This is a genomic window from Peribacillus sp. FW305-BF15 (assembly GCF_058783805.1).
In genome coordinates, this window is sequence record NZ_JBYSYV010000017.1 from 1 (window position 1) to 56592 (window position 56592).

Below are 56592 nucleotides of genomic sequence, written 5' to 3' on the forward strand. Positions count from 1 at the left end.
CCCTACGTTCCAATCAACGTCCAAATTGTACAAGCCATAAAAATAGACAAACTCGATTTTTATCAAGTTTGTCTACAGTCTGATAGCTGCAGGAATCTGCAGCTATTTTTGTGTGTCCTCATATGGGTACGAAACGATCTTACGGGCAATACCATTTCCGGATTTCCTTTTACAAGCCCCGACTTTATGAGGAAATTAATTAGATGGATTAATTTCAGAGTCTTGCTTAACTCATAAATATATCAATATTCCGAATATTCCCCCGCCGCTTTGGCTCAGGAATCAAAAAGGCAAAAAAAACCGCAAATGGGCGGTTTTCAATTGAAAGTCAATTCTTTTGCCATATCATGCAGAGGCTTCTTTTTGACTGATATTAATTGTTCATTTTCATAGGTACATGCAAATTTTTGTGGTGGTTCATCCTGTAATATATCTTTCAGGTAATACTTTATGTTGGACACAACTTCACTTGCCTCCATAACCCATTGAAATGGCTTCCAGGCAAGTTCCCCTTCATCACAGGCAGATAGCCCTCCCCCTTCATCTTCAGCTCTGTAAACATACATTCCACCTGTTTCATTCCATGTCACGATTCCTCGAAAGCTCATCCCCCTTACTTTCAATCCAGTTTCTTCAAGAATTTCGCGTTCCATCGATTCATCGATGGTTTCACCTTTTTCTATTTTCCCGCCTATGCCATTCCATTTATGCCGATTGGGATCCTTTTGGCGAAATAGCATCAACACTTCGACTTCGTTGGATCTTTTTCGAGTTATGAAACAAATATTGTATATAATATCCATTGTTATTTCCTTTCTTAAACGCACATTATTCGCATCTACCGCATAATTACTTTATACTTAAATAACGAACCTCTAGGAAGGAGAATGAGTATGAAACTGACCATTTCCGATCAAGCAGCTAAGTGGTATATTGATGAACTGGGGCTTCAAGAAGGCTCTCATTTGCGCTTTTATGTAAGATATGGCGGGCATAGTACCGTCCAAAGCGGCTTTTCATTAGGTATCATGCAAGAAGAACCAGAAAATGCAGCGGCCACAACGACTATGAACGAGATTAATTTTTATGTAGAAGAAAAAGATTTATGGTACTTTGATGGCCACGATTTACTTATTACTTTTAATGAAAAACTGACTGAACCAGAATTTCAATATGAAAAGAGTGCTTGACAATAAAGCAGCGGTGTAAACTGCTGTTTTTTCTTGTTCAATCGAGCAGGCGCTCTTCAATATCTTCCGCCCTAAGAATTTCCGCTTGTTTATCTCCTAAAAGATCAAAATGAGAATAGCCATCCTTCCTGTGATGAATCCACTCTTTTTTTAGCCCGTATTGCTTACCCCACTCCGCTAAACGCCTTAAATCCTTGCACCCGACTTTTGTTACCGTCTTGCAACCGGGAAATCGGTCATCCAGCCAATAATGAGTTAAAAAAGCTATTTGGCCTTGATCGATTTTCTGCTTCCAGGCTACGATATCTACCCGTTTAATCCCAAAAGCCATTTTTGATCACCTCAATAATTGTAATTAAACCAATTCATCCTGCTTTTTATTTTTCTCATAGGCCTCATGCCATTCAGGATACATGCGTTTAATGGATATTGGGCGGAAGCTCTCCTTTTTAACGCAAACGTGGGAAGAATGACCTGTAGCCGCCACTTCATTTTCCCCATTAACGATCTCATACCCATAAACGACGCGTAAACCGTCATATTTTTCAATCCAGGTTTTAATTTTCACCTTATCACCATATCTAACAGGGGTTTTATACGAAGCTTGAATATCCATAACAGGCGAGAGGATGCCATCCGCTTCCATATCAGCATAATAAAACCCTAAATCATTTATCAATTTTGTCCTGCCTAGTTCCATCCATATTAAATAATTCGCATGGTAAACAACACCCATTTGATCTGTCTCTGCATACCGCACTTCAATTTCGTTTTCAGCTATGAACATTTTGTTTCCCCACTTTCATTTCTCTTGCAATAAACATTTTACCATAACAATTGTGCAAATTTCATTTAAGCTGTCTTTATAGACTGTTTCCCTTCATTGAACCTAAAATGAAAGGGGAGAAAGATTTCTCATCTCTTTCTCCCCTTTACCTAGTTGTTTACATATTATCGTTACTATAACCGTTTTCCCGTGCTTCCTGCTCATCTTGCATTTCTTCCTTCATTCCATCAATGCTCTTTCTTCTTCGTTCATTTTTATCCTGAATTGCCTGCTTTTCTTCCCCTGAAGAAAATGATAACGTTTCATTTGCAGCGATTATGTTTTCTTCCGTATTTTCTATTGCATCTTGAATTTTTTCAACATTATCCAAACGATTATCAGGATTGTGCTTATTTGCGCCCATTATTTTCACCTCATGTTATTTATTTACATAATATTATTACGATTACTTTATAAGCTTGTCCCTTGATTACTCGCCTTTAGTTTGAATGACCTGAGCATGTTTGCCTGATTTGTCCTGCATTTTCTTACCGTTGTTCCCGCCCGCTGCTATTGGCTGTGTTCCTTGATGGCTCGGTCTAAAGTGTTTGGAATCTTTTTTTGGATTACCCATTCTATCGCCTCCTTCTCTTATCATGGATAAAAAAGAGGAAATTCATGAATGCCAGTTTTTGAAATAGTTATGAAAAAAGAGCCAGCACCTTGAAGGGACCTCATGGCACTGACTCTTTTTATGCAAAGACTATTCAGCCTTTTGCATATGTTTTTTTTCAAGACGTTCTTCAAGTCTTTCCATTTGTTTAACGTCCATCAATAATTCCCTTTTATTTTCTTTAATTAATTCTTCAAATGTCCTTTTTCTTTTCTTCATGCTTTTCACCTACTTTTTTAATATACAATTCAGCATTGCCAAATTAACGTAAAATTATGACTATATGGTTTCCATCCCTTTAATTGTCATAATTATCAGATTTTTAGCCCGATAAAAATTCCATATCTCCACTCTTACTTTAACCCTTTTTTCATAAACTTTAACCATAATTTTTTAATTTTTTTGATTTTTCCATAAAAGTTTGACAACTTTGTTAACATACATAAAAACGGAACCTCATAAGGTTCCGTCTTGTAATAAAAAACGTTCCTTGTTTTCAGAAACCGGGGTTTTCGGCAGGAGTGTGTCGCAAACACTTCAAACTTCATAAGATTACCCTACTGCATACTATTTATATTTCGTTCCATATCTTTTAAGGTCATGGCCGAAATTACCTTATTCCTGATAATGCCTTTTTTGTCGATGAAGTAAGTTGTCGGTATGCTAAGAATTTTGTAGCGCTCATTCACTGGATTTTTTGCACTTTGACTATCCAGCGGTATGGTAAAAGTAATTCCATTATCCTCCACAAATGCTTGTACATCATTTTCAGGGTCAATATTGACTGCAAGTACGACGACATCATCACCCGCTTGTTGTGTGTATTTCTCCATATCCGGCATTTCCTTCTTGCAAGGCGGGCACCACGTTGCCCAAAAATTCAGCATTACCTTTTTTCCCTCATAATCCGATAATTCAACTTGTTTACCATCCAAAGTTTTCAGGGAGAAATTCGGTGCTTTAGCTCCAATTTTCAATCCGCCCAAAGCATCTTTTTCGTCATCTCCCTTTGATTCATTATCCATCGCCTGCACGATCGCTACAGTAATAAGTGATAGTAAGGCCACCGAAGCAATAATTTTTTTAAGCATACTCGTCCTCCTAGTCCCATTACAATAAAAATATTAGTCCATTTCCAGAATTAGAACAACTTCCCTATTCCATCTTAACAATAAAAGGGTATGCAGAAAAGTGCAATTCCTATAAATCATATCATCATATCTCATTGTTTCATAAACCTGACACAAAAAAAGCGGTAAACCTATAATAGGTTTACCGCTTCCTAAAAGCTGAAATTAGCCTTTTAATTTATTACGTAATACCATTTGAAGGATACCACCGTGACGGTAGTAGTCGATTTCGATTTCGGAATCGAAACGAACAAGTACATCAAATTCTTTTACGTTTCCAGCTTCATCAGTAGCTGTAACTTTTACGATATCACGCGGTTTAACCGTTTCGTCGATTTTAACTGCGATCGCTTCTTTACCAGTCAATCCAAGCGTTTCAGCGTTTTCGCCTTCTTTGAATTGAAGTGGAAGAACACCCATTAATGCAAGGTTAGAACGGTGAATACGTTCAAAGCTTTCAGCGATGACTGTTTTGATGCCAAGAAGGTTAGTACCTTTCGCAGCCCAGTCACGAGAGCTTCCCATACCATAGTCTTTACCAGCGATTACTGCAAGACCTGTTCCATCAGCTTTGTATTTCATACAAGCATCATAGATAGCCATTACATCGCCTGTTGGCCAGTAAGTAGTGTAACCACCTTCTGTACCTGGAGCAACTTGGTTACGGATACGGATGTTTGCGAATGTTCCGCGCATCATCGCTTCATGGTTACCACGACGAGAACCGTAAGAGTTAAAGTCACGCGGTTTCACACCGTTTTCGCGAAGATAGATACCAGCTGGTGTATCTTTACCGATTGCACCTGCAGGGGAAATATGGTCAGTTGTTACTGAGTCGCCGAATTTACCAACTACACGCAAGCCGGAAAGTGGGTTAACTGAACCCGGTTCTGGTGATAATCCTTCAAAGAATGGAGGATTTTGAATGTAAGTCGATTTAGAATCGAAAGCATAAATCGCTTCGTTGCTTGTTTGGATTTCATTCCAACGTTTGTTATCGTTGAATACTGTTTCGTATTCTTTACGGAATAATTCCGGTGTAACTGTCGCTTTAACAGCAGCGTTAACTTCTTCTTGTGATGGCCAGATATCAGCAAGATATACATCGTTACCATCTTTGTCTTTACCAAGAGAATCATTGTTAAGATCGAAGTCCACAGTTCCAGCAAGAGCATAAGCTACAACCAAAGTAGGTGAAGCAAGATAGTTTGCTTTCACTAGTGGGTGAATACGACCTTCAAAGTTACGGTTACCAGAAAGCACTGAAGTTACTAGTAGATCAGCTTCAGCAACAGCTGCTTCGATTTCGTCAGCCAATGGACCTGAGTTACCGATACATGTTGTACAGCCGTAACCAACTACGTTGAATCCTAATTGATCAAGGTATGGTTGAAGACCTGCATCACGAAGGTAACCAGTAACAACTTTAGAACCTGGTGCCAATGATGTTTTTACATAATCCGGAACAGTCAAGCCTTTCTCAACTGCTTTTTTAGCAATAAGACCCGCTCCAAGCATTACGTACGGGTTAGAAGTGTTTGTACAGCTCGTGATTGCAGCAATTGCAATCGCACCTGTTTTCATTACCGTTTCTTTGCCATCGGCAAATTTAACAGTTACTTCTTTATCCAATTCAGAATTGTCCATGCCAAAACCTTGGTTGCCCATAGGTGCATTGATCGCGTCATGGAAAGATTTTTTCATTTGAGAAAGTGGAATCAAATCTTGCGGGCGTTTAGGGCCTGAAAGGTTTGGTTCAATTGCTGAAAGGTCGATTTCCACAACATCATTGTATGCTGGATCTTCGTTTTCAGGAGAGTAGAACAAACCATTTTCTTTGCAGTATGATTCAACCACTTTAATTTGTTTTTCATCACGGCCTGTTAAGCGCATGTAATCGATCGCTTCTGCATCAACAGGGAAGAAACCAACTGTAGCACCGTATTCAGGAGCCATGTTAGCGATTGTTGCACGGTCAGCAAGTGGAAGGTATCCTACTCCTGGGCCGTAGAACTCAACGAATTTACCAACTACGCCGTGTGCACGAAGAACTTGTGTTACTTTCAATGCAAGGTCAGTAGCTGTTGTACCTTTAGGAAGTTGGCCAGTCAGTTTAACACCAACGACTTTTGGAACTGGGAAGTAAGATGGCTGTCCAAGCATGCCTGCTTCTGCTTCGATACCGCCGACACCCCAACCAAGAACACCAATACCGTTGATCATTGTAGTATGTGAATCTGTACCGAAAACAGAATCAGGGAATACTTCGAAGTCTCCGTTTGGAGTTTCAACAGCATGAACCACGTTCGCAAGGTACTCTAGGTTAACTTGGTGAACGATACCAGTTGCCGGTGGAACTGCACGATAGTTGTTGAATGATTTTTGAGCCCAGCTTAGGAACTGGTAACGCTCTGCATTACGTTCGAATTCAAGATCCATATTGGCATCTAGGGAATCCATTGTACCTGCTTTATCAACTTGTACAGAGTGGTCAATTACAAGGTCAACCGGGATTTCCGGGTTGATTTTGTCAGGATCTCCACCAAGTGCCGCGAAAGCATTACGTAAAGAAGCTAAATCAACAACAACTGGAACACCAGTGAAATCTTGTAGGATTACACGTGAAGGCTTGAACGGAACATCTATATCTTGTTGCTCGCTTGTTCCCCATTTAGCAAGGTTCGCAACGTGTTCTTTTGTGATTACTCTTCCGTCTACTTGGCGAAGGACCGCTTCAAGTAATACTTTAATGGAATATGGAAGGCGTGATACTTGGCCATCCCCTGCTTTTTCAATAGCGTCTAGGCTGTAGTAGTTGTAGCGTTGCCCATCAATTTCAAAGGACTTACGCGCTTGGTATACGTCATTTTTCGTCATGAATATTACCCCCTATTAAACTGTCAGAACGTATTCTGCACATGAAAGTAAAACCTGGTTCACTGAAACCATGTTTACTATAAATATAAGTAAAAAAGTTAGTTTGTCGAATTTTCTCTCTCTTCTCCCACCCTAACTCTTCCTTCAACTTAATACTAATATAGAAATGAGTATAAGTAAATAACAAGAAAGTTATTGTTTTTGATAAGTTTCTCTTATAGAAAAAAATCCCCCACATATTAAAGGGCATTTAAGAAGACCTGCTGATATGCATTTTCTTGAAAATCCCCCTATTTGCGGCCTGATAAATTATTCCATCAAAACATATTGACACTTCATACATAATCATTCGACATTATCACATTCTATGGGTGGAGGTGTCGAAATGACAAAACAAAAGGCAAATCATGTTATACCAGGTATGAATGCAGCAAAAGCGCAAGGTAATGGGGCTGGATACAATGATGAACTGGGAAATGAACCGCCATTATCGGAAATGCAAAGGCAAAACAATAAAAAAAGAAAGAAAAACCAATGATTCCCCTCATTTTTAGACTTTAAATAGGATAGGCTTTTTGAAATGGCAGATGTCCTGCATTTTTCAAAAAGCCTATTCCTTTCTAAAATCAATTAACGCACAAGTAAAACGCGCAAAACCCAAGACTAATGCGCATGGACTCATGACGAAAGAACCTGTCACTCAATAGTCCTCAGAATTGACCTCATTGACGATTGCCTGGATATCCTGTTCGAATTTTTTCAATTGTTCTTTCTGATGTTCGGAAGCGGTGACTAAAGCAGATTGTATTTGTTGATAGGCCTCGTTCACTTCCTGCTTCACATGTTTCAATTCCGTCCCGTAATTCGGTGCGTTTTTCTCAATGGATGAGTATACATCAAATACTTGTTGATAACTTTGCTGGGCTTCCTGAAAAGACCTTCGCTTATCTTGTTTATCCTGCATTTGGATTCAGCTCCTTAAATATGGTGTCCATCCATAGCATGTACGAGGTTTGCAAATATATGTATGTGAATAAAATTTCACGGACTGATTATCTTAAGAGATAGGAGGGATCGAACATGAACAAAAACGATGGTAAAGATATGCGAAAAAATGCTCCTAAAGGAAATAACCCAGGTCAACCAGCACCGTTAAGCGGTTCTCATAAGGTGAAAAACAGGCAGCACTCCCGTCAGAAGCATAATAGCAGTCATGATATGTAAGCTGCTTAAATAATCGTTCCATAACAAAGCGGTGCCGCCCCAAAAAGGCAGACACCGCTTTCGTTTTATATTTCTGAAGCAAATAAACCACATTGGGAAAATGTTCGATACCTTCCTATTATAAGGGCATCTTTTTTTGGCACTCTTTCACGGGTATAAACGTGAATTGCAAGTCGGTGCGTTCAGCCAAAATAACGATGATATAACGTTTTTGCTTCTGCAATATCTTTTGTTCCATGAATCAACGCCCGCCCGTCTTTAAAAACGACCAACCGATGGGCTCCAATGGTAAATGAAAGTAAATAAGGATTTCTGTCGATCTTACCACCTTGTGCGATAAGATTATTTTCGAGTTCCGCTAAGTCTCTTTCAACCCTCATTGCCGGCCGGATTTGGACGGAATCCCTACCGCATAAAACGGCGGTCTTTGTTCGATTTGAATAAGAGAGGTGGGGATACGTTCGATTTGACCCACATGACAAACAAGTATCCTTTTTTAATTTCGCAACATTTATCGATGAATGTTCATTTTTCCAAAGATCAAATGAAACGATTTTGTTTCTCAGCGATTCGTGATCTTCGACAAGGATTTTTAAAGCTTCCGCCATTTGATGGGCAACGACCGTTTGAACGGCAGGACTGATGATTCCCGCCGTATCACAAGTCAGTCCTCCAATCGGGACCGTTTCCAGCAAACAATTCAAACATGGTGTCTTCTCTGGGATCACCGTGTAACTTATCCCATAACTCCCTACACAGGCACCGTAAATCCAGGGGATTTTATATTTTTGTGCAGTATCGTTAATAAGCATCCTTGTATCGAAATTATCAGTGGCATCCAATATCAAATCCACGCCTTCAACAAGCTTCGCCAATTCATCAACCGAAACATCCGCCACATGTGATTTTACGATTACATCCGAATTTAGCGCATTCAGGCGATTCTTCGCTGCCACTGCTTTCGGTATTCTTTTTTGTGCATCATCTTCACAATAAAGCTGTTGTCTTTGAAGGTTGCTCCACTCTACATAATCCCTGTCAACAATGGTGAGTTTCCCAATTCCGGCTCGAACAAGGCCTTCCGCAGTTCCCGTACCGAGAGCACCCGCTCCAATCACCAAAACGTGTTTTTGGCGAATTTTCATTTGCCCTTCTTCCCCAATAGGACCAAAAAGTTCTTGACGTGAATAACGCTCATTCATCCAATGCTCAATCCTTCAACTGGGCTGCTTGCAATCGCGTAATCATTTTTTTCGATTCTTCCTGCTTCATACCCCAATCGCCCTGCCTCAATGGCAAGTTTCATTGCTCTCGCCATTTTGACTGGGTCTTTCGCCCCGGAAACAGCAGTGTTAAGCAATACGCCATCCGCTCCCAATTCCATGGCGATCGCTGCATCAGAGGGTGAACCTATCCCTGCATCAACAATTACCGGCACCTCTGATTGTTCCATGATGAACCGTAAGTTCAGTGGGTTTATAATGCCTTGACCAGAGCCAATTGGTGAAGCTCCGGGCATGATTGCATGGCACCCCACTTCTTCCAGGCGTTTAGCGAGCAAGACATCATCCGAAGTATAAGGTAATACGGTGAATCCCAGTTTCACTAATTCTTCAGCAGCTTTCAATGTTTCAATCGGGTCAGGCAGCAGTGTTTTTTGACAGCCAATGACTTCAACCTTAATCATGTCACATAAGCCAGATGCCTTTGCAAGCTGGGCTATGCGCACTGCTTCTTTGGCTGTTTTAGCTCCTGCCGTATTGGGAAGGAGTGTGTATTTCTTCAAATCAAGCTTTTCCAAAAAATTGGGCTGACTGGCTTCAAAAATGTTCATTCTCCGGACCGCGAATGTTAATATTTCCGTCTCCGAAACCTCCACTGATTGTTTTTGAACATCGAAATTTGGATATTTCCCAGTACCTAATAATAATCTTGAAGAAAATTCATAAGAACCAATCTTTAACATATCATCCGCCTCCTACAAAATGTACAATCTCTACCTTGTCTCCATTTGACAAAAGTGTTTCACTTAGACTTTCTTTTGCTAATATTTCATCATTCAATTCAACGATCACTACTTTTTGATGTAGATTAAAGTGTTGTAAAAGCCCTGTAACTGTTGATTCTTCAGCAGGAATCCGTATTTTTTCCCCGTTAATAATCAATTCCAATTCATCCACCTCCATCAAGAAAAAAGGGGCTGTATCGAACGGTCCAATCGAAAAGGGGACCATTCGGGATTTGCCTTCCTTTCCAAAATATCCGCTATAAGTACACCTGTAATTGGAGAAAGCAAGATACCATTCCTATAGTGCCCCGTTGCAATGAAAAGTCCTTTGCATGCCGGATGTTCACCGAAGTACGGTAAGCCGTCCCCAGTTTGGGGGCGTATACCTGCCCATGTCTTTTCCAATTCGGTTCCTTTAATCGCCGGAAGCAATTGCGTTGCTCTTTCTATTAACGTAGAAATCCCCTCAAGACTTACCTTTTGATCGAAAGTGTTCGCTTTAACCGTTGCCCCGACAATGATTCTTCCGCCAACTTTGGGCACAAGATAGCAGCCATGTGAGAAAATTGTCTTTTCAATCAATGGACGATCGGCCAGGACGGAAAAGCACTCTCCCTTTACTGGATAACTGTCGAGTATGATCCCTGATTTTTCCAGGAGGAAAGCACTCCAAGCGCCACCTGCCACGATGACATTTTCACTTGAAAATCTACCTATGTCCGTGACAACTCCCGTTACACATCCGTTTTCCGTAACCAAATCGGAGACATGAACAAATTCCTTTATATCCACACCAAGGGCAGCTGCAGATTCAGTAAAAGCGAGCGACAGTCTTGTGGCTGAAACTTGTCCATCATTCGGAATGAACATGGCTCCTTTTATCTCATCCGATAAAAGCGGTTCCGTTTTCCTTATTTCGGCAGTCGATAGCCATTCAGCCTCAAGTCCGGCATTTTGCTGGACTTTGATCATGTTCTTCAACTCGGCTACTTGATCACTCGATAGCGCCACCTTATACATGCCCTTATTCACTAATTCGATGTCTATTCCACTTATGTCTTTTAATTCTTCCGCCAGTGCAGGAAACATCGCCCTGCTTCGACTTGCCAATGTAAAAAGGGGATTATCAGCATCTAACTCGGATTGTGCTCCTAACATCCCGGCTGCAGCACTGGATGCTTTACTGGCAAGTCTGTCTTTTTCCAATAAGAGAACCTTCTTACCTCGCTTGGCTAATTGAAAGGCAATGGATCCACCTATTACTCCTCCCCCAACAATGATTGCATCATATATGGAATTCATATTATGTCTCCTTTCCCAAAGACTTCGCATATTCTTTAACGGCTTCAATCGGATTTTCAGCTTCAAGCACACCTGACATGACCGCAATTCCGTGTGCCCCCGCATCCAGCACGTCTTGGCAATTGAAAGGTGTTATTCCTCCTATCGCAATTATCGGAAGATCGACATTTCTTGTGATTGCATGAAGCTCCTCAACTCCCCTAGGAGGAAGGCCAATTTTTGAAGCCGTTTCAAAAACATGTCCATAAATCGCGTAATCGGCCCCTTTGCTGAATGCGGCTTTCGCTTCATCCATGGAATGGATCGAACAGCCAACATTCATCCCTGGAAAAGCTCCTTTTACGACTTCTGCATCTAAGCTATGAAAAGCCAATTGCACACCAAATGCTTTGTGTACCCAGGCTACATCCACCCGGTCATTAATGATGATCTTAGAAAGCGGAATCTTATTATCATGTAATAGCCTCACTGCTCGATAGAGTTCCGAAGCACTCCTATGCTTTTCCCTTAGATAAAAGAAATCAACATGTTCCTGAATGTTTGAAGCGATTTCCACAAACTTTTCAATTGGCTGTTTCCCAGTGGAAATTATATGCAATTCATGTGCATTCATACTAGAACCCCCAACTAGTAAAGTTACAATCTCATAAAAATCAAATAGATACTAACGGGAATTGAATCGATAGGTAAAAGCCGGCCAACAGCAGGATGATAAAATACAGAATGAAACCATGGTCCATTTTTGAAAAACCAAATTCATAATAGTATGTTCGATCCCGAGTGTCTGTAAATCGCTTTGCCTCCATCGCAACCGCGATTCGGTGAGCACGTCTGATGCTTCCGGATAACAACGGGATGGAATAGGCTTTCATTTTAAAATAGACCGACCTTATCCCTTTTCCTCTTTCGAAACCGCGTACCTTCATCGCGTTTCGTATCGTTTGGAACTCCTCCATCATAATGGGAATCAGCCTTAATGCCGCCATGAAACTATAGGCATATTTCGGTTTAAGCTTAACTTGCTGCATTAACGAATAAAACAAGTTCACTGGTCTCGTCGTTAAGGAAAAAGTTAAACCAAGGGCCGCAAAGAACAAAGCTCGAAAGCCTACCAGTAATCCCCTCATGAAACTTTCTTCCGAAATCGATATGAGGCCCCACTCAAACCAAAGCGTCTCACCTTGCCCGAATAATATCATTGCGGAAGAGGTGGATATAAAAATGAAACAAAAGGGAATCGACAAAAGCAGGATGCGTTTTATCGAATGCCCGGTAAAAAACAAAAATAATATCAATACGCCAATGGTGATGTTCATCATATAATTCAGGTCATGAATGAATAACGCCACGATGCATAATACAATCAGTACACCAAGTTTAAGGCTTGGATTAATTCCATGGAGCCATGTTTCTGCGTTTGAAACATTCATCTACATGACACTCCTTTTAACTTTGGTCTCGACAAAACCGGCTTGCGCGATGTTTTTATCACTTATTACGTTTCCGCCCTTAACCGTCCAGATCCTGGTTGCAAAGTTTTTTGAAATATGTTCGTCATGAGTTACCATGATCACGGTTATACCGCGCCTTCGATATTCCTCGAACCATTCCAATAATGCAAAGGTATTTTTCGAATCTTGACCAAATGTCGGCTCATCCAGGAGAATGATTTTTTTGTCGATTACGATTGATGCTGCTACGCTTAAGCGACGCTTTTGACCCATTGATAATTGAAACGGATGTTTATCCCGATGTGCCTCAAGGCGGAACACTTTAAGCAATGAGCGGACTCTCTCATCTATTTCTTGTTGCGGCCTTTTATCAATACGCAATGAATAAGCAATCTCTTCATATACAGTATTTGCAACGAACTGAAACTCAGGATTTTGAAAGACAAACGTCATATGATCCGTTGGATTTTTCACCATTTTAATGGCGTTCCCCAATAATTCATACGTACCTTTCGTTTTTATGAACTGCATCAATGCATGCAAAAGTGTACTCTTGCCCGCACCATTTTCTCCCCTGATCACAATCCATTCTCCTGAATGGACCTTCAGCCCTTCAACGTGTATTTTTTCCTCTTTATTCCGAAAACCGCTAAATCCTTGCACATCCAGAAGAGGTAAACCATCTGTAAATTGGTGTTCCCTAGTGGGTGCATACTTCTGTATATATTCATCCCAAACACCAGGGAACCAAATTCCATGTTCTCTCATTTCATTTTTATATAGGGAAATAATGGTGTCTCTTGGACCATCAGCTATGATTTGACCGTCATCGTTTAAAAGCACGATTCGTTCGATGAATTCTAAAACATGGTCAATTTTATGTTCGACGATAATAACCGTTTTGTCTTTTCCGACTTCCTTCAACAAGTCCCAGATTTCTTTCGTTCCTTCCGGATCAAGCATGGCTGTCGGTTCATCTAAAAATAGCACTTCTGGTTCAAGGGCCAATACTGAAGCGATTGCCAGACGCTGTTTCATCCCGCCTGATAATGTTTCTATACTTGTATGCCCTAGGTTCAATCCTACATTACGGATTTGATTTTCAATTTTCTCTTTCATTTCTTCTTTAGGGACGGAAAGATTCTCAAGGACAAAGGCAATTTCCTCATCGGCAAATGGCATGCAAAACTGGCTATCAGGATCTTGAAAAACATATCCCCATGAAGAAGGGCATTTCAATTCCTCCGCTTTCATCGGGACTTCGATGGAATTCGGAATCAATCCGCTTAACACTTGCAACAGAGTGGACTTACCACATCCTGATGGTCCCAACAATAGCACTTTTTCTCCTTGATCAAACGATAGTGATAGGTCCTTGAATATCAAAGATTCATCACCGGGAAATTTCATTCTTAACTTTTCAACAGAAACGATTGGTTCCATGGCCCTCAACCTCTACTTTTGATCCAGTTCTGCATAATCTTTATTGGAAACCGGACGCACAAGATTTGTTACTCCTGTTGCTTCCAGGACTTTAACTAGATAATAAGCTGTCACACCTGCAAAGAATATGGAACCCACAAACCTCGCTATCATGAATAACGATAGATTCCAAGTTGAAAGCGCACCTATTTCCCCGTATGCAAAATCCATGATAACTGATGCCAGGCAGGAAGCTATCGCAGCTAAAACGGCCACCTGCATATTGAATTTTTTATATTTGAAAGTCATGAACACCAGTTCCGCGAACAAACCTTGGACCACCCCATATAACAGTACAGTCAGCCCCCATGGTGAACCAAGGAAGAACTCCCCGGAAGCTGCAGCTATCTCCGCCAAAAGTGCCACACCCGGTTTCCGTAAAATTAAGAAGGCGACGGGGCCAGCTATAAACCACATTCCATAAATAAGTTGATCCAGATGTAATCCTAATGGTTTAACGGAATAATAAATCGAACCCCAAAGGATATAAACGATTCCAAATGCTACCGCAATCACGATCGTGACTAATATATCCGTTAATTTCAATCCTTTTTTCATTGTTTCATTCTCCTTTTATACTTCTAATGTTTCCTTATGAACGGGCCATGTCTCTAAACGATAAGCCATTTCCCAAAATGAGTATTCATATTGGCTGCTGAGAATAAAATGTTCTTTCATTCTCGCCTTATCTTCTTCAGTTACTTTTTCAGCAATCTCATCCAGCCTCGCAATTTGTTCTTCCACCAAAGTGCGGAACCACTCTCCTCCGTAAGCCGCTATCCATTCTTGATAAATCGGCTCTTCGGGCATGCACCCTTGCAGCTTTTCACCTATCTCATAATACAGCCAGTAACACGGCAAGATAGCTGCAATAACATCTCCTAAATGTCCCGAATAAGCCGCACGATACATATGGGAAGTATAAGCATAGGCAGTCGGGGCAGGCTTGAAATCTTCCCGTTCTTCTTTTGTGATGCCTAATCTCTCGGAAAAATTCTCATGAAGCTTCAACTCCGCTTCATATGTTCCTTGTGCATGGCCGGCAAGCCTGCTTGTTGTATGTAAATCTGTAGCTTTGACTGCCCCTAAGGCTTGAACTCTAGCAAAATGAGATAAATAATAGGCATCTTGCATGACATAAAAACGGAAACACTCCAATGGCAATGTGCCATCTCCTATTCCTGCTACAAACGGATGATTAAAACTAGCTTCCCAAATGTGATTAACTTCCTTACGGATTTCCTCTGAAAACTTCATGTCCATTACCTCCAAATTGTATTTTTTCATTGAACGTTACAGAAAAAAAACACTTATCACCCCTTTTTTTGCAAACAAAAAACCACTTTCTTAAACGTAAAGAAAGTGGTTGTACTTGAAATAATACAGAAATGTATAGTTCCAGACCCCACTTCCCTACGCTGGTATAAACCAGATCAGGTTCTAAGGGTCTTAAAGTCATACTTCAATCTCAGCTTTTGTGGGTAAAAAATCAACTTTTACCTATAAAGCACCCCTAGTGGTACAAATTGTATATTAAATTCATTTGCCTTTATATTAACACGATAAATCCAATTGTCAAACGTATTAGAAAAGTTTTCTTGATTTAGGGTTACTAAACTTTCAATCTTCCATACCCTCATTTCCCGTAGCCTTCAAAGAATTTGATCAAAGGGAGCTCAGTTAGTAGTTTTACTGGTGAGTTTTACCGGTTTACTCGTGAATTCTACTGTTTTACTCGTGAATTTTGCCGGTTTACTCGTGAATTCTGCTGTTTTACTCGTGAATTGGCCACTTGACTCGTGAATTCAGCAGTTCACTCGTGAGTTTTGCAATTTTACTCTTGAATTTGATGAATTCACAGTAATCCCCTTTTGAACTTTCCATCAAACCAGCTCACTATTGTGACGCCGGTTAGGGATTTCCCAAAGCAACTTCTCAACTCGCGCCCATCCACCTCCTACTCTTTTATTATGAATTCATTATAGTAAACTTAATATTTTTAAAAACCATATAATTTCATAATGTGAAATTATAGGAAAAGTTTATTTTTAATTGTGAACTATCAAAAGATCGCCCCGAAGAAATGACTTTCATTACCGCATTATCAAAAATCAGTGTTAAACTATCCATGTTCAAGCTTAATTAATAACGGCCTTTTTTTGTTCTTGACTTGAATAGATGAAAGTGGTGAGGAAAGTTTCAATTTTGCGTACATTTAGAAAGTTATACCAATTTTTTGTGGATATACCTTTAAAAAAAGGAGTGGTTTTGAATTACCGCTACGAGGTAAAAGCTGTAATCGGAACAGGAAGCTACGGTATTGTTTATCGTTGCAATGATTTGAAAATGAATAAAAATATAGTGATCAAACAGCTCCGGAAAAGTAAACGCCGCAGCAAAAAAGAGCTGAAACAGTTTGAAAATGAAATTTCCATATTACGAATGTTAAACCACAGAAATATCCCTAAATTTCACGAGAAATTTTCGCAAGATGGAAATGTTTATTTTGTGATGGATTTCATAGAAGGGAATAATTTAGAAGACCATATTTTCTCGAATCAATTAACGTTCAATGAGAAAGAGTCTCTATATTTTCTGGATAAGCTGGTCGATTTAGTATGTTATCTACATGAGCATGACATTTTCCATCAAGATTTACGTATACCGAATATTCTACTTAAGAACCATCAGCCCATTTTGATAGACTTTGGTTTGTCCAAGATGATCAATTCGGACAACCTCGCTAAAGAATCCATTTTGCAGCTGAAAAGGCAGGATTTTTACGACTTGGGGGAAATACTTCTATATGTACTTTATACGACGTACGCTTCCAAAAGTAAAAAAGCACTTCCTTGGACAGAAGAGCTTTCGTTAGAAAAAGAAACCGTACATTTACTGAAAAGGTTATTAAGCATCCAAGAACCTTACTCAGATATTAAAGAAATCTCAATGGACCTGAAGGCTGTATTGAAGTCAAAGAATTGGAATTAGCTGCTGCTGCCCCGCCCTTTTCTCTTGTAGCGGTCACTTCCACTCATGGGATACCTTTTGTACCCCCGGCTGCTGCTGCTGCTGCCTCGGCGATAATGCCCATGTCTTCGCTCACTGCTGCCTTGGGAAAGCTGTTTGATTTTTTTCATTATTTTCTTCAGCATTTCTTTCACCTCTTTTATTTTGGTTTTAAAGCCTGTTATTCATTTAGCCTAACATAGTCACAGTATAAACCTTATTAATAAGTACTATAATTTTTTTTCATTTGTGTTACAGTCCATTACTGCTTCATGGATTCGGCTTTTTTCATTGTTGGTCATGGGAACGCCCTGATCCCTTCAATTTATTAAACTCCAAATGGCTCTTACAATATACGAATAGATGACAAAGTCGACTTTTTATCTTTTCCATTTCTGAGTCACATTCGGTATATATTATCTGTTTCCGAATCAGTCAGTAAAAAAAACCTGGCGCATATTTCATCGCCAGGTTTCAGACTGTAGACAAACTCGATGAAAATCGAGTTTGTCTATTTTTATGGCTTGTACAATTTGGACGTTGATTGGAACGTAGGGCACTCGCTTTCCGCGGGCGGTCGGCCCTCGGCTTTCGCCTGCGGGGTCTCCCCTAGACGCGCTTTTCCCGCAGGAGTCTCGAACACCCGCTCCAATCAACTTTGTCTTACCTTTTAGATAGAACACTTTTGCCTGGAGTCATTTTTGTTTTAAAATAGAATTATTAAAACTTGAGGTGATGAGGCTGCTTTCTAAACATGATTCTATTCAGCGAGATCAACTTGAAATGATTACTTTAGATCACCTGGTGCCACCGAACCATTTGGTTCGTAAAATGGGAGCTGCCATTAATTTAAAGAAGATGGTCAATTGGACATGGGGAGGTACAAAAATGGCCTAACATGTGGGCTCGTAGGGCCGCAATCTCTTAACTTTAGGCGAAAATTCAAAGGGAATTTCAAAAGGGGTTCAGAATTTTTTTATTCCGAACCCCTTTTGTCTACAAACTGAAACCTGGCGCATATTTCATCGCCAGGTTTTTTTCTTCGTTCGCCTTTTATTTTACAGCTTCTTTTAATTCCTTACCTGCTTTAAAAGCAGGTACTTTACTAGCTGCAATTTGTATTTCTTCGCCAGTTTGCGGGTTTCTTCCTGTACGGGCAGCACGGTCACGCACTTCAAATGTACCAAAACCAACTAATTGGATTTTTTCATCTTTAGCAAGTGTAGCCGTGATTGTTTCAAACAATGCATCCACTACTTTTTTTGCTTCGTCTTTTGTCAGTTCAGCTTGTGCAGCAACACTGCTCACTAATTCTGTTTTATTCATATGAACACCTCATCCTTTTATTTTGTATAAAATATGTAGAGAAGACAACATAACATATCTTGTATGCCTCTGTCACTTATTATGGCTAAATAAAAGGAATTGCAGCTCAAAATTGATCTTTCTTGTAGATAAAAGGGCCTTGATCAACATACTAAGCACGGTCTGACTCTTGTTCAACTTTCTGCAGTTTCGAGCTGCAGCCATTGATAGATGGTATCCATATCAATGTTTTCTTCCAGATGGGAAGCCAAGAGGTTATACGCTTCCTCCCTGCGCTCCGAGTCGCTTTGAACGTTTTCCTTCACTTCATCCAACCCCTTGTTCCGTCGAATTTGGTTAACCAGTAATCTAGTGAACAAGCGATTATGGAATATTCCATGGAGATATGTTCCCATAACTTGGTTGTCATTGGAAATGGCTCCATCCTCTCTTCCATCCTTCAATAATAGAAAGGGCCTTACTTGTGACTTCAATGTCGTTCTGCCTAAATGTATTTCGAAACCGTTAAGATTCATTTGACTTTCCATTATCCCAGCAGAAAGGACACCTTCCATTTGTACCGTCTTCTTTTCTGCTTGAAAGACGGTTTCCACCGGAAGAAGCGAAAGCCCTTCTGCGTTCTCACCATCACCCTCGATAGCATCAGGATCGAAAAGTTTAGTCCCTAGCATTTGAAAACCGCCGCATATGCCGAAGATCATCGTTCCTTGTTTCCGCCGTTCATCGATGGCCCGATCAAATCCCATACGTTTCAACCACTCTAAATCTTCCATCGTGTTTTTTGTACCCGGCAAAATTAGCAGATCGGGATTACCTAACTCATGGACACTGCTAACAAGTCGGACACCTACTCCGGGTTCATCGAAAAAAGGATCCACATCTGTAAAATTGGAGATCCGCGGAAATCTCAGGACGGCTACATCGATCGGAAACTCAGCCTTTTTAGGTTTTTTAAAACGTAAGGAAGAGAGGGCAAGTGAATCTTCCGCTTCAATATTCACGTCTAGATAGGGCAGCACCCCGAGGACCGGAATCCCGGTTTCCTTTTCCACCCATTCAATGCCATCGTCCAACAATTCACGCATGCCACGAAATTTATTGATGATAATCCCCTTTACACTATCTCGTTCTTCTTGATCCAATAAGGCAAGTGTCCCGATAATGGACGCAAATACTCCACCACGGTCAATATCGGCCACTAAAATGACAGCTGCATCCGTGAGCTTAGCCATTCGCATATTTGCAATATCCCGGTCCTTAAGGTTAATTTCAGCAGGACTTCCTGCCCCTTCGAGTACTATGATGTCATATTCATCTTGTAGTTTTTCCACCGATTTACGGATGATGGGCATGGCTTCCTGGACAAACTGGGACCGATAGCTTTTTGCATTCATATCAAGAAAATGCTTTCCGTGAACGATCACTTCCGAAACCATATCCTGCTTTGGTTTCAGTAATATCGGATTCATATCAGTCGTTGCCGTTATCCGTGCCGCTTCCGCCTGTACTCCCTGAGCCCGTCCGATTTCACCGCCATCCAAGGTTACATAAGAATTCAAAGCCATGTTTTGTGATTTGAAAGGGACGACACGTAATCCTTTATTGGAAAATACCCGGCAAAACGCCGTACAAATCAAACTTTTCCCTACATCGGATGACGTCCCTTGTATCATGATGGATCGTGCCTTCATTACGCTCACCCCCTAAAACTCTAATCCTTTGACAGCACCGATACCCTCGTCATAATAATGCTTGGTCGCCTCAATCGATGAAACCAAATCCGCCATTTCCATAAGCTCTGGCTTGGCGTCCCTGCCGGTAATGACTATATGCATATGAGCGGGACGATTTCGAATTGCATCGATGACTTCAGCCAATGGCAAGACATCATCAATCGGGAATTTGGAAATGGCTAAAGCATTGTTCAGCTCATCCAAAACAAGTAAATCAATGCCCGGATCAGCAAGGGCAAGTTTCACCTTTTCCCAAGCTAACGCCAATGCATTGCGATGCTCTTCCGGGGTTTTGGTCCATGTGAAACCAATACCTAGCTGTTCCATTTTAACTCCTAATTTTCCCAATGCCAATGCTTCCCCATATGTACGCTCTGGAGATTTTATGAACTGAAGGTATTTGACATTCATTCCTCTGCCGATAGCCCTTAAAGTCACCCCTAATGAGGCAGTCGTCTTCCCTTTCCCGTTTCCGGTATAAATAAGCATTAATCCTCTGCGTGCCACTCACTCACCTACCCTCATAACCAAACTGTTTTTTCTATGTATGAAGTCCTTTTAGTAGCAGGAACCGGTTGATCTCCTTTTGGGTATCCGAAAAAAATGGTGCCGATCACTTTTTTGTTATCCGGTGAGCCGATAAATTCGTGCAGGCGTTCATCCCTGACAAGACCCACTCCTCTAGTCCGCCAAACGAATCCAAGACCTAGCTCTTTTGCGGCAAGCCACATCGAATGGACAGCGCAACAAGACGCGAATACATTGTCTTCGGATGAATCTGGATCATCCGGCAAAATATCAGAAGTCACGACAATGATGAGCGGTGTCGTCTTAACAACTTCAAGTGAACTTTCAATCAATTTTGGTTTGGTAGGGAAGCGCTCATTCAGATACCTTTCTGCCAAACTTTCATAACGGTGCTTCGCTTCTCCCTTGATTACATAAAAACTCCAAGGTTCACGCAATCGGTCGTTAGGGGCATACGTAGCCGCTTCCAATAACTTCCTGATTTTTTGATCTTCCACTTCTTTTTCTTCGTAATTCCTTATCGCCCGGCGTTCCTTCAATTCTTGAATTATGGACATTCCAACTCATTCCCTTCCATAATGGACTCTGATTCAATCACTCTTTCAAACCAATGGATTTTTTCTCTTAATTGGACGACATCCCCTACTAGAAAGATTGACGGATTTTGAATTTCTTCTTTTACAGCCTTCGAAGAAATCGAATTCAAAGTACCGGTGATCGTCCTTTGTTTATCTGTCGTGCCCCATTCAATGACGGCCACTGGCGTTTTACCGTCCCTGCCATGCTCCATCAATTTTTCACAGATGAACGGCATATTACCAATTCCCATATAAAAGGCAATGGTATCGATGCCTTGAGCCAACGCCTGCCAATTCAAGTTATCCTGCCCCTTGTAATCACGGCCATGGCCTGTCACAATGGCATAACTTGAGGCATGTTCACGGTGGGTTACCGGGATGCCCGCATAAGCCGGTGCTGCGATTCCTGCTGTGATTCCTGGGACGATATCATATTCAATCCCGTTTGCAGCCAGTATTTCCGCTTCCTCACCACCCCGCCCGAAGACAAATGGATCTCCACCCTTCAGACGGGTGACGTTTTTCCCCTGTAAGGCTTTCTCCACTAAAAGTTCATGTATTTCATTTTGAATGAGATGATGTTTCCCTGGTGATTTCCCGCAATACACCAGTTCTGCATCTTCTTTTGCATAGTTTAATAGTTCTGGATTGACAAGCCTGTCATATGCAATGACATCCGCCTTTTGGATACATTCCAGTCCATATACCGTAATTAATTTCGGATCTCCGGGACCCGCACCGACCAGATGAACTTTTCCCGGTTTCATGCTCGCGCCTCCTCTTAAGCTTCAAAAAATACCTTTTACTAGTTGATAGTTTCATGGGCAGATCTGTTTTTTTGTTTTAAGCAAGCATCAATCCAGTTCTTTGCAAGTGTTGGATTGGAAGCAAAATGAAAGTGGGTATACCCAGCTACAAGGTTGTCCAATACACACCCCTCTTGTTTCGAACCGAATCTGCCTTTGGCTTCATAAGCATGTGTAAGATCAGCATCCGCTTCAAATGTCGAGTAGTGGAATTCATGACCTTTTGCCTGCTCCATTTCGTTGATCAAAAAATTGCCTGGAGTTCCTGTTATTTCACGATATCCTAGTGCTGCCAGTTTTTTCTGCATTTTAATCCTGCCCGGTATCATTCCTGCCATCTGATGCGTTTCTCCGGAAGTCGTTTCAATCGATTTGCTCAAAAACATGAAACCGCCACATTCCGCAAGAGTCGGCATCCCCTTTTCTATGGTGCTTCTGATGGATTTGATAGCATCCACGTTACCGGAAAGTTCAGCTGCAAATTCCTCAGGAAAACCGCCACCAAGGTATAAACCATCAGCATCCAATGGTACTTCATCCCCGTTTAATGGAGAAAAATACTTGATGTTCGCCCCATATGCTTCAAGTAATTCAAGGTTTTCCTGATAATAAAAATTGAAGGCTGCATCTTTTGCGACAGCAATGCACACGTCACTTTCATTTTTGGGTTGAAAAATATTTGAGTTTCCACTGGTAACGGGATTTGTCTTGGACAAACGGTACAACTGATCGATATCAATCGTTTCCATGACCAATTGTGCAAGCTTATCGAAAAACGGATTTAGTTCCCCGCGTTCAATCGCAGGAATTAAACCTAAATGACGGCTTGGAATATCAATATCCAATTCCCGCTTCATATAACCGAGCACCGGTACATCGCATTCTTGCTCAATGGCTGATTTGACGATTTTGTAATGGCCTACACTTCCCACTTGATTGGCAATGACCCCAATGATGTTCGGACCGGTCGCAAAGTCCTGAAATCCTTTTACGATGGCAGCTGCACTCCGAGCCATGCTGGCACAATTGACTACCAACAGGACAGGGCTTTGCGTGATGATGCTGATTTCAGCCGTCGATCCTGTATTGGCTAACGGACTTTTGCCATCGAAGAAGCCCATGACTCCTTCGATGATTGATATATCAGCTCCGGCACCTGCTTTGTTAAGAATTTCCCGGACAGTGTCATGTTCGAACATCCAACTGTCAAGATTGCGTGAAATCCGTCCTGTAACTGCTGTATGATAAGTAGGATCAATATAGTCAGGACCACATTTGAACCCTTGAACGGTATAGCCTTTCTTCTGGAGGGCTGCCATGATTCCGATGGTCAATGTCGTTTTACCGACCCCGCTTCCGGTACCCGCAATTACCAGTCTTCTATCGTTCATATTTGTTTCTTCCTCCTTAAAAAGGAATGATCCCAACTGATATGGTTACGTTTCCCGATTTTTTCTTAACAAGCTCCAATTGTTCAGCTTTGGTATAAATCCTCACAGCCGGTTCACTCACACCATATGCACCCGTGTATTTAAACACTGTATCCGATGGCGCCTCGATTTTGGCTTGATTAAGCTCTTCGGGTTCATAATGCACGAATTCCCAGCCGTATTTTTCAACTACTTCAATCAAGCCGAGTTCGTCTTTCTTTAAGGAAATTGTACAGATAGCCTTAACGCTTTTTAATGAAAATGATAATTCGGCTAGTGTTTCTGCAATCACCTGCTCAATTTCAGCAGCTTCCGTTCCCCTATTGCAGCCGATACCGAGAGCGATGACCTTTGGACGATATACAATCCCATTTTCAAGGATCCTCATTTCCGACTGCTTAAGCATGCGGTGAGTCACGACCAGAGCAGCTTGCGGCTTTGCTTGAAGCGCTTCTTCAATGGATGGGTATACGATAATTCGTTCAGGTAAAGCCGTATCATAATGCCACCAGTTCCGTTCCCCTGATTCCTGTACAACAGCAACATGCTCTTCATTTACAACGGACGCACTTACTGGCGTCAATTTTTCTGCTGAATCCCAAATCCAGCCGAAGCGCTGGCCGAATAAGTCGACAGGAATCGTTTTTTGTACATCAGAAGCCGTCGTGATTATGGCTCTTGCGTCAAGGGCTGCAGCCACTTCCTTTGTCAGTTCATTTGCCCCTCCCAGATGCCCTGAAAGTACACTGATAACATTTTCCCCTTTATCATCAATGACTACGACACCTGGATCCGTTTTCTTATCCTTCAAAATTGGTGCAATCATCCTGACTACTGCCCCGAGAGAAATAATTAGTATGATTCCTTTATATTCCTTGAACAAAGCTGGCAATAGCATACGGACACTGCCCGAAAAAAGCTGGATCCGTTTATGCTCTTCATCCCCTTTTTCAAACTTGCTCATGTAATATAGATCGGAATTCGAAAAAACGGTATGTAATTTTCGTGCCAGCTCGACACCATGCTTTGTAATCGCTACGATCGCATAAGTATGGGACCGTTTAATGGGAGCAAGTTCCGCTTCTTTCAATTCAATGATCATGGTTTAACACCTTTTCTGAAACCGTGGGTAAAGCTCGCATCATATAGTTTGGAACGGTATTCATCTTTATCATGGATGTCAGGGTCCAAAGCCCATCCAGCCAAAATCATCGCGTGCTTGCGAATACCGTTTTGACGCATGGCATCATCTAAGTTCACTAAAGTGGTACGGACAATTTTTTGGTCCGGCCATGTTGCCCGTTGAATGACTGCGACCGGTGTTTCATCCTTCCAACCTGCTTCCTGAAGTTCTTTAACGATTTTTTTTGTCAAGGTCGCACTCAAGAAAAGGGCAATCGTACAATGATGACTAGCCAAATCACGTAATTTTTCAAATTCCGGAACAGGCGTACGTCCTTCAGCCCTCGTTAATATGAGTGTCTGGGTTAAATCAGGGATAGTCAGCTCTGCTCCTATTGCTGCTGCGGAGGCGAATACCGAACTCACTCCAGGGATCACCTCATAACCAATACCCTCTTTCTTCAATAGGACAATTTGTTCCATGATTGCACCGTACATGGCAGGATCCCCTGTATGGATTCTGGCAACCATCTTTCCTTCTTTAACACGATTGACCATGATGCCAACAATTTCTTCCAAATGCATTCCAGCCGTTTTTAGCACCTCAGCATCGGGTTTTGCCTTAGCAATCAATTCTTCATTCACTAATGAATCCGTATATAAAATCACATCAGCCGTTTGGAGAATGTTCAATCCTTTTACAGTAATCAAATCCGGATCACCTGGGCCGGCCCCTACAATATATATCTTCATTTTCTCACCACCATCAATGTTAAGTATTCTAGTTCAAGTCCTTCCAATTCACTCACTTTCCAAATCACTTCTTCATCGGAAGTGACTTTGGTTACGACCGAGGCCTTTTCAAGTAAGTCCAAATCTTTTAAAACGGAAATCATTAAATCGATGACCTTTGCCACTTTGATGAACACCACGGCATCATGATCTTCGATCGCCTTCTTCATCGCTTCATAATCATCCCTTGCAGGAACTATCGCAACATGATCATCACCATCAGCCAAAGCGATGCCCAGCCTTGACGCTGATCCATTAAAGGAAGAAATGCCTGGGACCGTCTTGATTTCGACTTCAGGATGCAACTCCTGCATCAATTTCATCATATGTATGAACGTACTATATAAAAGCGGATCGCCTTCCGTAACGAAAGCTACATCTTTTCCTTCGTTTAATTTTTGCCAAACCTTTTCAACCGTTCCATTCCATTCCCGATCCAAGATGGCTTGATCTTTCGTCATCGGAAAAACAAGGCCCAGCATCTCCTTCTCTTCAGGACGAATGTAAACTTCAACAATGCGATGGGCGTAGCTTTTACTCCCTTTTCTTTTTTTTGGATACGCAATGACCGGAGATTCCTGAATCACGCGAAATGCCTTTACTGTAATTAGCTCTGGATCGCCCGGGCCCACGCCAAGGCCATATAATGTACCAAGATTACTCATTCATGTCTTCCTTTCGTTGTGCAGTAATGATATAAACCGGATTAAGAGGTACAAATCTGTTCATTCCCAATATTGGCTTACTTCTGGAGATTTGCGCATGCATGATGGAAGTGTGAAAACCAGCTTCAGCAAATGCCTCATTAGCCCGGTAAAGATTCTCGATCGTCGCAGCATTCAGAACGATCCTGCCGCCAACTTTAAGCCGTTTGCAGCAAGTATTGATCAGCTCTGCCATTTCGCCGCCGGTCCCGCCAATGAAGATTGCATCAGGATCCGGAAAAGTTTCCAATCCCTGCGGGGCTTTTCCATGAATAGCCGTTATATCGGTACGGAATTTACGTTGGTTTTGATAACAGTTTTCTAAATCAGGCTCATTTTTTTCAATTGCGAAGATTTGGCCTTCGGATGCAAGCTTGGCCGCTTCAATTGCCATTGAGCCCGTACACGTCCCAACATCCCAAACTATGCTGTTTTTCCTTAGCTTCAACGCATGCAGGCTTAGTACCCGAATTTCCTTTTTGGTTATGAGGCCTTTGTCCGGCTTACGCTGCGAAAATTCTTCATCTTCTATCCCCAAGGACCAGCTTGGACCTTCTGATTTTCTTTTCAAAATGACGACATTCAAGGGAGAGAATTCCCGCTCCGTCATTTCATCTAGTTCATACCAGCCAGATTCTTCGGCTTCTCCTTGAAGGTTTTCAGCCACAAATGCCCGGTATTCAGTCATTCCGAATGAAAGGAGATATTTAGCCAGTTGATCAGGACTATTTTCACTGTCTGTAAGTAAGGCCACTTTCGCTTTCCCATCAATTCTTTGGGCCAGCCCTTTCATACTGCGGCCATGAATGCTGACGAGAAAGGCATCTTGCCAGCTTTCCCCCATTTTTGCGAAAGCAAGCTGAATCGAACTGAAATATGGGTAAACCTCCATGTTTATTTTGCTGGAAAGATAACCTCCCATTCCATAAAACATTGGGTCACCGGAAGCTAGGACAACCGTTGGACGAGTTACATCCTGCAGTTGCTCCACGACCTTTTTCAAGCCGCCCTTTATGACAATCTTCTTGCCAGAATAGTTCGGAAAGAAGGATAAGATCCGTTCACCTCCGACCAGCACTTCACTTTCTTCTATCCATTGGGCATATTGAGGCAGTAAGCTTTCCTGACCGTTATCCCCTATCCCAATTAATTTAATCGATTGACTCAATTCCAACAGCCCTTCCCAGTAATTGTCCTTTCAACGAATAAATCGCCGTTTCCATTTCAATGCCGCCCTTCACCTGGTTAATGGCAGAGTGACAGCAGGATTCACATAGTTTATTAAAAAAGTCAAAGTTATTAATCGCTGACATCATATCCCCGACTTGTGATGCTGTGTTTGCATTCTTGATTTCAAGAACAAGATCATCTTCAGCTCCGACGCTTTGGGCTATTTCCGATAGAAAACCAAAGTCGACCGGGGCACTTTTTGAATGCACCATCATCACACCTTGGGCCACTTTGGAGAATTTACCCATCATGCCGACAAGTGATACCTTTTTAATTCCCTGCCTCTTACATTGCTTAAGTGAGAAGCCCACAAAATCACCCATTTCAATAAAGGCTTCCTCAGGTAAGTCTGGAAGAAGGCCCATTGCATACTTTTCACTGCGCCCGCCAGTCGTTAAGACTAGATGCTCACACCCACTCGCTTTGGCGACACTGATAGCCTGGACGATACTTGCCATATAGGCGGAACTGGAAAAAGGGACGACAGTGCCCCTTGTTCCCAAAATGGAAATGCCTCCCACAATCCCCAAGCGGCCATTTAATGTCTTTTTCGCTATTTCTTCACCTGCAGGTACGGAGATGACGACTTTCACTCCTCTATTGATCTTAAATTCTTCCAATGTTTGCTGCACAGTGGTTAAAATCATTTTGCGCGGTACAGGATTAATAGCCGCTTCCCCTACAGGAACGGGAAGCCCGGGTTTGGTCACACGACCAACTCCGGTCCCTCCATCCAAGATAATCCCAGGTGCATCGGACCAGCTGACAGTAGAGATAATATGGGCCAGATGTGTGGCATCGGGATCATCTCCGGCATCTTTAACCGTTTCTGCACTAACCGCATTTTCCGATATTTCATATTTCTCAATAGTGAAAGTGGCATCTCGGCCAATTGGCAAGGAAATCGTTGCCTCCTCTAGTGCATCCCCCGTGATCAATGCAGTCAATGCCGCTTTGGTCACGGCTGTCGAACATGCTCCCGTCGTATATCCATGACGCATTTGTGAGGGGTCTTTTTTCACCTTCTTTTCCATGTTTTTTAACTATCAGCTAAAAGGGAAATCGCGTTCAATGCGGCAACAGTGACAGTACTTCCACCTTTTCGGCCAATATTCGTAATGAATGGAACTTCTGTGATCTTAGCGAGTTCCTCTTTCGATTCTGCTGCAGAAACAAACCCAACAGGCATTCCAATGATTAAGTCCGGTTTTGCAATCCCTTCTTTAATGAGGCGAATGAGCTCAAGTAAAGCGGTAGGTGCATTGCCAATGGCATAAATGCCCCCTTCATTTTCCTTTACAGCTTTTTGCATCGAAATGATTGCCCTTGTCGTATTCAAACGTTTTGCCTCGACCATCACATCCGGATCTGAAATATAGCAATGAACGTCCCCGCCGTGTTTTTGAAATCTTTTTTTGCCTGTGCCGCTCTCGATCATTTGCACATCAGCAATGACATGCCTTCCTTTGCGAATGGCTTCCACACCAGCTTGAATGGCATTTGGGTGGATGATGACACTTCTTCCCAATTCAAAATCCGCTGAAGCATGAATGACCCTGCGGACGATCTTCCATTCATCTTCAGAAAAATCATGATTGCCCATTTCTTCAGCAATGATTGAAAAGCTATAATCATATATTTTGTCAGGGTCTACCGTGAGTGGTTTAAAATCTGTTTTAAAATCCATCTTGCATTCCTCCTATTTTTCAATTTGCTGTTTATTCAACTCGGCAATGACATGATCAAAACTGGAATGAACATTCTGATAGTCGACATCCGGTCGTGATATCATGATCGTCTCTATTCCACATTCCAACGCGGCTTCCAATTTCTCATCAACCGCACCGACCTTGCCGCTTTCTTTCGTTATCATCAATGTGACCCCATATTGTTCATATAGAGCTTTATTTAATTCTTTGGAAAATGGCCCTTGAATCGCAACGATATTTTTTTGTTCAATGCCCAGCTGTGCACATTTTTCCATATTGTCCATGCGTGGCAGCATTCTCGCTATGAGTCTGGTATTCTCGAGCCCCACCAATTCTTTTGCAAACACGGCTAGGGTTTTACTTCCGGTCGTGAGCATGATGACTCCCCGTTTTTCTGCGGCAAGCTTGGCAGCTTCCTCATAATCACGGACAACTATCAATTTATCATTCTGAAACCGTTGACTTTCACGCTCATAACGAATATAAGGAACATTTGCTGCCTTTGCTCCGTTAAGGGCGTTTTTGGATGCTTCTTCGGCAAATGGGTGACTTGCATCGACTACAGCCTGAAAACCTTTTGCAGAGATTAAAGATGTCATATCTTCTGCAGATAATCGGCCAATCCGGGTGGATATCCCTGCATCCTGCAAACTCTTAGCAGCAGATTCGGTTACAACAGTTGCCAAAACCTTGTGCCCCACCTGCTGCATCTCAATCGCTAATTCCCTTGCATCACTTGTACCCGCCAAGAACAAAATCATTTTGATGTCCCCACCGCTTGCCCATCATGATCGTGGTGATGGTCGTGGTCGTGATGGTGATCATGATCGTGGTCGTGATGGTGATGATGGTGAGCATGTCCATGCTCCTCGACATGTTTACGATAGTTTTCCAAATCACGCGCCCCGCTTGATTTGCCTTCACTGGCTTCAATTACTCGTTCTTGCAGAATGTTCTGTAAGGTTGGATGGTATCCAAAATACTTTGCCAATATGAATTCTCGATCATGATATTGCTCTTGATAGCCTTTCAGCATATCCTCCATTCTTTCCATCAACACCCCAGTGAAGAGGAAATATGGCAGCATCACAATTTTTTTTGCCCCTAATCGGATGCATCGTTCAATACCTTCATCCACGTGAGGGTCCGTTACACCCATGAAGGCTGTTTCGACCCATTTAACGCTTAATTTTTCCCATAATAATCGTGAAATTTTATATATATCACTATTGGCATCAGCATCACTGCCACCTCGGCCAATTAGCAATATCGCTGTCTCAGAATGTTCAGAGGTCGTATCGAATCCCGCTTCCTCAAGACGGTCTGTCAGGATCGTCAATACATCATGGTGGACCCCGATCGTTTGGCCGTATGTGAATTTCACTTCTGGATACTTGGTTTTCCCATCCTCTATTTCAGCTGGGATATGTAATTTCGAATGTCCTGCATGCAACAAAATGATTGGTATGACGATAACTTCAGTAGCCCCTCGTTTTACACAATTATCGATTCCTTTGGATATATTCGGTGCCGCAAATTCCAAGAAGCACGTTTCCACTAGGAAACTCCCTTCCATTGCCGGAATCATATTTTCAATAAAATGACGGACTTCTTCATTTCCCGAAGCCAACCGGCTTCCGTGTCCTACGAACAAAACTGCTTTCATTTACTTTCCCCCTCTTGATTAGTCTTCACAAGGCGCAGGCTCTATGTTTATTTTGGGAGCGATGTCCTGATAAGAAAAATTCTGTATCTTTTTCGAACGTTTGAAGTATTTAAAAAGCCGCTCATTAGGATGGGCATTTTGCTTATACTCGCCGACAATGTCCGTGATCAGTTCTACAAGCTGTTCCGGTTCAATGCCTTCCGCTACCGGCTGACCCGGATGGGCCGTTCTTCCAACCGGTTTAGCTCCAAGAAATAAGTCGAACTTCCCTTTTCGGAAGACAATCCCGATATCATCCATCACAGCACTATAACAAGCCATCCCACACCCATTAAAACCGATGTTCAGTTCCTTGGGCATGCTCATTCCGCCAAGCACCCGGTGTATTTCGTCCGCATAAGGAATGGATTCCGCTTTTTCACCATCACAGAAATCACAGGCTTTTAATGTCAGTACATCCCCAATCGGCGACAAAAGAAAGTTTGCTGATTGCAATTTCCCCGTAATGACTTCCGGATCCATTGTCGGGATCTTTAAGACGATTTTATGATTTGGCGTATATTCCATCGTTCCCTTTTCCCCGACAACTTCCGCAAGTGTCATCATTTGTTTGGGAGTGAATTGTTTATTCGCCACACCTGGACTAACGGCAAGTTCGAACACCGACTCCATTTTTTGCTGAACAACCGGCTTAATGGATTGCTGAACGGCTTGACCCTTGACTCTGGACAGGGCTTCCATTGCCATTTCAAAGGAAGCTTGCTTCTTTTCAGGTGCTTTTGTAAGTAAGCCAACTCCTCCAACGGACTCGGGTAAGGCTTCTTGATCTAATGCCCACGGTTCCGCTTCTTTTTGCAGTCGCTGATGCGGCTTCAAAGTTTGCTTTTCCGAATTCAACGTATATTTTCTTTGATAGCCTCTCGGTGTGATGATTTTGTCGTCATATAAAAAGGTGGATGAATTACCGATAATGACGGTGGTCAACATTCCAATATCGTGATTCAACATATCCTGCAAATTGGTAATGACAATATCCTGCCTATCGCGATAAGCACTTTTCACCAACCCGACAGGTGTATCCGGCGAGCGGTAGCGGAGGAGAATTTTCTGTGTTTCAACAATTTGCCGGGTCCGCCTGCCGCTGCGCGGATTATACAGTGCAATGACAAAGTCTGCCATTGCAGCTGCTTCAACCCTTTTAGCGATCAGTTCCCAAGGAGTTAAATGATCACTGAGGCTGATCGTACACGAATCGTGCATGACGGGCGCCCCAAGTAAAGACGCACATGAGTTGATTGCTGAGATGCCAGGAATGACTTCAATGCCCACTCCAGTTTCTTCTTTCCAGCCTTTTTCAATCAATACTTCATAAACCAACCCTGCCATCCCGTAAACTCCGGCATCCCCACTGGAAATCACCGCCACTTTCTTTCCCAGCTCCGCTTGTTTCACTGCTTCCTGTGCACGTGATACCTCTTCGGTCATCCCCGTACTAATGATCGTTTGATCTGTTAGCAGTCCCTGAATGAGTTCAACATAAGTTTTATAACCAATGATGTAGTCACTTTCTTGAAGGGCTTCGACGGCACGTTTGGTAATGTGTTCAAAATTCCCGGGCCCAAAGCCCACGACGAATAATTTACCGTTTGTACTCATTAAGACATCTCCTTTTACGCTTTGTTCTTTGAAATACCCGTATGAGCAGGAAAATCTGGATTAGGGGTCATTTCCCCGTCTTTGTATTGATAGATCATCTGTGGAACAAACTCACCATCATCGATATTACTGACGATCTGCCGACCGAAATCAGGCGTTTCCACTCGATACCAGTTTCCTTGGGGATAGGCAATCACAACGCAGGCATCCTTACATCTCCCGTTACAGCGTGTCCTCGTTGTATGGATTTTCAGATCCAGTCCTTTTGAAGCAATTTCATCGCGAATCGCTTGGGTTACTTCTTCCCCGCCCTTTTTCATGCAGCTGCTCCCATTACAAATCAACAGATGCGTATTTGTACCCGTCAAGTTCCAAGTAGTCATCTTCTTCCTCCTGAGTTCAGGGAAAAGGCAAAATAAAAAACCTTAACATAAGAGTCAAGGTTTTAAAAAAACTATATGAATGAGGAGCCAAAGGCAAGCATGCCAAATCCTCCCAAAATCGTCATAGTCCTTCTACCTTTCCCTCCGAAAAGTATCATGCAATTTTAAAAGCAGGTTTCCTGGCTTACGCTTCATTTTACTTTGTCCCTTCCCGGCATCATGCCAGTGGCTATCGACAATTCATCAGCGTTTACAGTAGCGGGGGCTGCATCGGATTTTCACCGATTTCCCTATTATCCCTTGCTTATTCACACAAGGGCACTTTTAAAATGAAATATTTGGTTTTATTATACATTTCAAACTAACTTAATCTATCATATAACAACTTTGTCAAAATTCAATAGTTTATTCCGACTGTTTAGAAAAGTTTAAACGTATAAAACCAGTTACAATCCTATCCTCGCAACAAATTTCGGCCCCAAAAAAAAGATAGTGTAGCTGGAATTATTTCTTTATGGTACACTATACGAGAATTTTCTAAATAATTACATAAGTTTCATGGTGTTGAATTTCTCGGAATTCAGCTTAAAAGGGAAGCCGGTGAAAATCCGGAGCGGTCCCGCCACTGTAAAGGGAAGTTCCATTACGTTAACTTTAATCCACTGTCAAATGAGATGGGAAGGATGTAATGGGATGATGAACCAAAGCCAGGAGACCTGCCATGAAGCGTGAAACTGTTTCAGCCTACGAGGATGGGCGTGCGGATCAGGCAAAATGGCCCATGGTTGGTTCATGCTGCAAAATTCCTGTTCATTACGCACTTCTTTCCTTTGAGAGAAGTGCTTTTTAGTTTGGGCGCCGCTTTTCTTCTCAAGATTGATCAGAACAATTAAAAGTGTTGAAAGGAGAAAGAATGAAAAGAACCAATTGGAAAATTATTTATTTTGTCATTTTACTGCTTTTTGTCCCGAAACGGGCATTGGCCATGCATATCATGGAGGGCTTTTTACCCATAGAATGGGCTATATTCTGGTGGGCCGTGACGCTTCCATTTTTAATCTTGGGTTACCGGTCCATTAGGTCCAAAGTAAGGGAAAACCCAGAAACAAAAATGATACTTGGCCTATCGGGCGCATTTGTATTTATATTATCGGCCCTAAAGATTCCTTCTGTTACGGGAAGTTCTTCGCACCCTACCGGAGTTGGTTTAGGTTCCATACTATTCGGACCATTGGCCATGAGTGTGGTCGGCTCCATCGTTCTGTTATTTCAAGCTGTTTTACTGGCACACGGAGGATTGACGACATTAGGGGCCAATGCATTCTCCATGGCCGTTTGCGGACCCTTCATTGCTTACTTTGTCTTCAAGGGCGCAACTAAATTGGGATGGTCTTTTTCACTTGCCGTATTCTTGGCAGCTGCTTTTGGGGATTTGGGCACCTATGTGGTAACTTCCGTTCAACTTGCTCTTGCTTTCCCTTCCGAGGTAGGGGGATTCATGGCCTCTTTCAGTAAATTTGCCGGGATTTTTGCCCTGACCCAAATTCCCTTGGCAATCAGTGAGGGGTTATTGACAGTCGTCGTAATGAATTTCTTGAAAAAATACAATCTAGGCGAATTGAAATTGCTGCGAGTTTTATCTAAGGAGGCCCGTTAAAATGAAAAAAAGTTTACTGCTGCTTTTCCTGGTTGTCATTCTTGCAACCTTACCGTTAATCACCCAACAAGGAACGGAATTTGGCGGTGCCGACGGCGAAGCCGAGGAAGCCATCACTAAGATCCATCCGGAATACAAGCCATGGTTCAACAGTATTTGGGAGCCGCCAGGTGCAGAAACCGAAAGCTTATTATTTGCGCTTCAAGCTGCAATCGGAGCCGGTTTCATTGGATACTTCATTGGTGTGATGAGACAAAGGAATAAGCAAACCAAACAAGAATTGGCCGAAAAATCGAAGCATGTTACTCATTGATAAATATGCCTATTTCAATGGGCTAAAGGATGTACATCCGTTGGAAAAGATGGTTTTTGCACTCTCTCTTTTGCTGTTTTCGTTAACGGTAAGGGATATGGCCGTTTCGCTCATCACTTTTACGGTGATGAGCGCTTTAATCATTTTCGCGGCAAAAATCCCGCTTTCTTATTATCTTAAATTACTTCTATTACCAGGATTTTTTATACTATCAGGAACCATTACCATCCTTTTTTCTTTCACTAGTAAATTCACTTCGATTTCGAATATATGGTGGTCCTGGAAGATCGGGAATTGGCAAATATTCATCAGCAATGACAGCTTTGGTACGGTGGCCAATTTGATCACTGTCGTATTCTGCAGCATCAGCTGTTTATATTTCCTTACCTTAACTACACCCATTACCGTCATCCTATCTGTGCTGCGAAAACTTAAAGTGCCTTCGTTATTGGTCGATTTAATAGAATTGACCTATCGATTCATCTTTATTTTTTTAGATACGGCTTTGGCCATTCACCAATCACAAGCTTCACGGCTGGGGTATGGTTCGTTTAGGAAAGGCATTCGATCTCTCGGATTACTAATTTCATCATTATTTTTAGGAGTATTGCAGCGCTCTGGACAGTTGACGATGGCCATGAACGCAAGAGGCTATCAGGAGAACCTTTCCTATATCGAGGATACTTACACCTATTCCTCACGCAATTGGCTGATCGCGATTGTCATACTAGGAAGCTTAATCCTTATTAATGGATATTTGTAAATTGGAGGCAACCCAACAATGGACGAGCATATTTTTCATTTAGAAGGCCTCACCCATCAATTCGCAGATGGAACCTTCGCTTTAAAAGGACTTTCGCTAACGATCCAACAAGGTAAAAAAATTGCATTATTAGGCAATAATGGTGCTGGCAAATCGACTTTATTCCTCCATTTAAATGGTCTATTACAACCTACTGCAGGAAAGATCAGATTTAAGGGCAAGAAAATGAAATATGACCGGAAAGCATTATTATCATTACGAAAGCAAGTCGGTATCGTTTTTCAAGATCCCGACTCTCAGCTCTTTTCCGCTAATGTACAACAGGATATATCGTTTGGACCAATGAATTTAGGATGGGATAGAATTACAGTCCAGGAGAAAGTAAATTGGGCAATGGCTGAAACGGAAGTAACCGAACTAAAAGATAGACCTACCCATTTTTTGAGCCTTGGGCAAAAAAAACGGGTCGCCATCGCAGGGGTACTTGCCATGGAGCCCGATGTCTGGCTACTGGACGAGCCTACCGCTGGATTGGATCCTTATTTCTCAAGACAGATCATGAATCTGCTGGACAGTATCCACCACCCTGATAAAACGATAATCCTCTCAACTCATGATGTTAATTTTGCTTACCAATGGGCAGATGAAATCGTGGTCATGAACGATGGTAAGGTCATATACCAAGGGGACCCTGTTTCCGTTTTCCATGATGAAGACGTTTTGCTGCAGGCACATCTGGAGAAACCGTGGGTTTTTGAAATGTTTCAAGCCCTTCTTCAATCAAGGAATCTTGCAGAAAGGGACCTTTTCCCAAGAACGAAGGAAGAATTGCTTCAAAACTTGGAAACAGAAAAAATTTATTAATTAAGATCCCCTAGCTTCTGTTTCACCTTTCCAGAAGCTAGGGGACCCGATATATCTTTAAAATATTCAGCGATAATCCTTGTTCAAAAGCAAAAACCTCAGTATTACTTTTCTTCCTTTTCTTTTTTAATCTCAATATCCCTTCCGTTTACATCATCAATGACTGCCTTTATCTCGCCTTCCGCATAAGTATCCGAGACTTGTTCGTGGGTTTGAGCCAGTCCAGAAGATAAAGAATCTTCCCGTTTATAATCGCTGACATCATATATTCTCCCGGCAACTTCTGAAGATTCATTTTTTGATTGCTTCCTATCCATTTGTTTCACTCCTAGTTTTTAAATTATCATTGCAGTATTAAAGACAAAGGTATTTTGTGTAAAAAACGAAGCAATATTCAATAATGATGAAAAAAGGGGGAAAAGACGAAAAAAGCTTACAAGTAATATCCCCTTTCAAGGACTTACTTGTAAGCTTAATGAGAACTTAGGCTTCCTTTTTCACATCCACATTATCGGATGGGTCACCCCAACATTCCACATTCTTCAAACCTTTAATATTGTTCACATGGAAAACTGGATTTTTCCCACTTTTCTTTTGCTTTTGATAATCCGCCAGTGCAGCAAAAGCAATTTTCCCTAGTAATGCTATGGCAATCAGGTTGATAATGGCCATAAGGGCCATAAGCAAGTCAGCCAGTCCCCAAACAAAATCCAGTGAAGCAAGCGAACCGAATATCACCATTCCTACGACTGCGACACGATAGACATTCAGCCAAACCTTATTTTCATTGATGAAGCCGATGTTAGACTCTCCATAATAATAGTTGCCCACAATGGAACTAAAGGCGAATAAAAGTACGATAATGGCAAGGAAAATACCTGCCCAAGATCCCAATGCCGTTCCGAGGGCATTTTGGGTAAGGACGATACCGTCCGTTTCCTTGGATGTATAAAGACCGGAAAACAAAATGATGAAGGCTGTCGAGCTGCAAATGATGAGCGTATCGACAAAAACACCTAGAGACTGAATGAGCCCTTGTTTGACGGGATGACTGACATCAGCCGTCGCACCAGCATTTGGTGCACTACCCATCCCGGCTTCATTTGAAAATAGGCCGCGCTTGATTCCCTGCATCATGGCAGCTCCCAGTACTCCGCCAGCCACTTCTTTTATTCCATCGAATGCACTTTCAAAGATCAAAGCAAAAACACCAGGTAACTCGGTAATGTTCATGATGATGATAATCAACGCCACTATTACATAGGCTCCTGCCATGATCGGAACGATGACTTCAGAGACTTTTGCAACCATTTTGATCCCGCCAAAAATGATGACAGCCGTTACCATAGCCAAGATGATTGCCGTAACCCACTTTTCAATCCCAAACGATTCATTGAATGCGCTTGTAATCGTATTGGCTTGTACCGAGTTGAAAGCCAATCCAAATGTAAGCGAAATCAACACGGCGAAAGTGATTCCCATCCAACGGGCATTCAATGCCTTTTCCATATAATAAGCAGGACCGCCGCGGAATGCATCCCCATCCTTGACTTTATAGATTTGAGCAAGTGTACTTTCAATGAATGCGGAAGCAGATCCGATCAATGCTATTAACCACATCCAGAAAACGGCTCCAGGTCCGCCCGTCGTGATCGCGATGGCAACACCTGCAAGGTTACCCGTTCCTACCCGCGATGCCGTGCTTATGCAAAATGCCTGAAAGGATGTTACACCTTTTTTATCCGCAGTGGCCCCTTCTCCCAAAAGCCTGAACATTTCCCCTACCATTCTGAATTGGACAAACTTCGTGCGGATGCTAAAATAAAGACCCAATCCAACCAACATGATGATCAATATGGAAGACCATAACACACCATTAGCCTCACTAATAAATTTTTCTAAGAATTCCATTAAAACAAACCCCTCTACTTAACTCTGATTATTATTATAAAAACATATACAACTATAATTTATTTCCCCGTGCATCGAGAAGATAAACAAAAGAAGCCCGTAAAAAAAAGGAAATTCCACAATGAATCTCCAATACAATAATATATTATATCCTAACACTCCATTTTTTTCATTCATGAATTGGTGGAATCAATCGAAAAATATAATATATCAGTATCATTTCCTATAGATAATAATCATACTTCCTCACTTCATTTAACATCATTCCCAACGGAAGTTATTTTCTATTTATATTACCATCATTATAAAAATACTAAGCGGGTACTGTTTAAATTGAAAAACAAAAAAGATTTTGCTGTGCCTATTGTAAAATCAGTAGGCAGAGACTAATAAAAAAAGGAGCATTTCAGCTCCCAAATTCCAAACAAAAAGAGAGACTTAAACAGCCTCCCTATACTCAGCAGTTTTTAAACTACCTCCTTCAGGACATTAAATACATTTGCCTTACTTGGAGCTATTATGTATCTCCTTCATAAGCTCAGCATTTTACCATTTACATCCTCAGCCATTAATACAGCCTGAGATACTGTCTCACCATCTTAAAGCAATTCTCTAGATCAGGAAAGCTCACAGATAAACTCCCCCCTCTTGCTCAACGACAGCATAATATTTGAAGATTTGGTCAAATAAATGAAGTAAATGAAATGTATATTTACTTACCAAGTAGTGATTTAATGATTATCGTGTTGTCACATCACAAGCCCGCCATCTACAAATAAAGTTTGCCCTGTCATAAACTGACTCCAATCTGATGCCAGGAACAACACGGGTCCTGCTACATCTTCTGGTGCTGCAATTCTGCGGAGTGGAGTTTGGGAGATGATGAGGTCCTTCAACTCTTCTTTTGTATCCTTGCTTGTATCCGTTGGATAGACAAGCCCCGGAGCCACACAATTGACCCTGATTCCAAAAGCTCCGAGCTCTGCAGCTAAATTACGGCTGTACCCCATAAGTCCACTTTTTGCTGTCGTATATTCATGGTAAGGTACAATCGGCCTTTGAACTAAATTGCTGATCATATTGATGATGCTGCCATTGCTCTGTTTTTTCATAATGGGTAAGACTGCCTGACACATATAATGTGTCGAGCGTAAAGCCCCATCAATTTGCGCCTGATAATCTTCCCATGTTAGCTCCCATGACATTTTTCGATTGTCAGCATCAAAAATGTAAGACTTGAAGGCATTATTCACGAGAACATCAATTTTCCCCGCTTCCAAAACTTGTTCGATCATCTGTTTGACGGACGATTCAGATGTGACATCTCCCTGTATAGCCCATCCTTCACCGCCCAGTTTAGTACAATCCACGGCAACCTGTTCAGCGGCCTCGTGATTTTGCAGGTAGTTGATGATAACCAGTGCCCCTTCTCTCGCAAAGGCACGGGCAATACTAGCTCCTATTCCTCGGCTAGCCCCCGTCACCAGTACTACTTTCCCCTGAAATTTTTTCATTTTTTCTCCTCCGTTTTGTTAGGAAGAAGATCGTCACGCACAGCCTCTTTCATATCGATGCTATTTTTAATTAGTCCTAATTGCTGGTACGTATCTGCCCCTTTTTGTAAAACCGATGTATCAAGTACCCCTAGCCCCTTACTATCAGTCCCCTCAGAGGAAACACTCGAAATATTTCTCAAATTAATAATTTTCAAGTTTTGTTGTTCATCTTTTCCATCAATGGCATATTCAGATGCTAGTGTAGCGGCCTCCTCTGGATTTTTGATCATCCACTGTGCACTGCTGCTATAAGCCTCCAAAAATTCTTTCAGAACGCCCTTCTTTTCATCATACGTCTTTTCTGTGACAACAAATACATCGCTAGGCACATTCAAATAATCTTTTACTTCCATGACATTTACTTCATCCAATCCTTTTTGTTTAGCGACTGCTAATCCAGTATCCGTTGCAGCTGTAGCATCCACCTTTCCCTGCATCAAAGGAGCAAAATTCAACAATCCCGTCTCCACGATTTTTACATCGTTTTCCGAAAGTCCGGCCTGATGCAGAAGAACCAATAAATTTTGACGCGTCCCGCTTGTTAAACTATATACACCAATTGTTTTCCCTTTAAGATCCTGTGGCTTATTTATTTTTTTGTCTTTAAGAGATACAATGTTAAATACATTTTGTGGATAGATATTATAAATCACCTTCAGCTTTTCCCCTTTGTCTAATGCAAAGAAAAGAGAGCCGGGATCTGTAAACGCAATGTCAGCTTGTCCAGAAACAATATTTTTAATGGCATCCCCGCCACCTTCTCCTGGAATAACCGAAACGTCCAATCCTTTATCCTTGAAAAAGTGTTTTTTCTCATCCACCAATAAATTCGTTTGCTCAGTTATCGGCTTACTCCAATTCGCTACTCTGACCGGCTGTATTTTCTCTGAGCCTGATTCCTTGGTTGTCTCTTCCTTCGCTCCACAAGCGCTTGTAATTATTGCTATCATTAATAATAAACCCATTAGCATAATTTTTGATTTCATTTTTTCTCCGTCTCCTTTATAAATCGTTTGATCCATTTCTTTTCCATAAGTTGCACTGCCTGATATAGAACCATTCCCATGGCTGTTAACAATATCAAGGTCGCGAACATCAATGGTGTATCCATCATTCCCTGTGAAGCGATGATCACCGCTCCTAATCCGTCACTTCCGCCGATAAACTCTCCAACAACCGCTCCTACTATTGCCAAAACGACCGCTACGCGAAGCCCTGCTATAATCCCAGGCATCCCGGCAGGTATCTTTAAATGGATCAAGGTTTGCCAGCGTGATGCACCCAGCATTTTGAACAGTTCCTGCTTCTGCTTATCCGTATACTTTATGGCCATCACCGTATTCTCCAATAATGGGAAAAAACAGATCAGTGCCGTAATCACCACTTTAGAGGTCATTCCAAATCCAAACCAAAGGATAAAAAGTGGGGCTAAAGCAAGCTTCGGAACGGCTTGACTGGCAATAATGTAAGGAAACAAGAGCTTCCGTAAAAAAGGCACCTCGCCCAAAATAATGCCTGCCACAAACCCGAATACCCCTCCAAAAAACAGTCCCAGCAACACCTCTGATGTGGTTCGGATAATATGCGGGGTAAAGTATCCGTCGATTATGCCTTCAAAAAGAGTATGGAAAATCACAATAGGTGTCGGCAGGACAAGCTCTGACATGGACCTTGCTGCTAGATCCCATAAAAATAGCAAAAGCATTAAAAGGATTACTGAGTATATAGGAAATCGTTTCATATCCGTGCTCCCCCCATAACCTGGTGGATCTTGAGGCAAAGTTCATTAAAATACGAGCTGTACCTCATTTCTACCGTTCGCGGCTTTGCAAGATCGACAGCTGTATCATAGACAATGCTTCCTTGATCCATTACCGCTATCTTGTCTGAGAGATAAACAGCTTCTGAAATATCATGTGTTATAAAAAGGACTGTCGTATTTTGCTGTTTGCATATCTTTAAAAGGTCGTCCTGTAATTCTTCTCTTGTAATCGCGTCCAATGCAGCAAATGGTTCGTCCAAGAACATCATGGACGGCTGTTCAACAAGTGCCCTTGCAATGGCTACACGACTCTGCTGACCTCCTGATAATTGTGCCGGGAAACTTTGAAGATAGTCTGCTAACCCAACAGTGTCCAATAACTTCATCGCATACTCTATATCCTTTACCGTCACTTTCCCCCTAAGGGAAACGGGCAACAGAACGTTATCCATTACAGTTTTCCACTCTAATAGGGTTGGGGATTGAAAGACAAATCCGGCTTCAGGGGACGGCTTGTTTACGATGTTTCCATTCAGGGAAATAATTCCAGCATCTACCTGCAGTAAGCCTGCTGCCAGCTTTAATAACGTCGTTTTCCCGCACCCACTCTCCCCTAGCAAACAATGAAACTCCCCTTTTTCTATTTCCCAGCTTACACGATTGATAACTGACCTTTTGCCCTGATAGCTGTATGTCACATCTTTAACTGTCAAAAAACCCATTCCACTACCTCCTAATCAACATAAGGGGCAAATCTTTCACTGTACACTACAGCAGAGGACTCTATATCTACCATGTTGATCAAATCTAGTAAATTAAAGCGGCCATCATGATGCCATCCCGCTTCAGGAGACGTCATACTGCCCAAAGCCGTTAACCTCGTTACACCAATCCCCCCTAATAACTCGGCCCAATGAAAAAGTTCTCCTGGGCTTGCAGCTATACCAACGGTTTGGAGGAAAGCACGGTGAGGCTCAATGGAAGGAATCAGGTCCTCTATTTTTTCAAAGGCAATCACTTTTATTACTCGATTCAAACTACTTGGAGTGAAGGAAATGCCCTTTTCTTCATATACGACGGTCCAATCATGTGCTGCATTTCCCAATACCTCTTTTTGGGAATCATAAAAAACACTCATCTCTTCTCTTTGACGCCACGATGCCAGTGCTGCAGACTCTTCCATTGAAAGACTCCGCCGAGGATACCTTTTTTCCATGTTTTCAAGTTCATGTGCCAGATATCTCGCAAATTCTTTTGGCGAAACAATGCCGCCATGTTGGACATAAAAAATATGGGGAGAGTAGCAGCCTTGCTGATCATAACGGATGACATCAATTGCCGCTTGACGTGCCGTTTCAAAAGCTTTTTGTGAATCCAGGCTTAAACGAGAGATCAACCCAAAACTGATTTTATGCCCATATGCCAAAAATCGGGTGGTTATTGGCGTTCGGCTTTGAAGAGACTGAAGCGAAGCGTTGCCGCCGTACCCTACTACAACGTCACTTTGTTCCAATATGCATGCTTCCCGCTCTTCATCGCCCCCTTTCCACCAAACAATGGCAAAGCAATCCGCTAATTTAGGTTCAATTTCCACTAACAAACGGGCAAACAAGCCCGCAAACAGAGGCTCCGCGCTTGAGACCTTCCCAATGTTTCCTGACTTGGTAAGCAAGGCGGAGATGAAGCTCCACAAAGGAAGACCAGGGACATTCCCCGACCAAATATGGGTGATTAGATTTGGCCCGACTGCCTTAGAGTACCCTCCTTTGATTCGAGGTTGAAAGTCATCAAGCAAGAGGGGATTTCCAAAATCTTCGACAACAAAGCGTTGGAGTTCATGTTTGCGGAACTTTTTCAAATAGACAGTAAGACCAAGACGAACTATTTCCTCATCGTACCCTGTAATAATCGGCAAGAGCTGTTCAGCCTTTTGACGGTACGGTGAACGACGATCCAGCAATCTCTCAATCGCTTTGTCAATAATGTCCATGATTTCCACCGTCGTAAATGCCTTTAATGTCTCAACACTCGCCCTTTTAACTTTTTCTATAACCTTATTCATCTGTTCTATCGTAAGAAGGGGAATCTCCACTTCCACTTCTTCATACTTTCTCTTAAATACTAAAATCCTTTTTGTGAAATCTTCATCCCCTATATCCGGTATATATCCTGCAATCTCTCTCATTCCGAAACGCCCTTTGCAGCTTTTAAAAACTCATCCACTGCTATGGAACAACCTTTTGCTTCTGTTCCCTGCACTCTCCCTAATAAAAGAAAACCACCATCCACCTCGACCCCTAAATCTTCTGTTAGGATGGTAGTGACCGAATTAAAATTAGCTAAGTCACAATGAACAAGTACTCCCCGCTCGCCCTTTTGGACCTCTTCCCCACTTAAAGGATTAATCACTCTAGTCCTTATCCAATGCGGTCCCGATTTCACAGGAGGAACAGTCTCGTTACCATCATCATAAAATTGCGTGCTTAGCTCTGTCATCCCATACATATTGATACACTCAGACCGGTCTACACCTAAGTGAGTGGAAAGCATACGATAGAATTCATCCATACCCAATTCCTTTGATTGATTTTTATATCCTCCCGTATCAAGGATTTTACTTCCCTTTGGTAAACTAAAGGTCTTTCCCATTCGTTCTAATTCTTCGATCATATGTACGAAACTAAAACTCGCGCCTACAAGGGCATAAGGCTCCCCAGTTTTTTCCGCATGCTCAAGGTCCTCCAGCAGGCGGTCCATATCAATTCCACTTTCATTTAATAGATAGTGACTATCCTTCGTACCGAATTCACGCATTCCAAGACCCAAGTAGCGAGCTAATGAGGAGTTAGGCATTTCTATTTCGGTTGGAAAAAGAATCCCCATGCAGATTTTCTCCGTTTCCTTCATAAATCTTTTCCTAAAATTTAAAATCATGGACTCATCAAACACTTCCAAAGTGGGATGATAATGTTTGCCCTTAATTCCTTTTGTAGTTCCGCTCGTCATGAAAACCGCCTCTGTTTCAGAGGGATCTATGGAGCTTAGCGTGACCTCTTTAAAAGCATTAATCGGAACGGCCGGAATATCCCTCCATGTCTTGACTACCCTTGGTGTCTTTCCTTTTTGAAAACAAAAGGTTCGATAGGGAAGATTATGATGGTATTGATAAGAAAATAATTGTAAGGCCTGTTCATTGAATGCCTCGTCTGATGTACCTTCATTCTGCATAAAGCGAACAATATTATTGGTTATGACTTGCTGTTGATTCATCTCGAATCCATCCTTTCATAGAAAATAAAAAAGCACTTTGCGTAAGCAAAGTGCATAGTGGTCCTCTAGTCACAATCCCTACGCTGGCATTACCCAACAGGTTCAAACGGTCTACAACAGTTAGTCATACTCTCAGCCTGATTCCACAGACTCCCGTAACATTAAATTTTATTCAAGTCTATTCCTTCTGCCTAAAAAATGCAACTCCATTTTAAACTATCGTTAAAGACACTAAATCATAGATTCATATTTCATTAAAAGGAGTGAACACTATCATCACCATCGATTTTCTCAATTTTTCATTTTATATGAAGGCATATAATTCTATAAATAATGACATATAAAAGAAATACCATTCCAAACTCTAAAGTAAAAGCTATGTGCTTGTCTGCTGGATATAAATTAAGGTGAAAAACAAAAAAGTCACAGCTACTTTTGGATTGAATATGTTTGCTAGAAATCCTTCTTTAGTATAATTATTATCGATGACCATCAGCTTTTCCGTGAAGGCGTAAAGCACATATGCTTTTTTTATTGACGCTAACGGGGTAGCGAAAATGAGATTTGGGGGTAAAAAAAAGTGAGACTGACCAGCTAAAGGGAAAAATAAAGGCTATCAGGAAGAAGATTCCCCACAGCCTTTACCTATTATTTCGTAAAAATTTCAATAAGTTCGTTAACCCCTAAATAGACGAACATCATGAGACAAGCTGTTAAAACCAAATTAGGAACCGCTTTGTTCCTAAACTCTTTATCTACCTTTTTCGAATTTAATAATAAAATCAGGGAGATCGCCAGAAATGGCATAAATAATGCTCCTAAAGCTCCATATATGATGATTAACTCGACGGGTTTCCCGAAATAAAACAAAATCATCGGAGGGAATGTCAGCCAGGCTAGATAGGCACGATAAGCAGGTTCCGTTTCTGAAACAGCCTGTTTTCCTGGAGCCTTTTTCTTGCGTATCGTTTTGACAAAGTCAGCAAAAAGATACGGAACCCCATTCCAAACTCCAAGTAAGGAAGAGAAAGCTGCAGACCAAAATGCAATTAAGAATAACCAACGCATAGGTGTGCCAAACTCCGCCCCAAGCATTTCGGCAAGTTGGATAAGCCCTTGATCATCACGGATGCTGACACCTGTACCCGCAAGAAATTGAGCACCGATTATCAATGCAGCCAATGTAAAAATAGCTGTTAATGTATAGGCAACCTTGGTATCTGTTCTCATCATGGAAATCCAACCTTTTCCACTCCAGCTTTTTTCACTTAACCAATAACCATAGGAAGCCATAGTGATTGTTCCACCAACTCCACCAATCAAGCCTAGCATTAAAATGAATGAGCCTTCTGGAACTCTAGGAACGAATCCGATTGCGAAATCTCCTAAGCTAGGTAGGAAAAGAATCGCAGTACCGATAATCGTTACAAACATAACACCTATTAAAACTGTCATTACACGTTCAAACAGCAGATAACGGCCTGTCCAAACGAGACCGAAGCCTAGAATCGAATGGACGATAGCCCAAGCCCAAAGCGGCATGATTGGAAACATGGCGTGCATGGCCAATGCTGAAGTCGATGCTGCAGCTGCTCCATAGATAAATCCCCAAATGACTGAGTAGATACCAAAATAACCTGTTGCCCATTTCCCTAATGAATGCCAGCCATCAATCATGGTTTGTCCAGTTGCCAAATACCAGCGTCCTACACCTTCATTTAAAAAGTATTTCAAAATTGCACCGACAATAATGGCCCATACAAAGGTCATTCCAAAAGACGTTCCAATAACGATAGATGTTATCAAATCGGCAGTTCCCACACCTGTGGCAGCGACAACTATACCTGGTCCAACCTGTCTTAATTTTTCCCCCATCGTAGCTGGTGGAATTTTGAGCTGTGGCTTATTAAGTTCTGTCTCCATGTAATGCCTCCTCAGATCGTAAATGTCCAAAATATATTTATTTAATGTAGTTCATTCATTTAGAATCGTCTTAGGCTAATTCTAATAAAATAGCCATGCCCTGACCTCCGCCAATACATAGAGTCGCTATCCCGTATCTTTCTTGTCGTTTTTGCATTTCATGAATTAATTTCGTTATGATTATCGCTCCAGTTGCCCCTAATGGATGACCTAATGCGATAGCCCCACCATTGACATTGATTTTATCAGGATCTAGCTTCGCTTCACGTATCACGGCAAGTGATTGCGAAGCGAAAGCCTCATTCAATTCAAACAGCCCAATATCCTCAACCTTCAGACCAGTTTTTTTCAAAAGTTTTTCGATTGCGGGAACTGGACCGATTCCCATATATCGTGGATCGACACCGGCTGTAGACCAGTTAATGATTTTGGCAATAGGTTTGACACCTATGTTGGAAGCCTTTTCTCGAGTCATTAAGACTAAGGAACTCGCTCCATCATTTCGGCCACAGGCATTACCCGCTGTGACAGTTCCATCCTTTTTAAAGACTGGTTTCAATTGGGTTAATTTTTCTAAGGTTGTGTCCCTTGGGTGCTCGTCTATTTGGAAAATCGATGTGTTTTTTCTAGTTTTTATTTCAATCGGAACAATTTGCGATTGAAAGGATTCAGACTCAATTGCTAATTTTGCCCGATTCTGGCTTTCCAAAGCAAATGCATCCTGATCCTCACGGGAAATATTATATTTTTCCGCAACGTTTTCAGCTGTAATCCCCATACCTAAGTCTTTTCCAAAAACTTCGATTGGCTGCTGGCCATTTTCAAGATTAGAATCAACAAGGTAAGGATTTCCTTCTCCATATCGTGAATTTCTTAAATAAATGGGGGCCCTACTCATATTTTCCGCTCCGCCGGCAACAACAATATCATCCGGATTAAATGCTAAGTGCTGAACCCCCGATACAACAGCCTGAATGCCTGAAGCACATAGTCGGTTTACTGTGAAAGCAGAGGCCTCATGGGGAATACCAGCTCTTAATGCAGCAACACGTGCTAGATTAGATGATTCAGTGGACTGCCGTACCTCACCAAAAATCACTTCATTTATCTGCTCAGGTTCTAGCCCAGCACGCTCAATCGCATCTTTAATGGTTGTTGCAGCTAGATTTCCAGCCGGCACCTCTTTTAATCGTCCGCCAACTCTACCAATGGCTGTACGGTTTGCGCTAACAATTACAAATTCATGATCCATTATAATACCTCCGGATTGTTAATTCATTCGACTGAATACGCTTTCAAACTTGGTGAAATTATAAAATTTGCAGGTGTGATTTCTTTTAATTTCTCTATCGTACACCCCTTGTCCAACTCTTCTAAAATCATTTCATTATCTTTAAATCGAAAAACTGCATATTCAGATATTAATGTCGATACAACACCTTGGGCTGTTAGTGGAATATCGCAGTGATTGACAATTTTCGGATTGCCCTCTTTGGTGCAATGCTGAGTTGCAATGATGACTTCCTTTGCACCCACGACTAAATCCATTGCTCCACCAACTCCTAAAATATCCTTTCCCGGTACAGCCCAGTTTGCTAAATCTCCTGTTTCACTGACTTGAAGGGCTCCTAAAACGACTGTATCAATATGTCCGCCGCGAATCATCGCAAATGATTCGGAGGATGAAAAATAAGCAGCACCTTTTTGTGCGGTAACCGGTAATTTCCCGGCATTTATGATTTCAGGGTCTTCCTTCCCTTTCTCTGGCGAAGGACCTACTCCAAGGAGCCCATTCTCCGTATGAAGGTACACGGATTTGTTTTCGGGTATATAGTTAGCAACCATGGTCGGAATGCCGATCCCTAAATTGACGATTGTTCCCTCTTTTATTTCCATAGCAACCCTTTTGGCTATCATTTCTTTAATAGTAAGTGTCGACATCTTCGGTCAATTTCTCCTTTCCACTATAAAATCCACGAACAAATGAGGCGTTATGATTTCCTCGGGAGATATCTTGCCCATTTCAACAATCTCCTCCACTTCAACTATAGTTATTTTTGCTGCACTAGCCATATCAGGGTTAAAGTTCCGAGCTGTTTTTGAATAGATTAAATTACCCAACCTATCTGCTTTTTTAGCCTTCACTAAAGCCACATCAGCAAATAACGGTAACTCTAAAACATATTCTTTTCCATTAATTACGCGTGATTCTTTATTTTCTCCTATAAGTGTCCCCGCTGACGTGCGAGTATAAAATCCACCTATACCTGCACCTGCTGCTCGTAACCTTTCTCCTAATGTCCCTTGCGGAACCAGCTCCACTTCCAACATACCTTGCTTGACGTAATGGACGGCATCCATATTACTCGTAAAATATGAACCTATCCCTTTTTTTATTTTATTTTGGAGTAGAATCTTACCTAGACCTTTTCCTCCGGGTTCCCCTAGGTTATTGCTAATGATTGTTAAATCGGAAACTGGATGTTCAGCCATTGCTTCCACCAAGTTAAGAGGGCATCCTACCAACCCAAAACCTCCTACAGCGACGGTGTCTCCATCTTTTATATACGAAACAGCTTCTGATGCAGTAATGATTTTATTCAACGTAGCTTAAGCCTCCTCTTCCACGTAATGTAATCCCTTACATATTCTTTGAAAAAAATTAAAAATAAGAGTTGTATAATTGCGATCATAAGTGTACACTATACGTACATATTGTACATATAGTGTACCTTGGGATAATCATAATTATCTTTTGTTAAGAAGTCAACCTAATTGTTTGTTTTTTCTAACAATTAGGCTGATAATTCACTATAAATTTTCATTATTTTTAGGAGGAAGTTCGAGATGAATAATGAAACGGAACAATCATCTTATTTCGTCCAATCAGTCGCAAAAGGATTTGAAGTGTTAAAAGCTTTTGATTCAAGTTCTGCCAGTCTTTCGCTTCGGGAACTTGCAGAGCGGACAGGCATTAATAAAGCGACAGTTAGACGCTTTGCATTAACCCTTGTCGACCTTGGTTATATAAGGTTAATAGAAGACAATAGATTTCAACTCAGCCCTAAGGTTTTGGATTTAGCGGTCCATTATTTACAAACATTGAATTTACCGGATCTTGCTCAACCAATCTTGGAATCTATCTCTGCCACTGTAAAGGAATCAACAAATCTGGCCATTCTGGATGGTGCGGAAGTTGTCTATGTTTCCAGAGTGAATGCAGCTAAAAGGATCGTCGGGGCAAACTTGAAGGTCGGTTCAAGGTTGCCTTATTATGCAACCTCATTAGGAAAAGCACTTGTTGCCTGGTTATCCGAAAACGAAAGGAAAAAAATTTGGGGAATCACCAATATCGAAGCCTTTACCCAAAATACAATCACCACTTATGAAAAATTCGAGGAAGACCTGGCCATGACCAGGGCACGGGGTTATGCGTTAGGTGATGAAGAGCTAGAAGAAGGACTCCGCTCCATTTCAATGCCCATTATCAATTGGCAGGGGGCAACGATAGCCGCAGTAAATGTTTCTACCCAGGTCATCCGAACAGATAAAAAGAAATTATTAGAAATCCACTTGCCAGCCCTTCAAGAAGGAGTTAAAAAATTAAATCATCAAACGGGATCTAAAAGTTAAATCAAAATACACACTTGAAAAAATTGAGGCCACTGAAAAATTTTCGTTTTTTAGTGGTATTTAATTTAGTAGTAAAAAAGACGACTCCAATTTATTTTCATAAAATTGAAGTCGTCTTTTTTATTATTAAGGGTTCTGGTGCGGAAATACCTTTTCGGGAATATATACCTAAGTTTCCTATTCATGTATGAATTATTATGAAATAAAATAATTTGTGTCTATCTTATATTTTTATAGTTTTCTGTAGGTCTCAATGTTGAAATTATGTCTGTTATGATACACTTGTCCTGCCTCTCCTAAATGGTTAGAATACCTTGTGAAAACATCTTTCTTAATTCTTTTTTATCTATTTTTCCAATCGGCGTTAATGGGAACTTATCAAGAAAATAGGCAATTTTAGGAACCATATACTTAGAGGTCCTTTGTTTGCAGAAATCAATTAATTCCTCACTAGTACAGCTCAATCCTTCATGCAATGCTATCACGACACACACTACTTCTCCCCAATCTGGATGGGGAACGCCAATGCATGCGCTTAATGCAACAGAAGGGTGCTGGTTCACCACTCGCTCTACTTCTGAAGAATATACGTTCATCCCGCCTGTAATGATCATATCTTTCTTCCGATCTACAATATAAAGGTAACCGCTTTCATCCCATTTACCAATATCCCCCGTGTAGAACCAGCCATCACGGATGTATTCACGGGTAAGATCCGGTCTTTGATAATATCCAACCATCATGGCTGGGGACTTTATGATGATTTCTCCAAACTCGGTTGGTTTTACATCATTTCCATTCTCATCAATCAGTCGAACTTCGGTAAGAATGCACGGTTTTCCACAGCTTTTCAAAACTTCCGGATTATTATGATAAGCCCATACATGAGCGCTCTTCGATAGTCTTGAAATGACAATATTACATTCTGTCATGCCGTATTGCTGGCGCATGATAGGCCCAAATACTTCAAAAGCTTCTTTAAGGCGCTTCTGTGAAATCGGTGACGCACCATAGAAGATATTGCGCATGGAGCTCATATCATATTCCATCTTCTTGGTCTGATCAAGAAGCCTGTATAACATCGTCGGTACCATGAATGTCGTCGTGATTTCATGTTCCTTTATCGCCTGTATGAATGCTGCAGCGTCGAATGAGCCCATCACATAAACATGGACGCCCGAAACAAAGGATCTCCAAAGTAGTGAACCGGCTGAATGCACAATGGGCGTACTTAGCAATACCCGGTCCCGGTCGTCCAGCGGGTCTTCGATAGCTGCAGAAAGTATCGCGGCGCCGAGTCCTTTCTGGGAATGCATGACGCCTTTGGGTGTACCCGTTGTCCCGCCTGTATAGGACAGAAGGGCAATGTCATCTTCTTCAGCTGTTGGCAAGTCTAAATTATTTATTTCACCAGGCCATTTAAATAGTTCAAACTCCTCCGGATAATTACTATTAAAGCCAGGGAGCCCAATAACATGGACATCCTCCTTCTTCATTTCTTCCAAATACTCTAAGAAGGTGTCAAAGTGTGTCTGTGTAGCAATTATGACCACTTCTGGTTTTGCTTCCTTTAAAATGAATTGTATTTCTCGTTTTCCGAGTTTTTCACTTAATGGCACCAAGGTAGCCCCGCATTGCTGGACGGCCAAACCAAACATCACACTTTCCAAACTGTTTGGAATGATGGTCGCTATGCGGACGCCCCTTCCTGCACCTAAGCGCATTAAATAAGAAGTGATACGTTCTGTTTTCTTCCATAACTCGTCGTAGGTTATCGTTTCTCCGTTTGGCAACAAGGTAATAGCCGGCAGGTCACCGAATCGTTTCATTCCTTTATTCATCAGTGACTGAAATGTCAACTTATGCAGCATGAATTTTTTCCTCCCCCGAAAAAGTTTTCACCCTTTTAATAGTGCTTTGGCAATTGTATTTTTTTGAATCTCTGAGGTTCCGCTCAGAATCCGATACATCCGTGCACTCCTGTACATTTTTTCTACTGGATGCCCTTTTACCAAGCCTTTGGAGCCAAAGATTTGGATGGCCTTGTCAGCCACACGGCTATTTACCTCTGAAGCAAACAGCTTGGCCATGGATGTACCGGCCCGATCCTCTTTTCCTTGATCGATTTTATCAACCACATCATAGACCATGCATTTTGCTGCATAGATTTCCGTCGCCATATCAGCGAGCATATGCTGAATTGCCTGGAAGTCACCGATGGGCCGGCCATACTGGACTCGCGTTTTGGCATGTTCAACAGATAAATCGAGAAGGTGTTGAGCCATTCCGATAAAGCCGGCGGCATGGGAAGCGCGATTTGTGTTTATTCTTTTCAATCCGAGCAGCAACCCTTTTCCTGGTTCTCCGATTATATTGGCGGCAGGCACTCGACATTGATTGAAATTCAATTCGGCATGTATGCGTTCTCCTGATAGGGGAACTTGAATGTCTCCTAGTTCAAACCCTGGATGTTGTGGTGTTTTTTTATCAACTAGGAAAGCAGTGATCCTTTCTTTTTCTCCTTTCCGGGATTCTTTCGCTATGACAATGGCGAAATCAGCATAGGGGGCCGCACTGATAAAATGTTTCTTTCCGCTTAATATATAATCATTTCCGTCTTTAACGGCTGTTGTTTCGATAGCGAATGCATCCGACCCGGCATTTGGTTCTGTAAGGGCAAAGCAGCAGCTCACTTCTCCCGTCACAACGGGCATCACATATTTTTCTATTTGCTCCGGTGTAAAACTTTCCAACATCTGACCAATTCTTAGCGGCCCGCCAATCTCCCCTATAACCTGCCCCCATAAAACCGCTCCGGAACGTGCCAATTCTTCCTTGAACATGCATAATCCTTTTAAGCTTACTTCTTGTCCGCCATATTTTTCAGGGAGGTTAATTCCGTAAAAGCCCAATTCCCTGGATCTTTTCCTTGCCCATTTTATGGCTTCCATCGGAATATCCTCTTCAGCGTTCAAGCCATGCTCCTGTTCATATGGAAGCAATTCATTTTGGATGAAATCCTGCAACTTTGTTTGTAGTACCTCTAATTTCTCTTCCTGGGTCGTTACCATAAGTTTCCCCTTTCGATTTTTATTTTCGTTGAATTTTTTAAGTATTTAAAATGTTATAATATTAATTTTAAATGTAAATAATATTTAAGTAAAATAAGGATATATGATATAAATATAAAAAAAATTGATGTAAATAAAAAAATATTAGTTCCCTATCATCATAGGAAACTAATATTTAAGAGTGGTGTAGAATTCGAGACATTTTATGAACTCCCTGGCAGCTTTTGAAAAATACTGCTTCTTAGAGCAAACGTAACCGAATTCCATTGTATTATTTTCCATCTCCACCAAAGGAATGGCCACAAGCTCCCCGCTTAGGAAATAGGGGTCGCTGTTAACTCCAATATCATAAGAAAAGGCAATCGCTAATCCCTCAGCGACGGTTTTTTTGATGATCTCTGTATTATTTGTGAAAAACAAAATATTCATCTCACCGTAACGATCAAAAAAACCTTTAATGAACGACTTCATTCTTGGTCCATTGTAAATGACCAAATTTTGGTCCATAAGCTCTCGTGGGGTTATGCTTTTACGGTTCACTAAAGGGGAGTTCTTACTGACCATCACAATCACTTTTGCTTCCATCAAAGGTTGGAATTCCAACTCAATTTCTTTTGGTTTAACCTTTGGGATATTCAATAGCCCGATGTCTATTTTACCATTCCGTACTTCTTCGGTTATCTCTTGTCCCCCTTTTTCTTCAATGACAATTTTCACCTCGGGATACTTCTTCTTAAATAAGGCCAAGGATTTAGGCAAAACCGTTAGAAATAAACCTTGTGTTGATGAAAGGCGCAACTCTTTTTCCATCGTATCTGAATGTATTTGGGCACTGTCTCTTATTTCTTCCAATTTGCTTAATACTTCAAGAGCTTTCTGGATGATTTCCTTTCCGTCTTCTGTAGGTATGGTTCCTAACCTTGACCTCTTGAAGATTTTTATACCTAATTCCTTCTCCAAACTCGTAATGGCCATACTGATTCCAGATTGAGAGATATGGAGGCTTTCTGATGCAGTGGAAATCGAGTTAACCTCGGCTACCTTAATGATATATTCCAATTGTTCAATATTCATGGTTTATTCTCCTTCTAGCCTATTACTACTATCATACCTCGAACAGAAAGCCCTTTCAATTTTAGAGAAGTGGAATCAGAATACCTCAAGCTTTTTCCTCAAAAGCAGAATCTAGTTTTATACAATGGTAGATGTTTTTTCGTATTCTGTAGCGGGTTGTGCCTGATTATTTTTAATAGATACGGCAACAATCGTTCCTAATAACGCGATTATCACCAAAAACAGGAAAGCGGCATTATAGGAGTCATTAAACAGACTGATAATCAAACCGAGGGCTAAAGGAGAAACCGCACCTGCAATTTGACCGGCAAAAGTTACGAGTCCGGAGGCAGAGCCCGTTAGTTCCTTTGGTGAGTATTTTATGATGATCGTATAAAGAACCGTTCCAAAGAAAGACAGTGCTACGGAGTTGAGAGTGAGATAAGTGATGATAAGTGCTATAGACGTGGCGTTAGACATTAGAAAGAGAAAAATTGCCGATAATAAAGCGCCTGCAGCGGCAAGATACTTCTCCCGGTTAGCCATATGCTTATCCAGAAGCCACCCGCTTACATTAAACATCAAGAAACCAAAAATATAAGGGATTGCCAATAAACCTCCGGCGGCTATTAAATCCACCCCTTTTTCTTTAACCAAATATATAGGCATCCAAGTGATCAGACCATAGTTGATAATATTTGATATAAACTTGAATGTTATGAGTTTCCAAATATTTTCGATTTTAAATAACAGTTTCAGAGCAACCTTTTTTTGTTTCGGTTTGTCTTTTTTAACCTCTTGATTTCCTTGAGGCTTTAGAATGAACCAAATTCCGAAAGAAGCTAATATCCCTAGAATCCCGGAAATGGTAAACATGCCCCGCCAACCGAATGCCACCACCATGGAAGCTGCAAGTGCAGTACCTAATATCCCGCCAATATTTTGGGCAGAAAGGAAAAACGAATTTGCCCTGCCCCGTTCTTCTTCCGGGAAGTTATCTCTTATAGTGGACATACTGGCAGGATAGAAAGGCCCTTCACCTAACCCGAACAGAAAACGGATGAATAATAAAGACATGAATGACCAAGCAAACCCAGTCATTACAGTGAACAAGGACCAACTAAGCAAAGAAACAGTAACCATGACCCTGGCGCCATACTTATCGGTCATCCATCCACCAAGCGGTTGCATGAGTGAGTAGCTAACAAAAAATATACTAATTAAAATACCTGTCTGGGACGTATTGAGATGAAACTCATCTGCAATAGGGATAATCCCGACATTTATGGCAACGCGATCAAAAAAACTTAAAATCATTCCAACAAATAAAAGGCCGCTAATCATTATTTTTCGTTTCTTACTTGCATATAACTGCATTTACCATCACTCCATTTTTTTATATTTTCACAAAACCTCGGTCGCATAGGAAGCGCTTACAGTTCCTTTCGAATTACAAAACTTGTTCTGTAACTATTAGGAGCGTTTTATAAAAAATTAAAAACGAAACAGGATGCCTACAGGATTAATAATACATTCAAACCCACGAGACTGCTAAGTAGACTCGTGGGTAACCGATCCATCCTTGTTTCAGAATATGAAGTGTTTGATTATCACGGAGTTACGATATTAACCTTTGGTTGGAATTGATCCAGCAAAGTCAGGAAATCTTCAAACTGTTTTTTATCACCGGAAATGGCAACTTTACCGGCTGCTTCCATTTTGGATAAATCTTCACGTCCCAGAGCAATCTGATAGAAGGTTATTCTATCTAATGTTAATGCTGCATCAGGGTTGGACGCCATTTTCCCTTTTTTGAAGTTCAATACAGAATTATTCAGATCGATCGTGTAATTGGTTTTCGAATCTGTAAATGTCAAATTGAAAGTCATATTTTTATTTTCCGCTTTCATTCCGTTTAATTTAATGGACAAGAATTTCAGGAAATCATCCATTGGCATATTGAGCAGCGTATCGAGATTCATCATTCCGCCACTTCCCTTTGAGTCTGCCACACCATTCCTTAACTCGTCTGCGCCGGTAA

At 41.6% G+C, this 56592-nt stretch carries 61 protein-coding genes and 3 riboswitches (1 of these 64 only partly in view); of the genes, 10 read left to right on the forward strand and 51 right to left on the reverse strand.

What is annotated here, in order from left to right:
- Positions 1 to 317: 317 nt before the first annotated feature.
- Positions 318 to 803, reverse strand: a complete 486-nt coding sequence (locus tag AC3WLU_RS17865) for an NUDIX hydrolase (RefSeq protein ID WP_413003619.1) — start codon at positions 801 to 803, stop codon at positions 318 to 320.
- A gap of 90 nt (positions 804 to 893) precedes the next feature.
- On the opposite strand from AC3WLU_RS17865, the gene AC3WLU_RS17870 reads away from it, so the two are divergent.
- Positions 894 to 1190 carry a HesB/YadR/YfhF family protein gene (locus tag AC3WLU_RS17870; RefSeq protein ID WP_098865529.1) on the forward strand — a complete coding sequence of 99 codons (297 nt, stop codon included), beginning with the start codon at positions 894 to 896 and terminating at the stop codon, positions 1188 to 1190.
- Positions 1191 to 1227: 37 nt separating this feature from the next.
- On the opposite strand, the gene AC3WLU_RS17875 is transcribed toward AC3WLU_RS17870, so the two are convergent.
- The 7 genes from AC3WLU_RS17875 to acnA form a co-directional block, all read right to left on the reverse strand.
- Positions 1228 to 1521, reverse strand: coding sequence for a hypothetical protein (locus tag AC3WLU_RS17875; protein WP_034312413.1), 294 nt, complete (start codon positions 1519 to 1521; stop codon positions 1228 to 1230).
- Positions 1522 to 1545: 24 nt separating this feature from the next.
- Positions 1546 to 1977 carry an acyl-CoA thioesterase gene (locus AC3WLU_RS17880; protein ID WP_492597668.1) on the reverse strand — a complete coding sequence of 144 codons (432 nt, stop codon included), beginning with the start codon at positions 1975 to 1977 and terminating at the stop codon, positions 1546 to 1548.
- 157 nt (positions 1978 to 2134) lie between these two features.
- Positions 2135 to 2380 carry a small acid-soluble spore protein Tlp gene (gene tlp, locus AC3WLU_RS17885; protein WP_098865528.1) on the reverse strand — a complete coding sequence of 82 codons (246 nt, stop codon included), beginning with the start codon at positions 2378 to 2380 and terminating at the stop codon, positions 2135 to 2137.
- A gap of 66 nt (positions 2381 to 2446) precedes the next feature.
- The gene (locus tag AC3WLU_RS17890; protein ID WP_048678620.1) at positions 2447 to 2590 is read right to left on the reverse strand and encodes an acid-soluble spore protein N; all 144 of its coding nucleotides are present in this window, start codon (positions 2588 to 2590) and stop codon (positions 2447 to 2449) included.
- 129 nt (positions 2591 to 2719) lie between these two features.
- The gene (locus AC3WLU_RS17895) at positions 2720 to 2848 is read right to left on the reverse strand and encodes an FbpB family small basic protein (RefSeq protein WP_072272906.1); all 129 of its coding nucleotides are present in this window, start codon (positions 2846 to 2848) and stop codon (positions 2720 to 2722) included.
- A 338-nt stretch (positions 2849 to 3186) separates the two neighbouring features.
- Positions 3187 to 3720, reverse strand: a complete 534-nt coding sequence (locus AC3WLU_RS17900; protein WP_063576389.1) for a redoxin domain-containing protein — start codon at positions 3718 to 3720, stop codon at positions 3187 to 3189.
- Between the two features lie 204 nt (positions 3721 to 3924).
- Entirely contained in the window at positions 3925 to 6636 is a 2712-nt protein-coding gene (gene acnA, locus AC3WLU_RS17905) for an aconitate hydratase AcnA (RefSeq protein ID WP_048678624.1), read from the reverse strand.
- 385 nt (positions 6637 to 7021) lie between these two features.
- Here acnA and sspO point away from each other — a divergent pair, with 385 nt between their 5' ends.
- Positions 7022 to 7174, forward strand: coding sequence for a small acid-soluble spore protein SspO (gene sspO, locus AC3WLU_RS17910; protein WP_034312428.1), 153 nt, complete (start codon positions 7022 to 7024; stop codon positions 7172 to 7174).
- A gap of 162 nt (positions 7175 to 7336) precedes the next feature.
- Here sspO and AC3WLU_RS17915 read toward each other — a convergent pair whose 3' ends face one another.
- Positions 7337 to 7600: a hypothetical protein gene (locus AC3WLU_RS17915; protein WP_034312430.1), complete on the reverse strand. Its 264-nt coding sequence runs from the start codon at positions 7598 to 7600 to the stop codon at positions 7337 to 7339.
- Between the two features lie 116 nt (positions 7601 to 7716).
- Between AC3WLU_RS17915 and AC3WLU_RS17920 the strand changes: the two genes are divergently transcribed.
- Positions 7717 to 7860, forward strand: coding sequence for a small acid-soluble spore protein P (locus AC3WLU_RS17920; RefSeq protein WP_063576391.1), 144 nt, complete (start codon positions 7717 to 7719; stop codon positions 7858 to 7860).
- A 182-nt stretch (positions 7861 to 8042) separates the two neighbouring features.
- Here the strand turns inward: AC3WLU_RS17920 and AC3WLU_RS17925 are convergent, their stop codons facing one another.
- From AC3WLU_RS17925 to tenA, 9 genes are read right to left on the reverse strand one after another with little or no spacing between them, the layout of a single operon-like run.
- Entirely contained in the window at positions 8043 to 9062 is a 1020-nt protein-coding gene (locus AC3WLU_RS17925; protein WP_063576392.1) for a thiazole biosynthesis adenylyltransferase ThiF, read from the reverse strand.
- Positions 9059 to 9826 (reverse strand): thiazole synthase, encoded by a 768-nt coding sequence (locus AC3WLU_RS17930; protein WP_057275905.1) that lies wholly within the window; start codon positions 9824 to 9826, stop codon positions 9059 to 9061. The genes AC3WLU_RS17925 and AC3WLU_RS17930 overlap by 4 nt, the downstream gene beginning before the upstream one ends.
- 1 nt (position 9827) lies before the next feature.
- A complete protein-coding gene (thiS, locus tag AC3WLU_RS17935; protein ID WP_034312438.1) occupies positions 9828 to 10031 on the reverse strand; it encodes a sulfur carrier protein ThiS in 204 nt (67 codons plus the stop codon).
- Between the two features lie 14 nt (positions 10032 to 10045).
- Complete coding sequence (gene thiO / locus AC3WLU_RS17940; protein WP_492597669.1) at positions 10046 to 11170, reverse strand: glycine oxidase ThiO; 1125 nt, start codon at positions 11168 to 11170, stop codon at positions 10046 to 10048.
- 1 nt (position 11171) lies between these two features.
- Positions 11172 to 11783, reverse strand: a complete 612-nt coding sequence (gene tenI, locus AC3WLU_RS17945) for a thiazole tautomerase TenI (RefSeq protein ID WP_063576394.1) — start codon at positions 11781 to 11783, stop codon at positions 11172 to 11174.
- Between the two features lie 40 nt (positions 11784 to 11823).
- Positions 11824 to 12600, reverse strand: a complete 777-nt coding sequence (locus AC3WLU_RS17950) for an energy-coupling factor transporter transmembrane component T family protein (RefSeq protein WP_369316073.1) — start codon at positions 12598 to 12600, stop codon at positions 11824 to 11826.
- On the reverse strand, positions 12601 to 14064 hold the full coding sequence (locus AC3WLU_RS17955; RefSeq protein ID WP_492597670.1) for an ABC transporter ATP-binding protein: 1464 nt from the start codon (positions 14062 to 14064) through the stop codon (positions 12601 to 12603).
- A gap of 12 nt (positions 14065 to 14076) precedes the next feature.
- Positions 14077 to 14661, reverse strand: coding sequence for an ECF transporter S component (locus tag AC3WLU_RS17960; protein WP_268565189.1), 585 nt, complete (start codon positions 14659 to 14661; stop codon positions 14077 to 14079).
- Positions 14662 to 14676: 15 nt separating this feature from the next.
- A complete protein-coding gene (gene tenA, locus AC3WLU_RS17965; protein ID WP_413003632.1) occupies positions 14677 to 15360 on the reverse strand; it encodes a thiaminase II in 684 nt (227 codons plus the stop codon).
- Between the two features lie 136 nt (positions 15361 to 15496).
- Positions 15497 to 15628: riboswitch (TPP riboswitch) on the reverse strand.
- Positions 15629 to 16365: 737 nt separating this feature from the next.
- Between tenA and AC3WLU_RS17970 the strand changes: the two genes are divergently transcribed.
- Complete coding sequence (locus AC3WLU_RS17970; protein WP_413003660.1) at positions 16366 to 17094, forward strand: protein kinase domain-containing protein; 729 nt, start codon at positions 16366 to 16368, stop codon at positions 17092 to 17094.
- A gap of 1071 nt (positions 17095 to 18165) precedes the next feature.
- Here the strand turns inward: AC3WLU_RS17970 and AC3WLU_RS17975 are convergent.
- The 16 genes from AC3WLU_RS17975 to AC3WLU_RS18050 form a co-directional block, all read right to left on the reverse strand.
- The gene (locus AC3WLU_RS17975; RefSeq protein ID WP_034312477.1) at positions 18166 to 18438 is read right to left on the reverse strand and encodes an HU family DNA-binding protein; all 273 of its coding nucleotides are present in this window, start codon (positions 18436 to 18438) and stop codon (positions 18166 to 18168) included.
- A 173-nt stretch (positions 18439 to 18611) separates the two neighbouring features.
- Positions 18612 to 20129 (reverse strand): cobyric acid synthase, encoded by a 1518-nt coding sequence (locus tag AC3WLU_RS17980; RefSeq protein ID WP_057275915.1) that lies wholly within the window; start codon positions 20127 to 20129, stop codon positions 18612 to 18614.
- A 12-nt stretch (positions 20130 to 20141) separates the two neighbouring features.
- On the reverse strand, positions 20142 to 20678 hold the full coding sequence (locus AC3WLU_RS17985; protein WP_048678477.1) for a cob(I)yrinic acid a,c-diamide adenosyltransferase: 537 nt from the start codon (positions 20676 to 20678) through the stop codon (positions 20142 to 20144).
- Positions 20679 to 20692: 14 nt separating this feature from the next.
- Complete coding sequence (locus AC3WLU_RS17990) at positions 20693 to 21256, reverse strand: nitroreductase family protein (protein ID WP_492597671.1); 564 nt, start codon at positions 21254 to 21256, stop codon at positions 20693 to 20695.
- Complete coding sequence (gene cobA / locus AC3WLU_RS17995) at positions 21247 to 22044, reverse strand: uroporphyrinogen-III C-methyltransferase (RefSeq protein WP_492597672.1); 798 nt, start codon at positions 22042 to 22044, stop codon at positions 21247 to 21249. The genes AC3WLU_RS17990 and cobA overlap by 10 nt, the downstream gene beginning before the upstream one ends.
- A gap of 38 nt (positions 22045 to 22082) precedes the next feature.
- Entirely contained in the window at positions 22083 to 23474 is a 1392-nt protein-coding gene (locus AC3WLU_RS18000; RefSeq protein WP_413003636.1) for a cobyrinic acid a,c-diamide synthase CobB, read from the reverse strand.
- Positions 23475 to 23490: 16 nt separating this feature from the next.
- On the reverse strand, positions 23491 to 24615 hold the full coding sequence (locus tag AC3WLU_RS18005; RefSeq protein WP_412993599.1) for a cobalt-precorrin 5A hydrolase: 1125 nt from the start codon (positions 24613 to 24615) through the stop codon (positions 23491 to 23493).
- Complete coding sequence (cobM, locus tag AC3WLU_RS18010; protein ID WP_400449147.1) at positions 24612 to 25388, reverse strand: precorrin-4 C(11)-methyltransferase; 777 nt, start codon at positions 25386 to 25388, stop codon at positions 24612 to 24614. The genes AC3WLU_RS18005 and cobM overlap by 4 nt, the downstream gene beginning before the upstream one ends.
- Positions 25385 to 26092 carry a precorrin-2 C(20)-methyltransferase gene (cobI, locus tag AC3WLU_RS18015; protein ID WP_057275921.1) on the reverse strand — a complete coding sequence of 236 codons (708 nt, stop codon included), beginning with the start codon at positions 26090 to 26092 and terminating at the stop codon, positions 25385 to 25387. The genes cobM and cobI overlap by 4 nt, the downstream gene beginning before the upstream one ends.
- Positions 26085 to 27299, reverse strand: a complete 1215-nt coding sequence (locus AC3WLU_RS18020) for a bifunctional cobalt-precorrin-7 (C(5))-methyltransferase/cobalt-precorrin-6B (C(15))-methyltransferase (protein ID WP_063577760.1) — start codon at positions 27297 to 27299, stop codon at positions 26085 to 26087. Before AC3WLU_RS18020 ends, cobI begins: the two co-directional genes overlap by 8 nt.
- Complete coding sequence (locus AC3WLU_RS18025; protein ID WP_054396212.1) at positions 27283 to 28395, reverse strand: cobalt-precorrin-5B (C(1))-methyltransferase; 1113 nt, start codon at positions 28393 to 28395, stop codon at positions 27283 to 27285. The genes AC3WLU_RS18020 and AC3WLU_RS18025 overlap by 17 nt, the downstream gene beginning before the upstream one ends.
- Before the next feature lie 5 nt (positions 28396 to 28400).
- Complete coding sequence (locus AC3WLU_RS18030) at positions 28401 to 29048, reverse strand: precorrin-8X methylmutase (RefSeq protein WP_034312499.1); 648 nt, start codon at positions 29046 to 29048, stop codon at positions 28401 to 28403.
- A 12-nt stretch (positions 29049 to 29060) separates the two neighbouring features.
- Positions 29061 to 29831 carry a precorrin-6A reductase gene (cobK, locus tag AC3WLU_RS18035; RefSeq protein ID WP_400449146.1) on the reverse strand — a complete coding sequence of 257 codons (771 nt, stop codon included), beginning with the start codon at positions 29829 to 29831 and terminating at the stop codon, positions 29061 to 29063.
- Positions 29828 to 30736, reverse strand: a complete 909-nt coding sequence (locus AC3WLU_RS18040; RefSeq protein ID WP_400449144.1) for a sirohydrochlorin chelatase — start codon at positions 30734 to 30736, stop codon at positions 29828 to 29830. The genes cobK and AC3WLU_RS18040 overlap by 4 nt, the downstream gene beginning before the upstream one ends.
- Positions 30737 to 30754: 18 nt before the next feature.
- Positions 30755 to 32392, reverse strand: coding sequence for a precorrin-3B C(17)-methyltransferase (cobJ, locus tag AC3WLU_RS18045; protein WP_400449143.1), 1638 nt, complete (start codon positions 32390 to 32392; stop codon positions 30755 to 30757).
- Between the two features lie 14 nt (positions 32393 to 32406).
- Positions 32407 to 32775, reverse strand: a complete 369-nt coding sequence (locus AC3WLU_RS18050; protein ID WP_048678453.1) for a (2Fe-2S) ferredoxin domain-containing protein — start codon at positions 32773 to 32775, stop codon at positions 32407 to 32409.
- A gap of 152 nt (positions 32776 to 32927) precedes the next feature.
- Positions 32928 to 33116: riboswitch (cobalamin riboswitch) on the reverse strand.
- A gap of 201 nt (positions 33117 to 33317) precedes the next feature.
- Positions 33318 to 33513, forward strand: a riboswitch (cobalamin riboswitch).
- Here AC3WLU_RS18050 and AC3WLU_RS18055 point away from each other — a divergent pair.
- The 5 genes from AC3WLU_RS18055 to AC3WLU_RS18075 all read left to right on the forward strand — a co-directional run bounded on the left by AC3WLU_RS18055 (position 33497) and on the right by AC3WLU_RS18075 (position 36372).
- Positions 33497 to 33625, forward strand: a complete 129-nt coding sequence (locus AC3WLU_RS18055) for a hypothetical protein (protein WP_264641018.1) — start codon at positions 33497 to 33499, stop codon at positions 33623 to 33625. It overlaps the preceding riboswitch by 17 nt.
- Positions 33626 to 33688: 63 nt before the next feature.
- Positions 33689 to 34432, forward strand: coding sequence for an energy-coupling factor ABC transporter permease (locus tag AC3WLU_RS18060; protein WP_034312513.1), 744 nt, complete (start codon positions 33689 to 33691; stop codon positions 34430 to 34432).
- 1 nt (position 34433) lies between these two features.
- A complete protein-coding gene (locus tag AC3WLU_RS18065) occupies positions 34434 to 34745 on the forward strand; it encodes an energy-coupling factor ABC transporter substrate-binding protein (protein WP_034312516.1) in 312 nt (103 codons plus the stop codon).
- Positions 34732 to 35508, forward strand: a complete 777-nt coding sequence (gene cbiQ, locus AC3WLU_RS18070) for a cobalt ECF transporter T component CbiQ (protein ID WP_400449142.1) — start codon at positions 34732 to 34734, stop codon at positions 35506 to 35508. Before AC3WLU_RS18065 ends, cbiQ begins: the two co-directional genes overlap by 14 nt.
- A gap of 18 nt (positions 35509 to 35526) precedes the next feature.
- The gene (locus AC3WLU_RS18075; RefSeq protein WP_492597673.1) at positions 35527 to 36372 is read left to right on the forward strand and encodes an energy-coupling factor ABC transporter ATP-binding protein; all 846 of its coding nucleotides are present in this window, start codon (positions 35527 to 35529) and stop codon (positions 36370 to 36372) included.
- A 104-nt stretch (positions 36373 to 36476) separates the two neighbouring features.
- Here the strand turns inward: AC3WLU_RS18075 and AC3WLU_RS18080 are convergent, their stop codons facing one another.
- The 12 genes from AC3WLU_RS18080 to AC3WLU_RS18135 all read right to left on the reverse strand — a co-directional run bounded on the left by AC3WLU_RS18080 (position 36477) and on the right by AC3WLU_RS18135 (position 49398).
- Positions 36477 to 36689, reverse strand: a complete 213-nt coding sequence (locus AC3WLU_RS18080; RefSeq protein ID WP_336058563.1) for a YozQ family protein — start codon at positions 36687 to 36689, stop codon at positions 36477 to 36479.
- A gap of 166 nt (positions 36690 to 36855) precedes the next feature.
- Complete coding sequence (locus AC3WLU_RS18085) at positions 36856 to 38283, reverse strand: alanine/glycine:cation symporter family protein (protein ID WP_034312526.1); 1428 nt, start codon at positions 38281 to 38283, stop codon at positions 36856 to 36858.
- 749 nt (positions 38284 to 39032) lie between these two features.
- The gene (locus AC3WLU_RS18090) at positions 39033 to 39797 is read right to left on the reverse strand and encodes an SDR family oxidoreductase (protein WP_096338596.1); all 765 of its coding nucleotides are present in this window, start codon (positions 39795 to 39797) and stop codon (positions 39033 to 39035) included.
- Entirely contained in the window at positions 39794 to 40825 is a 1032-nt protein-coding gene (locus tag AC3WLU_RS18095; protein ID WP_492597674.1) for an ABC transporter substrate-binding protein, read from the reverse strand. The genes AC3WLU_RS18090 and AC3WLU_RS18095 overlap by 4 nt, the downstream gene beginning before the upstream one ends.
- Positions 40822 to 41580, reverse strand: a complete 759-nt coding sequence (locus AC3WLU_RS18100) for an ABC transporter permease (RefSeq protein WP_492597675.1) — start codon at positions 41578 to 41580, stop codon at positions 40822 to 40824. The genes AC3WLU_RS18095 and AC3WLU_RS18100 overlap by 4 nt, the downstream gene beginning before the upstream one ends.
- Positions 41577 to 42323, reverse strand: coding sequence for an ABC transporter ATP-binding protein (locus AC3WLU_RS18105; RefSeq protein WP_492597676.1), 747 nt, complete (start codon positions 42321 to 42323; stop codon positions 41577 to 41579). The genes AC3WLU_RS18100 and AC3WLU_RS18105 overlap by 4 nt, the downstream gene beginning before the upstream one ends.
- A gap of 11 nt (positions 42324 to 42334) precedes the next feature.
- The gene (locus tag AC3WLU_RS18110; RefSeq protein ID WP_440438565.1) at positions 42335 to 43786 is read right to left on the reverse strand and encodes an acyl-CoA reductase; all 1452 of its coding nucleotides are present in this window, start codon (positions 43784 to 43786) and stop codon (positions 42335 to 42337) included.
- Positions 43783 to 44871, reverse strand: coding sequence for a LuxE/PaaK family acyltransferase (locus AC3WLU_RS18115; protein ID WP_492597677.1), 1089 nt, complete (start codon positions 44869 to 44871; stop codon positions 43783 to 43785). Before AC3WLU_RS18115 ends, AC3WLU_RS18110 begins: the two co-directional genes overlap by 4 nt.
- 648 nt (positions 44872 to 45519) lie before the next feature.
- Positions 45520 to 46794: an Nramp family divalent metal transporter gene (locus tag AC3WLU_RS18120; protein WP_400449137.1), complete on the reverse strand. Its 1275-nt coding sequence runs from the start codon at positions 46792 to 46794 to the stop codon at positions 45520 to 45522.
- A 70-nt stretch (positions 46795 to 46864) separates the two neighbouring features.
- Positions 46865 to 48046, reverse strand: a complete 1182-nt coding sequence (locus tag AC3WLU_RS18125) for a thiolase family protein (RefSeq protein ID WP_400449136.1) — start codon at positions 48044 to 48046, stop codon at positions 46865 to 46867.
- A gap of 23 nt (positions 48047 to 48069) precedes the next feature.
- A complete protein-coding gene (locus tag AC3WLU_RS18130) occupies positions 48070 to 48735 on the reverse strand; it encodes a 3-oxoacid CoA-transferase subunit B (protein ID WP_098866401.1) in 666 nt (221 codons plus the stop codon).
- 6 nt (positions 48736 to 48741) lie between these two features.
- Complete coding sequence (locus tag AC3WLU_RS18135; protein WP_400449135.1) at positions 48742 to 49398, reverse strand: CoA transferase subunit A; 657 nt, start codon at positions 49396 to 49398, stop codon at positions 48742 to 48744.
- Between the two features lie 243 nt (positions 49399 to 49641).
- Here AC3WLU_RS18135 and AC3WLU_RS18140 point away from each other — a divergent pair, with 243 nt between their 5' ends.
- A complete protein-coding gene (locus tag AC3WLU_RS18140) occupies positions 49642 to 50427 on the forward strand; it encodes an IclR family transcriptional regulator domain-containing protein (RefSeq protein WP_492597678.1) in 786 nt (261 codons plus the stop codon).
- 296 nt (positions 50428 to 50723) lie between these two features.
- Here AC3WLU_RS18140 and AC3WLU_RS18145 read toward each other — a convergent pair whose 3' ends face one another.
- From AC3WLU_RS18145 to AC3WLU_RS18165, 5 genes are all read right to left on the reverse strand, one after another.
- Entirely contained in the window at positions 50724 to 52298 is a 1575-nt protein-coding gene (locus AC3WLU_RS18145) for a class I adenylate-forming enzyme family protein (RefSeq protein WP_412993575.1), read from the reverse strand.
- Positions 52299 to 52325: 27 nt separating this feature from the next.
- Positions 52326 to 53498 carry an acyl-CoA dehydrogenase family protein gene (locus AC3WLU_RS18150; RefSeq protein WP_057275932.1) on the reverse strand — a complete coding sequence of 391 codons (1173 nt, stop codon included), beginning with the start codon at positions 53496 to 53498 and terminating at the stop codon, positions 52326 to 52328.
- A 168-nt stretch (positions 53499 to 53666) separates the two neighbouring features.
- Positions 53667 to 54572: a LysR family transcriptional regulator gene (locus tag AC3WLU_RS18155; RefSeq protein WP_412993573.1), complete on the reverse strand. Its 906-nt coding sequence runs from the start codon at positions 54570 to 54572 to the stop codon at positions 53667 to 53669.
- Between the two features lie 117 nt (positions 54573 to 54689).
- Positions 54690 to 55928 (reverse strand): MFS transporter, encoded by a 1239-nt coding sequence (locus tag AC3WLU_RS18160; protein ID WP_412993571.1) that lies wholly within the window; start codon positions 55926 to 55928, stop codon positions 54690 to 54692.
- A gap of 233 nt (positions 55929 to 56161) precedes the next feature.
- Positions 56162 to 56592, reverse strand: the final stretch of a protein-coding gene (locus tag AC3WLU_RS18165) for an alkyl/aryl-sulfatase (RefSeq protein WP_492597679.1). 1561 nt of this gene lie beyond the right edge of the window; the window shows 431 of its 1992 coding nt (coding positions 1562-1992); its start codon lies off the right edge, out of view; its stop codon occupies positions 56162 to 56164.

What these genes read in the sequence shown, in the direction of transcription:
- AC3WLU_RS17865 (WP_413003619.1), bottom strand. Translation starts at nt 803, where the DNA reads ATGGATATTATATACAATATTTGTTTCATAACTCGAAAAAGATCCAAC.
- AC3WLU_RS17870 (WP_098865529.1), top strand. Translation starts at nt 894, where the DNA reads ATGAAACTGACCATTTCCGATCAAGCAGCTAAGTGGTATATTGATGAA.
- AC3WLU_RS17875 (WP_034312413.1), bottom strand. Translation starts at nt 1,521, where the DNA reads ATGGCTTTTGGGATTAAACGGGTAGATATCGTAGCCTGGAAGCAGAAA.
- AC3WLU_RS17880 (WP_492597668.1), bottom strand. Translation starts at nt 1,977, where the DNA reads ATGTTCATAGCTGAAAACGAAATTGAAGTGCGGTATGCAGAGACAGAT.
- tlp (WP_098865528.1), bottom strand. Translation starts at nt 2,380, where the DNA reads ATGGGCGCAAATAAGCACAATCCTGATAATCGTTTGGATAATGTTGAA.
- AC3WLU_RS17890 (WP_048678620.1), bottom strand. Translation starts at nt 2,590, where the DNA reads ATGGGTAATCCAAAAAAAGATTCCAAACACTTTAGACCGAGCCATCAA.
- AC3WLU_RS17895 (WP_072272906.1), bottom strand. Translation starts at nt 2,848, where the DNA reads ATGAAGAAAAGAAAAAGGACATTTGAAGAATTAATTAAAGAAAATAAA.
- AC3WLU_RS17900 (WP_063576389.1), bottom strand. Translation starts at nt 3,720, where the DNA reads ATGCTTAAAAAAATTATTGCTTCGGTGGCCTTACTATCACTTATTACT.
- acnA (WP_048678624.1), bottom strand. Translation starts at nt 6,636, where the DNA reads ATGACGAAAAATGACGTATACCAAGCGCGTAAGTCCTTTGAAATTGAT.
- sspO (WP_034312428.1), top strand. Translation starts at nt 7,022, where the DNA reads ATGACAAAACAAAAGGCAAATCATGTTATACCAGGTATGAATGCAGCA.
- AC3WLU_RS17915 (WP_034312430.1), bottom strand. Translation starts at nt 7,600, where the DNA reads ATGCAGGATAAACAAGATAAGCGAAGGTCTTTTCAGGAAGCCCAGCAA.
- AC3WLU_RS17920 (WP_063576391.1), top strand. Translation starts at nt 7,717, where the DNA reads ATGAACAAAAACGATGGTAAAGATATGCGAAAAAATGCTCCTAAAGGA.
- AC3WLU_RS17925 (WP_063576392.1), bottom strand. Translation starts at nt 9,062, where the DNA reads ATGAATGAGCGTTATTCACGTCAAGAACTTTTTGGTCCTATTGGGGAA.
- AC3WLU_RS17930 (WP_057275905.1), bottom strand. Translation starts at nt 9,826, where the DNA reads ATGTTAAAGATTGGTTCTTATGAATTTTCTTCAAGATTATTATTAGGT.
- thiO (WP_492597669.1), bottom strand. Translation starts at nt 11,170, where the DNA reads ATGAATTCCATATATGATGCAATCATTGTTGGGGGAGGAGTAATAGGT.
- tenI (WP_063576394.1), bottom strand. Translation starts at nt 11,783, where the DNA reads ATGAATGCACATGAATTGCATATAATTTCCACTGGGAAACAGCCAATT.
- AC3WLU_RS17950 (WP_369316073.1), bottom strand. Translation starts at nt 12,600, where the DNA reads ATGAATGTTTCAAACGCAGAAACATGGCTCCATGGAATTAATCCAAGC.
- AC3WLU_RS17955 (WP_492597670.1), bottom strand. Translation starts at nt 14,064, where the DNA reads ATGGAACCAATCGTTTCTGTTGAAAAGTTAAGAATGAAATTTCCCGGT.
- AC3WLU_RS17960 (WP_268565189.1), bottom strand. Translation starts at nt 14,661, where the DNA reads ATGAAAAAAGGATTGAAATTAACGGATATATTAGTCACGATCGTGATT.
- tenA (WP_413003632.1), bottom strand. Translation starts at nt 15,360, where the DNA reads ATGAAGTTTTCAGAGGAAATCCGTAAGGAAGTTAATCACATTTGGGAA.
- AC3WLU_RS17975 (WP_034312477.1), bottom strand. Translation starts at nt 18,438, where the DNA reads ATGAATAAAACAGAATTAGTGAGCAGTGTTGCTGCACAAGCTGAACTG.
- AC3WLU_RS17980 (WP_057275915.1), bottom strand. Translation starts at nt 20,129, where the DNA reads ATGAAGGCACGATCCATCATGATACAAGGGACGTCATCCGATGTAGGG.
- AC3WLU_RS17990 (WP_492597671.1), bottom strand. Translation starts at nt 21,256, where the DNA reads ATGTCCATAATTCAAGAATTGAAGGAACGCCGGGCGATAAGGAATTAC.
- cobA (WP_492597672.1), bottom strand. Translation starts at nt 22,044, where the DNA reads ATGAAACCGGGAAAAGTTCATCTGGTCGGTGCGGGTCCCGGAGATCCG.
- AC3WLU_RS18000 (WP_413003636.1), bottom strand. Translation starts at nt 23,474, where the DNA reads ATGAACGATAGAAGACTGGTAATTGCGGGTACCGGAAGCGGGGTCGGT.
- AC3WLU_RS18005 (WP_412993599.1), bottom strand. Translation starts at nt 24,615, where the DNA reads ATGATCATTGAATTGAAAGAAGCGGAACTTGCTCCCATTAAACGGTCC.
- cobM (WP_400449147.1), bottom strand. Translation starts at nt 25,388, where the DNA reads ATGAAGATATATATTGTAGGGGCCGGCCCAGGTGATCCGGATTTGATT.
- cobI (WP_057275921.1), bottom strand. Translation starts at nt 26,092, where the DNA reads ATGAGTAATCTTGGTACATTATATGGCCTTGGCGTGGGCCCGGGCGAT.
- AC3WLU_RS18025 (WP_054396212.1), bottom strand. Translation starts at nt 28,395, where the DNA reads ATGGAAAAGAAGGTGAAAAAAGACCCCTCACAAATGCGTCATGGATAT.
- AC3WLU_RS18030 (WP_034312499.1), bottom strand. Translation starts at nt 29,048, where the DNA reads ATGGATTTTAAAACAGATTTTAAACCACTCACGGTAGACCCTGACAAA.
- cobK (WP_400449146.1), bottom strand. Translation starts at nt 29,831, where the DNA reads ATGATTTTGTTCTTGGCGGGTACAAGTGATGCAAGGGAATTAGCGATT.
- AC3WLU_RS18040 (WP_400449144.1), bottom strand. Translation starts at nt 30,736, where the DNA reads ATGAAAGCAGTTTTGTTCGTAGGACACGGAAGCCGGTTGGCTTCGGGA.
- cobJ (WP_400449143.1), bottom strand. Translation starts at nt 32,392, where the DNA reads ATGAGTACAAACGGTAAATTATTCGTCGTGGGCTTTGGGCCCGGGAAT.
- AC3WLU_RS18050 (WP_048678453.1), bottom strand. Translation starts at nt 32,775, where the DNA reads ATGACTACTTGGAACTTGACGGGTACAAATACGCATCTGTTGATTTGT.
- AC3WLU_RS18055 (WP_264641018.1), top strand. Translation starts at nt 33,497, where the DNA reads ATGAAGCGTGAAACTGTTTCAGCCTACGAGGATGGGCGTGCGGATCAG.
- AC3WLU_RS18060 (WP_034312513.1), top strand. Translation starts at nt 33,689, where the DNA reads ATGAAAAGAACCAATTGGAAAATTATTTATTTTGTCATTTTACTGCTT.
- AC3WLU_RS18065 (WP_034312516.1), top strand. Translation starts at nt 34,434, where the DNA reads ATGAAAAAAAGTTTACTGCTGCTTTTCCTGGTTGTCATTCTTGCAACC.
- cbiQ (WP_400449142.1), top strand. Translation starts at nt 34,732, where the DNA reads ATGTTACTCATTGATAAATATGCCTATTTCAATGGGCTAAAGGATGTA.
- AC3WLU_RS18075 (WP_492597673.1), top strand. Translation starts at nt 35,527, where the DNA reads ATGGACGAGCATATTTTTCATTTAGAAGGCCTCACCCATCAATTCGCA.
- AC3WLU_RS18080 (WP_336058563.1), bottom strand. Translation starts at nt 36,689, where the DNA reads ATGGATAGGAAGCAATCAAAAAATGAATCTTCAGAAGTTGCCGGGAGA.
- AC3WLU_RS18085 (WP_034312526.1), bottom strand. Translation starts at nt 38,283, where the DNA reads ATGGAATTCTTAGAAAAATTTATTAGTGAGGCTAATGGTGTGTTATGG.
- AC3WLU_RS18090 (WP_096338596.1), bottom strand. Translation starts at nt 39,797, where the DNA reads ATGAAAAAATTTCAGGGGAAAGTAGTACTGGTGACGGGGGCTAGCCGA.
- AC3WLU_RS18095 (WP_492597674.1), bottom strand. Translation starts at nt 40,825, where the DNA reads ATGAAATCAAAAATTATGCTAATGGGTTTATTATTAATGATAGCAATA.
- AC3WLU_RS18100 (WP_492597675.1), bottom strand. Translation starts at nt 41,580, where the DNA reads ATGAAACGATTTCCTATATACTCAGTAATCCTTTTAATGCTTTTGCTA.
- AC3WLU_RS18105 (WP_492597676.1), bottom strand. Translation starts at nt 42,323, where the DNA reads ATGGGTTTTTTGACAGTTAAAGATGTGACATACAGCTATCAGGGCAAA.
- AC3WLU_RS18110 (WP_440438565.1), bottom strand. Translation starts at nt 43,786, where the DNA reads ATGAGAGAGATTGCAGGATATATACCGGATATAGGGGATGAAGATTTC.
- AC3WLU_RS18115 (WP_492597677.1), bottom strand. Translation starts at nt 44,871, where the DNA reads ATGAATCAACAGCAAGTCATAACCAATAATATTGTTCGCTTTATGCAG.
- AC3WLU_RS18120 (WP_400449137.1), bottom strand. Translation starts at nt 46,794, where the DNA reads ATGGAGACAGAACTTAATAAGCCACAGCTCAAAATTCCACCAGCTACG.
- AC3WLU_RS18125 (WP_400449136.1), bottom strand. Translation starts at nt 48,046, where the DNA reads ATGGATCATGAATTTGTAATTGTTAGCGCAAACCGTACAGCCATTGGT.
- AC3WLU_RS18130 (WP_098866401.1), bottom strand. Translation starts at nt 48,735, where the DNA reads ATGTCGACACTTACTATTAAAGAAATGATAGCCAAAAGGGTTGCTATG.
- AC3WLU_RS18140 (WP_492597678.1), top strand. Translation starts at nt 49,642, where the DNA reads ATGAATAATGAAACGGAACAATCATCTTATTTCGTCCAATCAGTCGCA.
- AC3WLU_RS18145 (WP_412993575.1), bottom strand. Translation starts at nt 52,298, where the DNA reads ATGCTGCATAAGTTGACATTTCAGTCACTGATGAATAAAGGAATGAAA.
- AC3WLU_RS18150 (WP_057275932.1), bottom strand. Translation starts at nt 53,498, where the DNA reads ATGGTAACGACCCAGGAAGAGAAATTAGAGGTACTACAAACAAAGTTG.
- AC3WLU_RS18155 (WP_412993573.1), bottom strand. Translation starts at nt 54,572, where the DNA reads ATGAATATTGAACAATTGGAATATATCATTAAGGTAGCCGAGGTTAAC.
- AC3WLU_RS18160 (WP_412993571.1), bottom strand. Translation starts at nt 55,928, where the DNA reads ATGCAGTTATATGCAAGTAAGAAACGAAAAATAATGATTAGCGGCCTT.